Here is a 53,580-nt window from a genome sequence, read left to right on the forward strand (position 1 = left end):
ATCAAGGTTCACAGATGGGCCGCCGGCGCGGATTGGCCTGCAAACATCTGCTGCGGGACATCCTGTCCTGACTGCACCAAGCACCGCGGCCGTCCCGCGCCATCCTTCGGCCCGGTCTGAGGGTCCAAACACTGCCATGACAGTGACTTGGACGGGCTCTCACCTTCCGTAACGATAACGATACGTTTCTTTCACGGTTTTGCGGCCTATTGAAGGCTGGACCGAAGGATGCTGAACGGTGCCCGTGACGATCGGAATGCAGACAACCGACACGCTCGCCGTCGAATCCGGATCGGCCACCGAGGCGGGAGCAATCCTCTCGTCCGTCGGGACGGCGACCTATGAATGGGCCGTGCCGTCGGACCAGCTGGGCTGGAGCGACAATGTCGCCGAGGTGCTCGGCATAGCCGATATGGCCAGCCTGTCGACGGGGCGGGGATTTGCCCGCTTCATGTCCCCCGAGTCGCCCGCCGGACGCTACGAGGCCGTTGTCAATTCGCCCCATGTCGACCGGGGCGAGGGCGTGGCGTACTGCGTGACCTATGCCATCGCGCCGCAGCCGGGCATCCTCCAGTGGATCGAGGATACCGGCCGCTGGTTCGCCTCGTCCGACGGTCGCCCGCTGAAGGCTCACGGCACGGTACGGATCATCACCGACCGCTACGAGAACGAGCGGCGCCTGCGCGAGGCGAGCGAGATCGACCCGCTGACCGGCCAGCTGGCGCGCCACAGGTTCTGCCAGGTGCTCGACGAGGCCCTGGAGGATGCGGTCAAGGTGCGCGGCTCCATCGGCTTCGTGATCGCCGCCATTGACGGGCTGGCTCAGGTCAACGAGTGCTACGGCTTCGACGTCGCCGACGAGGTGATCGCGGCGGTCGGCCGTCGCATCCGCACCCGCCTGCGCGGCGGCGACCTGCTCGGACGCCTCTCCGGCAACAAGTTCGGCATCCTGATGCGCAGCTGCCAGCCCGACGAGATGAGCGTGGCCTGCGAGCGCATTCTCATGGGCGTTCGTGACGATGTGTTCCTGACCAGCGCGGGCCCCATCCCGGTCACGGTCACGATGGGCGGGGTCGTGGCGCCGCGCCATGCCAGTTCGCTGGCTGCCATGATGGGCCGCGCGCAGGAGGCGCTGGACTCCATCAAGGGCCGGCGCCGCGGCGCCTTCGAGGCGTTCCAGCCGAGCCCCGAACGCGAGCGGGCGCGACAGGAGAACCTGCAGACCACCGGGGAGATCGTCTCCGCTCTCAACGACCGCCGGATCGCGCTGGCCTACCAGCCGATCGTCGCGGCAGGGCCTGGCCGCGAGGTTCTCGGCTATGAATGTCTGCTGCGCGTGCGCAGGCCGGACGGCACCTTGCTGCCGGCGGCCAGCATCGTGCCGCTGGCCGAGCGGCTGGGGCTGATCCGACTGGTCGATGCCCGGGTGATGGAACTTGCCCTCGCCGAACTGACCGCAGCGCCGGGCGTCCGCCTTTCGGTGAACGTGTCGCCGGCCACCGTGATGAACCGGGCCTGGATCGACACCCTGTCGGCCCGGCTGAAGGCCAATCCCGACCTTGCCGCCAGACTGACGGTGGAGATCACGGAATCGACCGCGATTGCGGATCTGGACGAGACCCGCCGCTTCGTCGCACGCGTCAAGGATGTCGCTGCCCGGGTTGCCATCGATGACTTCGGAGCCGGCTATACGTCCTTCCGCAACCTGCGGCGGCTCGGCGTCGACAGTGTCAAGGTGGACGGGTCGTTCATCGCCGATTTCCATCGCAATACCGACGACCGCCATTTCGTCGCGACGCTTCTGGAACTTGCCCGCCACATGGGGCTGTCGACCGTTGCCGAATGGGTCCCGAACGAGGACGTGGCGCTGGCTCTGGCCGAACTCGGCTGCGACGCCCTTCAAGGTCACCATACCGGCCGGGCCAGCGACCAGCGGCCCTGGCTGGCAGCCCCCGCCATGGCGTCGCTGCGCCAGACTGCCTGAGCCGGCAGACCGGAGCCAAGGCCCTCGACCGGCGGCCTATTTGCGCGAAAGCTGCTCCAGCTTCTGCTGCATGGCCGCCAACTGGACCCGAAGATCGTCGATGTCCTCACTCTTGGCCGGCGGGGCGGGCTTCTTGCCCTCCTCGGCAACGGCGGCCGGCTCCGCCTGGCGCGCTTCTCCGCCCTCGCGCTTTGCGAAAGGCGAGAACATCGAAAAGGCCTTCTCGAACATTTCCAGATTGCGCCGGATATGCTGCTCGAAGGGCGCCACCAGCGGGTTCACACCGATCGTTGTGGCGAGTTGCTGACGCAGCCGGTCCTGCTCCCTCGACAGGGTGTCGATCGACAGTTCCAGATAGCGCGGCACCAGAAGCTGCATGCTGTCGCCATAGAACCGGATGAGCTGGCGCAGGAACGAGACCGGCAGGAGGTTCTGCCCCTCCTTGTTTTCCTGCTCGAAGATGATCTGGGTCAAAACCGAGCGGGTGATGTCGTCTCCGGTCTTCGCGTCATAGACGAGGAAGTCCTCACCCGCCTTGACCATCGAGGCGAGGTCCTCAAGCGTCACGTAGGTCGAGGTCCCCGTGTTGTAGAGCCGCCGGTTCGCGTATTTCTTGATGGTGACCGGATCGTTCTTCGCCATCGTTCCCCCTGGCCTGCGCTTCCCCGGCCCGTTGATGCGGCCGCCATGATTTCGTCACGATAGGTCTTTTTCGCAGGCGCTGCCACGGTTTTGTGCAATGCCGCTGACGGTGTGCGGGTGCACGCTTCCGCCTTTGGCAAAAGGGCGCGGTTGACAGTGCTGCGGTGCCGCTCCCATGGTCACAGGGACACGTCCGCCGCGGACCGGCGGATGCTGAATCGAGGAGAAATCTGATGTCCGATGAAGTCGTCATCGTCGGCGCTGCCCGCACCCCCGTCGGCTCGTTCAATGGTGCATTCGCCAACCTGCCGGCCCATGACCTCGGGGCGATCGCGATCAAGGCCGCGCTGGAGCGCGCCGGCGTTGCTCCGGAGGATGTCGATGAGGTCGTGTTCGGCCAGATCCTGGGGGCCGGCCAGGGCCAGAACCCGGCGCGGCAGGCTGCGATGAAGGCCGGCATCCCGGCCGAGAAGACCGCCTGGGCGCTCAACCAGCTCTGCGGCTCGGGCCTGCGGACGGTTGCGATCGGCATGCAGCAGATCGCCAACGGCGATGCCACGGTGATCGTTGCCGGCGGCCAGGAGAGCATGTCCATGGCCCCGCATGTCGCGCATCTGCGCGGCGGCACCAAGATGGGGTCGCTGGAGATGATCGACTCCATGCTGAAGGATGGCCTGATCGACGCGTTCCACGGCTACCACATGGGCGTCACCGCCGAGAATGTCGCCGAGAAGTGGCAGATCACCAAGGAGGAGCAGGACGCCTTCGCCGCGGCCTCGCAGAACAAGGCCGAGGCGGCCAAGAAGGCCGGCAAGTTCAAGGACGAGATCGTCCCGGTCACGATTTCCAGCCGCAAGGGCGACATCGTCGTCGACGGGGACGAGTATATCCGCGAGGGCGCCACCGCCGAAGGCATGGGCAAGCTGAGGCCGGCCTTCAAGAAGGACGGAACGGTGACCGCCGGCAATGCCTCGGGCATCAATGACGGCGCCGCAGCCATCGTGCTGATGACCAAAGCCGAGGCGGAGAAGCGCGGCCTGAAGCCGCTTGCCACCATACGCTCCTGGGCGACCGCCGGCGTCGATCCGGCGATCATGGGGACCGGTCCGATCCCGGCCTCGCGCAAGGCGCTGGAAAAGGCTGGCTGGACGGTGAAGGACCTGGACCTGATCGAGGCCAACGAGGCCTTCGCGGCGCAGGCCATCGCGGTCAACAAGGATATGGGCTGGGACACGGACAAGGTGAACGTCAATGGCGGCGCAATCGCCATCGGCCACCCGATCGGTGCCTCCGGCGCCCGCGTCCTCGTCACGCTGCTGCACGAGATGGCCAAGCGCGACGCGAAGAAGGGACTCGCCACGCTGTGCATCGGCGGCGGCATGGGCGTTGCCATGTGCATCGAGCGCTGATCGGCGCGGCGCCGGCCAGCCCGGCTGGCAAATCTTCGCCGGAGGCGGATGCGCCTCCGGCCAAGGCTTCATCCCTCCGGTGAAGACAGACTACAACCTGGCACGCAGATGCCGGGATCGATGAATCGTCCATCCACGGGAACGCAGCAGAGGGAGTTCCTCCATGTCACGGGTTGCATTGGTCACCGGAGGCTCGCGCGGCATCGGCGCCGCCATCTCCAAGGCCCTCAAGGCCGCAGGCTACAAGGTTGCCGCAAACTATGCCGGCAATGACGAGGCCGCCTCGGCCTTCAAGGCCGAAACCGGCATTCCGGTGTTCAAGTGGTCGGTCGCCGACTACGACGCCTGTGCCGCGGGAATCGCCAAGGTGGAGGCGGAACTGGGACCGGTCGATGTGCTGGTCAACAATGCCGGCATCACCCGCGACGCCATGTTCCACAGGATGACGCCTGCCCAGTGGAAGGAAGTCATCGACACGAACCTGACCGGCGTCTTCAACATGACACATCCCCTCTGGCCGGGGATGCGCGACCGCAAGTTCGGCAGGGTCATCACCATCTCGTCCATCAACGGGCAGAAGGGGCAGATGGGACAGGCCAATTATTCGGCGGCCAAGGCGGGCGATCTCGGCTTCACCAAGGCGCTCGCGCAGGAAGGTGCCAAGGCGGGCATCACGGTGAACGCCATCTGCCCAGGCTATATCGGAACGGACATGGTCATGGCCGTTCCGGAGAAGGTGCGGGAATCCATCATCGCCCAGATCCCGGTCGGCCGCCTCGGCGAGGTCGACGAGATCGCGCGCGCGGTCCTGTTCCTGGCTTCCGACGAGGCAGGCTTCATGACCGGCGCGACGCTGACCATCAATGGTGGCCAGTATTTCGTGTAAAGAACGGTCCGGACGGCGACGGGCGGTCTCGCCCGTCGACCGCGGCTAGCGCCAGGCGCTGACCAGGGCGCCGTAGAAATTGGTGTCGATGGCCGATCCCAGCGCATAGACGGCCGCCACGACGACACCGGCGATGCCGGCCGCGACCATGGAATATTCGATGGCCGTGGCCCCGTTCGTTTCGCCAGCGAAACGGGAAATCAAGGGCTTCAGGGATCCAGAGCAGCGCGCCATCCGGGTCACTCCTGTCAATCGCGGGCCTCGCCGAGCAACTCGGTGAGGAAGGGGATCAGGGGCTCGTCGGCGGGCGGCATGGGATAGTCCCTCAGCCGCCCCGGCTTCACCCAGGCGAGCTTCTGACCCTCAAGGGGGCGGACCTGGCCTTCCCACCTGCGACAGACCCACAGCGGCATGAACAGCTGGAAGGTCTCGTAGGTGTGGCTGGCGAAGGTGAGGGGGGCGAGGCAGGGCTCCTGGACCGTGATGCCGAGTTCCTCGTGCAATTCACGGATCAGGCACTGTTCCGGCCGCTCCCCCGGTTCGACCTTGCCGCCGGGGAATTCCCACAGTCCCGCCAAGGCCTTGCCTTCCGGCCGCTCGGCCAGGAGGATGCGGTTGTCCGTATCCACCAGGGCGCAGGCAGCCACGAAGACCAGCTTGAGGGTCATGGCCCTCTCCTTCTACATGCCAGAAGTTAACCTTTCGGCTTCGCAAGCCCAGAAACTTCGGCTGTTTCCGTAAGGGACGGGGCTGGTCCGGCGCCCTCCGGATCAGGAGCGATAGTCGCCGTTGATCGCCACATAGTCCTTGGTCAGGTCGCAGGTCATGACCCGCGCCGTGCCACGGCCCAGACCGAGGTCGACAGTCACCGTGATGACATCCCGCGCCATCACCGCACTTGCCGCGGACTCGTCGTAGGTGGGATCGCGCTCGCCCTCATGGGCGACCCGGATGTCGCCGAACCAGATCGACAGGCGGTCGCGTTCGGCCGGCTCGCCGGCCTTGCCGACAGCCATGACCACGCGGCCCCAGTTTGCGTCCTCGCCGGCGATGGCGGTCTTGACCAGCGGCGAGTCGGCGATCGACTTGGCGACCCGGAAGGCGGACGCACCGGAGACGGCGCCCTTGACCACGACATGCACCAGCTTGCGCGCGCCCTCGCCGTCGCGGGCGACCTGCTCGGCGAGATCGGCCAACACCGCATCGAGAGCCTTGCGGAAGCCGGCAAGGCGGCGGTCGCTCGTCTCCGTGATGTGCGGGGCACCGCGCTTCTGGGAGGCGCCGGTGGCAAACAGCATCAGCGTGTCCGAGGTCGAGGTGTCGCTGTCGACCGTGACGGTGTTGAACGTCGTCTTCACGCCCTTCGACAGCAGCGCCTGCAGCACGGGCGCCTCGATGGCCGCATCGGTGAAGACGAAGGAGAGCATAGTCGCCATGTCCGGGGCGATCATGCCGGCACCCTTGGCCATGCCGTTGATGGTCACCGTCACCCCGCCGATCGTGGCGGTGGCGGTGGCCACCTTGGGGAACGTGTCCGTGGTCATGATGGCCTTGGCCGCATCGAGCCAGCCTTCCGGCCTGGCGGCCGCGAAGGTCGTGTCCAGCACGCCCTCGTAGCGGGTGGCGTCCAGCGGCTCGCCGATGACGCCGGTGGACGCGAGAAACACCTCGCTCTGCTTGCAGCCGGCTGCCTTGGCCGCGATCTTCGCGGTGAGCGCCACCGCCTCGCGGCCCTTCCTGCCGGTGAAGGCATTGGCATTGCCGGAATTGACCACCAGCGCGCGGGCCGTCCCGCCGGCAAGGTTCGCCCGGCACCAGTCAACCGGTGCGGATGGGCATTTCGAGCGCGTGAACACGCCGGCAACCGTCGTGCCCTTGCCGAGCGCGATGGCGAGGACGTCGGTGCGCCCCTTGTAGCGGATGCCGGCCTCTGCCGTGGCCAGCGTGACCCCGTCGATCGGAGGCAGGGACGGCACCGTCTTCGGCGCGAGCGGGGATACGGGCGGAACGAACTTGGCCATGGGTGTCTCGGCGCGTCCTCGGGTCAGCTTTGCCAAGCCCATAGCCGAACGGCCGCGTGACGGGAAGCGTGGCGACGCATGGGCGGCCCGGCATCGGGGCGGGAGGATCGCGGCACGGGGTCAATATGACCAAGCTTTCATGCGCCGCGCCGCCAGAGCGATGATATATTGGCGGCATGAGCCTTTTCGAAGCCATCCGCGAGGCGCTGTCCGCGCTGCGCGCCCACAAGCTGCGTTCCGCCCTCACCATGCTCGGCATGGTGATCGGTGTCGCGGCCGTGATCGCCATGGTGGCGATCGGCGGCGGTGCGCGCGAGCGCGTGCTGTCGCAGGTGAAGTCGCTGGGCGCCAACCTCCTGATCATCCTGCCCGGCAACGTCACCCAGGGTGGCGTGCGCCTCGGCCTCGGCGCCTCCTCGTCGCTGACCGAGGACGATGCCCGGGCCGTCGAAACCGAGATCCCCGCCGTACAGGTGACGGCGCCGAACAGCCGCACGCGCACCCAGATCGTTGCCGGCGGTACCAACTGGTTCTCGGAAGTGGTCGGCGTGGATCTCGGCTGGTTCGAGGCACGCGAATGGACGATTGCCAGCGGTCGCCTGTTCGAGCCGGAGGAGACCGTGCGCGGCGCGCAGGTCGTCATCCTCGGTCAGACGGTCGCGCGCAACCTGTTCGGCGAGGGCATCGACCCCATCGGAGAGACCGTGCGGATCCGCCAGGTTCCGTTCCGGGTGATCGGCGTGATGGAATCGAAGGGCCAGTCCATGATGGGGCAGGACCAGGACGACACCACCTTCGTGCCGCTGCCGACCGCGCGGCAGCGCCTCGTCGGCGTCAACCGTGCCAATGCCCGCGCCGTCGGCGTGATCCATGTGAAGATCCGCGAGGGTGAGAGCATGGCACAGGCAGAGGACGACATCCGCCAGCTGCTGCGCCAGCGCCACCGGCTTCAGCCGGGGCAGGAAGACGATTTCCAGATCCGCAACCTGACCGAGATCGCCAATACGGCGGCGGGTGCGGCCACCACGCTGTCGCTGCTGCTGGCGGCCGTTGCGGCGATCTCGCTGGCCGTCGGCGGCATCGGCATCATGAACATCATGCTCGTCAGCGTCACCGAGCGGACCCGCGAGATCGGGCTGAGGCTGGCCGTTGGCGCACGCCGGCGCGATGTCATGCGCCAGTTCCTCATCGAGGCGATCGCGCTTGCCGCGATCGGTGGCCTGATGGGCATCGCCATCGGGCTCGGAGCTGCTACGGCCATCTCCGCCCGGCTTGGCTGGCCGCTGCTGGTGGAGCCGCAGGCCATCATCGGCGCCGTGCTGTTCTCGGGCCTGATCGGTGTGTTCTTCGGCTGGTATCCGGCGCGGCGGGCAAGCCGACTCGACCCGATCATCGCCCTCAGAACGGTTTGAGACCGACCGGATCTTTCCGGAAAATTCACGGAAAACCTTAGGCGGATGGCAAGTCCGGCCCGTTACCCTGACCAGGGGCTGGATATCGGGACGAGGGCTGGCATGACCATCACAGAGCTTGGCATGACCATCGCCGACCGCGGGGTCATCACCGCGGAGGACGTGCTGGCGCTCAGGCGTCGGGTCTATGGCAAGGGATGCGTGACGGACGAGGACGTCGAGCAGGTCTTTGCCCTGAACGACAGACTCATGGCCCTGCGCGATCCGGAATGGCCCGCCTTCTTCGTGGAGGCGCTGTGCGACTACCTTGTCGATCAGGCCGAACCCCGTGGCTATGTCTCCGAGCAGAATGCCAGCTGGCTGGTCGCCCGCATCTCGCGGTCCAACCGCGTCGATGGACCCACCGAACTGGAACTGCTGATCCGCGTTCTGGAGCGGGCGCAGTCGAGCCCTCCCGAACTCGTCAGCTTCGCACTGGAACAGGTCCGCCACGGCGTCGTCCACGGCGAGGGCTGCATCGGGCGCTCGCGCCGGCTGACGCCGGGCGTGATCGGTGCCGACGAGGTCGAACTGATCCGGCGCATCCTTTATGCCTTCGGCGGCGACGCCAATATCGGCATCACCCGGCAGGAGGCGGCTGTTCTCCTCGACATCAACGACATGACCGCAGAGGCAGAGAACCATCCCTCCTGGTCGGACCTGTTCGTCAAGGCACTGGCCAATTTCCTGATGGTGACTTCCGGCTACCAGGTGCCGACACGGCAGGAGGCGCTGCGGCGCGAGGCCTGGCTGGATGCACCGACCGACGGTGTGCGGCATTTCCTCGGCCGAATGCTGACGGAGGGACTGGCCGACATCATGCCGGCCTATGGCACGCCGGTGCCCGTCGTCGAGGCGCCCGCGATGGTGCCCGACATCTGCAGCCTCAACGCAGCCTGGATCGCGAAGCGGGTCGGCCAGTCCGGCAGGCTGCACCCCAACGAGGTCGCTCTGGTCAATTTCCTCAAGAGCGAGTCTCCTCGGCTGCATCCGAGCCTGCTCGCGCTGATCGACAGGGCGTAGCCCGCTGCGTCCCAGCCATGACAGGCATGGCCGCGATCCGCTCCCGGCTCTCGCCGGGCGGGCCCTGACGCGCTAGGGTCCGGACAGCCCTTTCGCGCTGTCCGGAGACTTCCATGCCCATCATCAACCGCGTCGCCGACCTGCAGGACGAGATCACCGCCTGGCGGCGTGACTTCCACGAGAACCCGGAACTGCTCTACGACGTGCATCGCACGGCCGGCATCGTCGAGCAGAAGCTGAAGGAGTTTGGCTGCGACGAGGTCGTCCCCGGCATCGGCCAGACCGGCGTCGTTGCGGTCATCCGCGGGCGCACGAACGCGTCGGGCAAGGTCATCGGCCTGCGCGCCGACATGGACGCGCTGCCGATCGAGGAGGCGACCAACCTTCCCTACGCCTCGAAGGTGCCCGGCAAGATGCATGCCTGCGGCCATGACGGCCACACCGCCATGCTGCTCGGCGCGGCCAAATATCTCGCCGAGACACGCAATTTCGACGGCACGGCGATCATGATCTTCCAGCCCGCCGAAGAAGGCGGCGGTGGCGGCGATGCCATGGTCAAGGACGGCATGATGGAGCGCTGGGGTATTCAGGAGGTCTACGGCCTGCACAACATGCCGGGCATCCCGGTCGGCACCTTTGCCGTCCGCAAGGGTCCGTCCATGGCGGCGGCCGACCGTTTCATCATCGACATCGAGGGCAAGGGCGGCCACGGCGCCATGCCGCATCTGTGCGTCGATCCGGTTCAGGCGGGCTTCGCCATCGGCCTTGCCATGCAGACCATCGTTGCGCGCGTCGTCGATCCGATCGAGAGCGCCGTCGTCTCGATAACCTCGGTGAAGGCGGGAGAAGCGTTCAACGTCATCCCGCAGACCCTGCGCATGCTCGGCACGGTGCGCACCTTCAAGCCGGAGGTGCAGGATCTTGTCGAGGCGCGCATGAAGGAACTGGTGGAGAATGTCGCCAGGGGCATGGGCTGCACCGCCACGGTCGACTACCAGCGCGGCTATCCGGTGACCTTCAACCATTCCGACCAGACGGACTTCGCCGTCAAGGTCGCCAGGTCTGTCGTCGGAGACGATAAGGTCGATCCGGAGACGCCGCCGCTGATGGGCGCCGAGGACTTCTCCTACATGCTGAACGCCCGGCCGGGCTGCTACATCTTCCTCGGCAACGGCGATACGGCGGCCTGCCACCACCCGGCCTACAATTTCGACGACAACGCCATTCCGGTCGGGACCAGCTACATGGCCAAGTTGGTCGAGACCGCCATGCCGGCGTGAGCGACCGCCGGTGCGCGGCATCGGGCCACGCACCGGCTGCGAACGGTATCGAGACCGGGATCTCCGGCGGGGGACACGCCATGACGGGACCGAAGGCGAGCGCAAGGGCTCTGGTCATCCACGCCCCCCGCGATCTCCGGCTCGATGCGGTTGCCGTCGCAGCGCCCGGCCCGGGAGAGGTTGCGGTCAGGATCGCCGCCGGCGGCATCTGCGGCTCGGACCTGCACTACTACCACCACGGCGGCTTCGGCACGGTGCGCATCCGGGAGCCCATGGTGCTCGGCCACGAGATCGCCGGCGTGATCGCGGCTGTGGGCGCAGGCGTGGACGGGCTGCAGCCGGGCGACCGCGTGGCGATCAATCCCTCGCGGCCCTGCGGCACCTGCCGCTATTGCCGGGAGGGCAGCCAGGCGCATTGCCTCGACATGCGCTTCTACGGCTCGGCCATGCGCTTCCCGCATGTGCAGGGCGGCTTCCGCGAGATGCTGGTCTGCGAGTCCGGTCAGGCGCTGAAGATCGCCGACGCCATCTCCCTCGGCGAAGCGGCCATGTGCGAACCGCTGGCGGTGTGCCTTCATGCGGTGCGCCGTGCGGGACCGCTCATCGGCAAGCGCGTGCTCGTCACCGGCTGCGGGCCGATCGGCGCGCTCTGTGCGCTTGCCGCCCATGCCGCCGGCGCGGCCGAGATCGTCGCCACCGACATTGCCGGGGCAACGCTCGATGCGGTCGCCCGGCTCGGCGTGGCAACGACGCTCAACACCGGAGCCGATCCCGATGCCCTCAAACCTTTTGAGGCCGACAAGGGAGCTTTCGATGTGATGTTCGAGGCCTCCGGCAACATGAAGGCGCTGACCGGCGCCCTCGCCGCGCTGCGGCCGAAGGCCGTGATCGTTCAGGTGGGAACGGGAGGAGACTTCACCCTGCCGATCAGCGTGCTTGTCGCGAAGGAACTTCAGCTGCGCGGCTCGTTCCGCTTCCACGAGGAATTCGCCATGGCGGTGGACATGATCGGTTCGCGGCGCATCGACGTGCGGCCGCTGATCAGCGCCACCCTGCCCATGGACCGGGCAGCGGAGGCTTTCGACCTTGCCTCCGACCGGTCGAAGGCGATGAAGGTGCAGATCGCCTTCCCGGCCTGAGCTGTCGGCGCCTCACAGAGCCGCCTTGACCCGCGCCACCACCTGATCGGTGGAGAGGCCATAGCGTTCGTGAAGCGTCGGCAGGGCGCCGGCATCGAGGAAGGCATCCGGCAGGGCGATCTGATGGAAGGCGGGCGGGCGTACGTTCGCACGCATCAGCACGCCGGCCACGGCCTCGCCGAGGCCGCCCACCATGGTGTGGTTCTCCATCACGAAGACCGGCCGGCCGGTGCGGCCCGCTTCTCGGATGATCGCCTCGACGTCCAGCGGCTTGATGGTCGGAACGTGCAGGATCGCCGCCTCGATGCGATCGGCCCGCAGCCGCTCGGCCGCCTCGTGGGCGCGCATGGTCATGAGACCGGTGGAGATCATGAGCGCATCCGGCCCGTCGCGCAGCAGTGCCGCCTTGCCGAGCGTGAAGCGGTAGCCGTATTCGTCGAGGAACAGCGGCACGTTGCCGCGCAGCAGGCGCATGTAGACCGGGCCCTTGCGGCCCGCGATGGCCTCGGTCGCCTGCTCGATCTCCAGCGCATCGGCGGGGTCGACGATGGTCATGTTGGGCAGGCCGCGGAAGATGGCGAGATCCTCGGTCGCCTGGTGGCTCGGCCCGTAGCCGGTGGTGAGGCCAGGCAGGGCGCAGACGATCTTCACGTCGAGGCTCTCCTCGGCGATCGCCATGCAGATGAAGTCGTAGGCGCGCCGCGAGGCGAACACCGCATAGGTGGTTGCGAAGACGCAGAAGCCCTCGCGCGCCATGCCGGCGGCCGCGCTCATCAGCACGGCCTCGGCCATGCCCATCTGGTAGAAGCGGTCCGGATGGGCTTTGGCGAAGACATGCAGGTCCGTGTATTTCGACAGGTCGGCGGTCATGCCGACGATGTCGTCGCGCCTGTCGGCCAGTGCCGCCAGTGCATGGCCGAAGGGAGCCGGCTGCGTGCGCTGATCGGGTCCGGCGATGGAGGCGATCATCGCCGAGGTCATCAGCCGCTCGCCGTTCGGACCGAGCCTGACCGTGCGGGGCGTGTATTTCGACTGGCGCATCAGGACCTCCCGGCATCGAGGACGGCCAGCGCCTCGGCCCATTCATGCGCTTCGACGCGCAGGAAGTGGTTGCGTTCGCGCGCCTCCAGGAAGGGCACGCCCCTGGCCATGCGCGTGTCGCAGATGATCGCCCGCGGGCGGGCGCCTTCATGCGACCTTGCCGCATCGAAGGCGCGCACGAGCGCGTCGATGTCATTGCCGTCGACGCGCTGGGTGAACCAGCCGAAGGCCTCCCATTTCGGCGCCAGCGGCTCGAAATTGCTGACCTCGGTGGAGGGTCCGTCGGCCTGCATGTTGTTGACGTCGATGACGCAGACGAGATTGTCGAGCTTCCAGCTTGCTGCCGACATGGCCGCCTCCCAGGTCGAGCCCTCGTCCAGTTCTCCGTCCGACATGAGGTTGAAGACCAGGCTCTGCGAGCGCTTGCGCTTCACGCCCAGTGCCATGCCCACCGCGATGCCAAGGCCATGGCCAAGTGAGCCGCCGGTGATCTCCATGCCCGGCGTATAGGCGGCCATGCCCGACATGGGCATGCGGCTGTCGTCGGCGCCATAGGTCTCGATCTCGTTCTCGGGCAGGATCCCGGCCTCGATCAGCGCCGCGTAGAGCGCAATGGCATAGTGTCCGATGGAGAGCAGGAAGCGGTCGCGGCCCTCCCATTCGGGGTCGTCGGGCCGGTAGCGCAGGGCGTGGAAATAGGACACGGCCAGCACGTCGGCGACGCCGAGCGCCTGAGCGATATAGCCCTGACCCTGCACCTCGCCCATCCGCAGCGCATGGCGCCGGATGCGATAGGCATGGTCGGCAAGGCTGAGATTGGGACGCGCGGGGTCTGGACGAGGGGAACCGGAACGGTTGCTTGACTGCTCTGCCATGACCCGCCGGTCCTCCCCCCTGAATTGCCTCGCATGGCCGGTCGTTGCGACGCCGGCCGTTCCGGCGAGGCTAGCATTGCCGGCGCGAGGATGCACAGGAGGATCGCGGCACAGGGAGATCTCCCTGCGATGTGCGCCGGTTCGGGGCGATTGAAAGGCTTGCCCATCGCGGCCGTCCCTGGTCAGGATGCAGGACGACCGCGGCGACCCCCGACGTTGCGCAATCCGATCCGGTATCGACCGAGGGGGTATCCATGAAACATGCGGCTTCGAAACACGCGGCTTCCGGACTTGTGGCCTTCGCCCTGGCGACCCTGCTCGCGCCAGCAACCGTGACGTTCGCCCAGCCGCGGCCCGATGCCGCCGCCGGGCGCGCAATCGCCGAGCGGTGGTGTGCCGCGTGCCATCTGGTGGGACAAGACCAGCGATCGGCGACGGCCGCGGTTGCGTCCTTTGCGGAGATTGCCCGCCGCCATGCCGGATCGCCTGCGGTGCTGGAGGGGTTTCTCGCTGATCCGCACCCGCCGATGCCAGACCTGTCGCTGACCCGCCAGGAGATCCGCGACCTGGTCGCCTATATCGGCTCGCTGCGATAGGGGCAGGCGAGGGGGAACCCTGGGCGGCCCCGCGCGTTGGTTGCCGGGAAACCGAAGAGGAGTTCCATCATGGCTGACAGCCGCAAGCCGGACACCAATCCGGGCGCCGCCGAGTTTGATCGCGCGATTGCCGGCAAGGGTCCGAAAATGCCACGCAGCTCGGCCAGCCCGGCCGAAGAGGCGGCTCTCGAAAAGGCGCTGGAGGACACGTTTCCGGCCAGCGATCCGGTCGCACCGGCCTCGCCCGACACTGGCGCGGGTGCGCCGAAGGGCCGCCGTTCCGCCGACTGAGGGCCTGGCCGGCGGGGCTTCAGGCCTCAACACACGCAATCTCATGAGACAGGGGCGGATCGGTCAACGATCCGCCCCTGTTGATTCAAGGTTTTGAAATTGCGTGATTTCGTCCGGATGACCAATCTGGCGGCAAGAGCCGCCAGATGGGGGTGGTCCGGATGGTCGCGATCAGGGCGCGCCTGCTCCCTCGCCTTCGCCGGCGGGCGGCATATGAAGGTGGCCGTCTTCCTGCTGCACCAGGGCGGTGCTGACGAACCCGACAATGTCGCGCGGACGGAAGGGCTTGCGGACGAAGGCCGCGCCGGAAAGCTCCTCGGGCAGGTCGCTCGGCAGGGACCCGGACACGAACGCGAAGGGCGTTCCGCGCTGGCGAAGCTCGCGGGCAAGATCGAAGGTCTTGCCACCGATCACATCGACATCGAGCAGCGCGCAGTGAACCGCGTCCGCTGCCAGGCCTTGTGCCTCGCGCAGGTTGTTGGTCACGATGATTTCTGTTCGATCGCCCAGATGATCCATCACCGCCGCCTCGATATCCATGGCGATGAAGGGATCGTCCTCGACGACCAGGATGCGCTGCCTCGACATATCACTCAATCCATATCAGCCAAAAGTTTCCGCCGTGTTGCGACCTCCTGCCACGGACGGTGTAAGGGACCCTCGAGAGACCGATTTTCGGCCAGGCAAGGGCGGTTCGACAATCCAACGCGCGCTGATGCGAAAAGGTTCCCTTGCGTACGCTGTCGCCCTCGGGGCCATGGCGAGCTCTTCCGGTCCGGCCGGTGCGCGAAGGTCAATCGGGTGAATCCAGCAGGCCCATGACGGTATGGACGCCGGTCAGCGTCATCACCACAAATGCAGCCTCGAGGATCAAGGGAGCTGCGACGACATAGCCACCGAACAAGGCGGTGGACAGCGAGGTGGCCGTGACGGCCGATACGGACCATGCTGCCATGGAACTTCTCCCGCTCGGGGCGGTCGCCGACCGCCTGCCAATTCCTTCAAACGTTTGTGACGGCATCCGGTTCCCGACGGTCGCCGAAAAAATCCGGCGAGCGCGTCAGGCAACCTTTCTTTCGACCCGGCGGTCGAAGAACAGCGCCTGGCTGATCGCAGCCTTGACCGCCTCCGGTTGGAACGGCTTGGTGATCAGGAAGGCCGGCTCGGGCCGGTCGCCGGTCAGCAGCCGCTCGGGATAGGCGGTGATGAAGATGACCGGCAGGTCGATGGACGTCAGGATCTCGGCCACGGCGTCGAGGCCGGAGGAGCCGTCGGCAAGCTGGATGTCGGCCAGAACGAGGCCCGGCCGGCGGCGCTGGACGAGGGCCACCGCCTCCTTGTGGGTCCGGGCGATGCCGGTGACGGAATGGCCCAGCTCCTGGACCAGCGTCTCGATATCCAGCGCGATGATCGGCTCGTCCTCGATGATGAGCACATCGGTGGCGACCTGGTCAGCGATCTCGCGGCCGGCCTGATCGATCAGTGCGATTGCCTCGGCGTCGTCGATTTCGAGGATGCGGGCGACGTCGGTCGCAGCAAAACCCTCGACCGTGCGCAGCAGGAAGGCCTGCCGCGGGCGCGGCGTCAGCGCCCCCAGATTGCGCTCGACAGCGCCGGAAGCCGGCGAGGGGCGGGCGTCCGTCTCGCCGTTCAGCGGCAACGATGACCACAGCTTCAGGAAGATGCGGAACAGCGCAATCCGGGCCGGCACGTCGCGGGGAAACGACGACGGATCAGCCACAAGGGCTTCGAGGGTTGCCACGACATAGGCATCGCCTCCAGCCTGTGTGCCGGACAGCGCGCGGGCGAAGCGCCGCAGATAGGGAAGATGCGGGGCGATATCGGCAGCGATGGTCATTGGGCGAAGCTCCAGTCACTCGCACATATGGCAGCCCGGAAGTTGTTGCATTTGCAAGCGATTTATTTTTCGCTGCGGCGGGAACCAATCCGGATCCCTGGCGTTTCTGTCCGGATTGGCGCCTTTCTGCGCGGGCGCGATGAGGAGATCAGAATGGGTGGGACACCTGACGCCTTCGACGACCCGGAGAAGGACGACGACGGCAAGCCTGCCGTGATCGATCCGCGAATCCAGGACGCGATCGGCCGGTCGCTGAAGGCCCATTACGACGATCTGGTCAAGGAGCCCATACCGGACCGGCTGCTGGTTCTTCTGGCTGAACTCGAGGCCAAGGAGCGCGCCAATGGCCAATGACACGTTCCGCGAGGACCTGATCGCCGAGCTGCCCAACCTGCGCGCCTTTGCGGTGTCGCTGTGCCGTTCGCCGGAAAAGGCCGATGATCTCGTCCAGGACACCGTCCTGAAGGCCTGGGGCAATTCCGAGAAATTCCAGCCCGGCACCAGCCTGCGCGCCTGGCTCTTCACCATCCTGCGCAACACCTACTACTCGCTGTACCGCAAGCGCGGCCGGGAGGTGCAGGACTACGACGGCACCTATGCCCAGCGGCTGGCCGTGAGCGGCGAGCAGGAAAGCGCGGTGGCGATGTCCGAGTTTCGCGAGGCGCTCGGCAAGCTGTCGGAGGAGCACCGCGAGGCGCTGATCCTGGTCGGTGCGAGCGGCCTGTCCTATGAGGAAGCGGCGGAGATCTGCGGTGTGGCCATCGGGACGGTGAAAAGCCGCGTCAATCGTGCGCGGGTCCGGCTGGCGGAGTTGCTGGACATCACCGGTGCCGACGATCTCGGTCCGGATCGCCGCACGCAGGCCGTGGTCGACCGTTCGCCGGCAGACCCCGTGCCGTCCTGACCCGATGGCCATATCCGCCCTTCGCACAGTCAGGGGTCGTCTGCTTGCCCTGATGGTGCTCGTGGTCGTGCCGATCGCCGTCGTCGCGGCGGTGACGGCGCTGGTCACCTATCGGCTGGTGCTGACGTCGATCGAGGCGTCGCAGCGTCAGGCGGTCGGCAGTTTCGTTGTCCGGACCAATATCCTTTACCGGGAGATGGTGCGCGGCATGATGGTGGCCGGACAGGCGGTGGCGGCCGGCAGCAGCACGGCAGCCGATTGCCAGGCGGTCGCGCGCCGGCTCGCCGACCGCGATCTGGGTATCGAGGGCGTCTATATCCGCATCGCCGGGCGGGTCACCTGTGCCGCAGGGCGTGCGCCGGCGCTCACGGACGAGATGGTCACCGCCATAGACGGCCAGTTCCGCACGCGCCCGCCGACGCCATCCCAGATCGGCAATGATCTCGCCGAAGCGCGCTATGGCACAGTCGCAACCGGCGGACGGCGCTATCTCGTCATCCAGGCCGCAGGCGAGCCGGACGCCGCCGGCCAGCGGATCGAGGGGCTTTTCCTGGTCAATGCCGCGGTGCTCGACGGCGTGTTCGACATGTCGGCGACCTTTCCCGGAACCATCGTGGCCCTTGTCCAGCAGCCGGACCAGGTGGTGATCGCGCGGGGCGATGCGGAAGCCGGCCAGGAATGGCTGCCGCGCAGCGTCCTGTTGAATCGCGATTTCCAACGCTGGCGCGATACCAGTCGCGGTGGCGTCAGCGCCACCTATGCCTCGCGCCGGGTTGCCGAGCCGGACCTCTACCTGCTCGCCCGCTTCGACGATGCCGCCGAACAGGCGGCGTTCCTGCAGTTTCTCATGCTCCTGCTCACGCCGCTGGTCACGCTGCTCGTGCTGTTCGGCGCCTATTCCTATGCCATTGATCGTCACATCCTGCGCTGGATCCGCGGCATCCAGCAGGCGGCCATCGCGCGCTCGTCCAGCGAACCGCGCCTTGCACCGGTTGATGCCGCCATGCCCGGCGATATCCGTGCCGTGAGCGAGTCCTTCAACACCCTGGTCATCGATCAGGCGGAGAAGCTCGCCTCGCTCAATCTTGCCCTCGACGCGAACAGGCAGTTGCTCCGGGAACTCCATCACCGGGTCAAGAACAGCCTGCAGGTCGTGCAGAGCTATCTCAGCCTTGCCCGCCGTCAGAATGGCGAGGCCCATCGCGCCGTGCTCTCCGCGGTGGAGGCGAAGATCCACGTCCTTTCCATTGCCTACCGCCTCGCCCTGTCGCAGGGCGAGATGCGACCGGTCCCGCTCAAGCCCTTTCTCAACGAGATCGCACTCTCGCTGAACTCTCTCCTGCATGACGGCCAGTCCTGGGTTTCGGCGGACTGCCCCGACAAGGTCGGCCTGCCGATCGACAGGGCGATCCCGCTCGGTCTGCTGGTGGTCGAGATTGCAAGCCATGCGGTCAACGTCGAGGGTGCCGATCATCTCGATGTGCGGCTCGTCTGCGAGAGCGAGGGCGACATGACAGTGGAAGTCGTCACCGACGTCCGGCGCTCGCAGGCCCTGAAGACCCGGGTCGCTCATGGGCTGCTGCGCCAGCTGGAAGCCGAGCCGCTTGCCGGTGCCGCTTCCGGATCGCTCGGTCGCTGGCGGATCTCGGCCGAACTGACCTGACCCTTCCGGATGGGCGGTCCTTCCGGCTTGCGGAGCGGTGACCGCCAGAAGGCTGCCCCAGGGACCAAAAGAAACGGCCGCCCGAAGGCGGCCGAAGTCAGGAGGGGGGAGGTCTGGCACCGCGCGCATAAGCGATGTCGTCTCATCAACACGCCCGAAACGGAAAGGTTCCCTTCCTTTCTCGTCCGAGCCGGACCCGGCTCACGTGCCGGTCGGCCGGAGCCAGGCCGGCAACGTCCAGCGCGGTGCCTGTGCCTGCAGGCGCGCCCCGGCAGGGCGCCGCGCGAGGGTGATCTTGCGGTCGTGAAAGGCCTCCAGCTCCTGCCTGTGACCGACGCTGATGACCGAGGCATCGGCCAGGTCGCTGACCACCATGGTCAACATCGCATGCTGGCTCTCCTCGTCGAGGGCAGAGGTGGCTTCGTCCATCACGATGATCGTCGGCCGGTGGATCAGCAGCCGGCAGAACGCGATCCGCTGGCGCTCGCCGCCGGACAGCGTGCGATCCCATTCGGCATCCTCATCGAGGCGCCTGGCGAGTTCACCGAGGCCGCAGCGTCGCAGCGCATCGCCGATCACCTTGTCGTCCACGGGCGTGTCGCCGTGGGGATAGAGCAGGACCGTGCGCAGGGTGCCGAGCGGGATGTAGGGCTTCTGCGGGAGGAAGGCGAAGCGCGCGTCCTTCGGCAGCCTGATGCGGCCGGAACCCCAGGGCCAAAGACCGGCCAGTGCTCGGATGAGCGTGCTCTTGCCCGATCCGCTCGGTCCGGCGATCAGGACCCGCTCGCCACGTGCGATCTGCACGGTCGCATCCTCGATCACCACCCGTCCGTTGCGATGGGACAGCGAGACATGCTCCAGGTGGATCGCCTCATCCGGGCTCTCGTCGAAGACGATCTCCCTCTGCTCTTCCATGATCGAGCCGATGTCGAGTTCCTCGAGCGTCTCCACCAGTTCGTCCACCCGGATGACCGAGGCATACCACTCGGACAGGCGGACGAAGTTGTCGACGAACCAGATCAGCGCCGCCTGAACGGCCGTGAAGGCGGCCACGACCTGCATGACGGCCCCCAGGGACAACTCGCCGGACAGGTATTTGGGCGTGGCCAGCATCAGCGGCACGATGGGAAACAAAGCGCCGTTGGTGTTCAGGACGAGGGCGATCAGGCCTTGCCGCCGGATGATCGCCAGCCAGGCCTGGACAAGCGTCCCGAACGTGGTCTCGACGGCGGACTTCTCATCCGCATCGCCCTTGATAAGCGCGATGCTCTCGGCATTCTCGCGCAGCCGGGTCATCTCGGCCCGGAACCGCGCCTCCCACTCGTTCTTGTTGCGCACGCGGCCCACCAGCGCGCGGCCGACGAAATAGGCCGCGGCCGAGGCGATGACCGCGTAGAGAACCGCCGCGAGCGCCATATAGGCCGGGATGACGATGACGCTGTCTCCGATCCGGACCGTCAGGGAGCCGGCAACCGTCCACAGGATCGCGGCAAAGGTCACCGCGGTCACAAAGGCTGAAACCAGGCCGATTGCGAACTCGACCAGCGGTTCGGTCGACTGGCGGACATCCTCCGCCATCCGGTATTCGGGCGGCCCCTGCTCGGGCGCGATCAGGCCGAGCCGGTAATAGCGCTGGTCGGCAATCCACCAGCCGGTCAGCCGCCGTGTCAGCCATTCGCGCCAGCGCACCTGCAGCAGCATGCGCATGACCACGAGCCCCGAGACGGTGAGGGCCAGTGCAGCGATCAGGATGGGCAGAAGGCCGATTGCCGTCATGACCGCGCTGGTCGACCGTGTCTCCAGCGCATCGAAGAACAGGCGGTTCCACATGGTCATGCCGACCTGGGCGCCGATCTGGGCGAAGGCGAGGACGAGGACCAGCAGGGTCAACAGCCAGGCCCTGCGGCGCGAAGGGCCGGACCAGAAGCCGAGCGCGACGCGGAAGAACGAGCGCGTGCGGGAGCGGTTCCTCGACGTTGCGTCGGAGGAACAGGACATTGCCATCTCGGTCATGGGACACGTCTCCTGACGTGATCGTGGGCAGGTGGACACGGACAGGATGCGTGCCGCAGGATGCAACGCCGCGGTGCGCTTCGGGTTCCCGCCCGAAGCTGCCGGCCGGTCGCCTTATCCCTTTCAAGTCTGGAGGCTTTTCATGAACCCGGGCCGCCCGTCACGGCAGGCTGTCCAGCCCTGGTGCGAAACCTGCCCGCTGCGCAGAAAACCCGCTTTCCTGCCGAAGGGCGAGGACGAGGTCGCCTTCATCGCCGCGCTGAAGACCGACCACCGGCGCCTTGCCGCAGGGCGGGAGATCATCTTCCCCGGCCAGGACGATGCCGAACTGTTCACGCTCTATTCGGGCTGGGCGTTCCGCTACAAGACGCTTCCCGACGGCCGCAGGCAGATCCTCAACTTCCTGTTGCCCGGGGACCTTCTCGGGCTGCAGGCCTCGCTCCTGTCGGTCGCGCAATATGGCGTCGAGGCGCTGACCGACGTGGAGCTCTGCGCCTTCCCGCGCCGCCGCATCTGGGATCTGTTCGTCAAGATGCCGCAACTGGCCTATGAACTGGCCTGGCTCGGCTCGCGCGAGGAAAGCCTGATCGACGAGAACCTCCTGTCAGTCGGGCAGCGCGGCGCGGCCGGCCGTGCCGCATCGCTGGTGATCTCGCTCTACCGGCGGGCCGAGGCGGTCGGCCTTGTCCAGGACCGCGGCTTTCTCTTTCCGCTCACCCGACAGCATCTGGCGGATGCGCTGGGCCTGTCGCTGGTCCACACCAGCAAGACCTGGTCGCGGCTGCGGCGTGCGGGACTGTTCGACCAGGTCGACGGCCGGCTCGTCCTGCTCAATCCACGCCTGACCGAGCAGCTTGCCGAACGGTTTGGCGGTGATATGGCGAAGCGGCCTCTTCTGTAGATCAGGTGGTCTGCCGGGAGGTCGCGATCCCTTGGGAAAAAGACGATGTCCGGATCGGAACTTCTGCTGTTCCAGGCGGTTGTTTGAACAGACACGGCGGCTTCGGTCTCTTCGCGGGCCGGATACGATGTCTTTTTGTTCAACAACAGCAGGAGATCACGATGAATCGCAAGATCCTCATCACGGCGTCGCTCGCAACGCTCATGGCGACGGGCGCGCTGGCTCAGACGACCGCTCCGGCCCCCGCGCCGGTCGCCCCCGCTCCGCAGGCTGCTCCGGCCACCCCGGCAACCCCTGCCCCGGCCAGGACGACGGCGGCCATGCATGGTGAGATGACCACCGGCAAGATCGTCGGCATCTCCATCTATGCCCCGACCGAACGCGCGGCGGCTGCGCCGACGACGGCTCCCGCCACGACCGCCGCTCCGGCGACGACGGGCAGCACCGCTCCGGGCGCGACCGCGATGGGCACTTCCGCTCCGGCCGCGATGACGGTGTCTGTCGTCACCGACGAGCAGTGGCGCTCCATGCGTGACCAGCACGAGTCGATCGGCAAGATCGATGATCTCGTGATCGGTCAGGACGGCCGCATCTCGCAGGCAATCGTCGGCGTGGGTGGCTTCCTCGGCATCGGCGAGAAGAAGGTGGCCCTGCAGCTCGCCGACGTGAAGCTGATGCGCAGCGAGGACGGCACCCTGTTCGGGATCGTCATGCGCACCAAGCAGCAGCTCCAGGACATGCCGGAGTTCACGGCCAGCCGCTCGTAACCGGGCCTTCCTGAGCACTCGGCAGACCAAGAGCCCCGCGCCATATGGCGCGGGGCTTTTTCGTGTGAGAAGGGGAGGAAAGCCTCCCGGTTCACCAGGGCGGTCATTGGCAAGACCGCCGAGCGTTGCATCGGGACCGTCTCCGCGTTGAGGGCAGCCCGAACAGCCGTCGGCCAGATCAGGGAACCCGGAGGTCCGCGCTTCCTCTATTACTGGCAGAGGCGATGATCGCCCGACCGTCCCCGCCGTTCGATGTCGAAATGGAGATGATCGGCATGGGCAGCGTCCGTGCCCGGGCCGAGGACCGTGGTGAACCAGCCGCAGGCCGAACGGCGGACAGCGCCGACAAAGCGGATCGCGGCCTCGCCCGAAGCAGCGTCGCCGACAACGATGCGCCGGCCCCCGGCAAAGCTGAACCAGCCGATGTCGATCGCCTCGCCGCGGCCATGCGCGCTCGGGCGTGCGCCCGCCACATGGTTCCGCGTCCGGCAAGTATATCCCGGCCCCGTTCCGAACGCGGCCAGTTCGGCGGTGGAGGCGGCCTCGCCGGTCACGCCTTCGCCGCCCGCCTGGCCGCGCGCCAGCGGGGCGAGCACATCGCGGGCATAGCCTGCCACTACGAGAGCGAAAGAACAGGCAAGGACAGGCCGGTCGGGCAATGCGATCCGGCGGCCGCGATCGACCAGGGCTTCCAGCCGGACCGGATCGGCGATGCCACAAGGTGCCGCCGCCTTTGGCGGCTCGACCGGCTCGAAGATGGCGCCCAGCTCGGCAAGCCGACGCCGGCAGACATCGGTCGCAGGCGCGCTCGCGGCTGGTTCGGGCGTCGTCGAAGGTTGTGAAGGGGGAGAAACGGGTTCGGGTGCGGGTCCGGATGACGGTCCGGCGCCTGGGGGACGCGGTTGCGGCAGCGGGGCATTTTCGGGCGGGCTCTGGGAGCGATCCGCCTCAGCCGGAGGCGCTACAGACCGATGGCTCCGGGCCGATGCATCTGACGATCCCATACAGGCTCCGGCGAGTGCCGAGAGCATCAGGATCGGCAGGTTGCGCGCCGGTATCATGACCTCACGGCGACTTCAGCCCGTGGGCGGCCAGGAGCAAAGCGGTCATGAACAGGATGACAGGGCTGGTGAGAAGCTCGATCATGGCAGGGGTCCTGACCTGGCCTTGGTGACGAAAAAGCCGCGGCCGTTGCCGGCCGCGGCTTCCCCGGTCAGTGCTTGCTGAACCGGCTGTAATAGTCGAGCGAGGGAACCGTGCCGCCGCCGTCATGCTTCAGCAGGTCATTCAGCTCGTAGTGCGGCGCCTGCTCGAGATCCTGCTTCGACAGGCTGCAGACATAGCCGCCCTGATTGGGATCGTAGTCGAGCATGGACCAGGGCAGCGCGTGGTAGCGCTCGCCGATGCCGAGGAAACCGCCGAAGCCGATGACGGCAAACATCACCTTGTCGGACATCTTGTCCAGGACGACGTCCTCGACATGGCCGACCTTCTCGCCGGCGCGATTGTAGACGCCGGTGCCGGTGACGCGCGAGGCAGCGATGGCTCGGGTATGGCCGGAGGGAGTGGGCATGGGTGCCTCCTTCAGTTGGGGTGGATACAGCTGATCAACGTCCGGTAAGCCATTCCGTTCCGACTGGCAGAGGGCTGGCGAGGGGCATCAGCATCGTTTTCAGAACGTCCTGGAGCACAGCCGGCGGGACCGGCTTGGACAGGAAGACATGCGGGGTGCGGCCGAGCTGCGGATGGATTTCCCTGTCGCCGGACAGGACCAGGATGCGGGCGCCCTGACCGTGCAGGGCATCGGCAAGGCTGGCGCCCGTCGGTCCGTCGGCGAGGTTCAGATCGACCAGCGCGATATCCGGCCGGACGATCCCGGCCAGTCGCACGGCCTCGTCGAACGTTGCCGCCGTGCCGCAGCAGACGGCGCCGGCCTCGGTGATCTCCGCTTCCAGTTCCATGGCCAGCAGAGGGTCGTCCTCGCAGATCAGCACGGAGGGCAGTCTTGCCACCGCCGCGCTGCGCAACCGCCGGGCGGTCGGCACGAGAAAGCGCCCGGCGAGGACATCGCCGGGCGTTGGCATCGTGGCATCGTTCATCGGTCAGGGCTCCTCGATGTCGCCGTGCGGGCAACACTCATGCTTCGGAATCCTTGGCGGGATCCTTGCTGATCTGGTTGGCGACCACCGCGCCGAGCGCAGCGGCACCGGCAACCACCGTCGCGCCGAGAGCGGGGCTCGATGCGATGGCGCGGATCGCCGTCGGGGCTATGGCAGGGGCCACCATCAGAGCGGTCGCTGCAAGCGTGTCGCGCCGCCTACGCATCCGCCGCCGCCAGACGGCCGTGCCGATGGCCATCATGCCAGCCATCGCGAACAGAATGCCCGCGATGGCCAGATGCGCGATGATCGTGCCGTAGGCGTCAGAGATGGCGACATGGGCGGCGGCGAGCAGGAAGCTGCCACCGGCCACGACGACCAGTCCGACTGCGGTCCAGGCCACGACCAGGGTCACGCGGTTGCGTGCCATGGCACCGACCTCCCGTGCGGCGAGCAATGAAAGGCCCCGCCACATGACGGTCACCGCGTCGACAGGTAGCCGACGACGAGGCCGGCCGCAGCCGCGATGCCGAGCGTGCGAAGGGGGTTGGTCTTCACTTCTTCGGCCATCTTCTCCTGCACCTCGCCGGCCTGGTCCCGGGCGGCGGTGAGCACGCGCTGCGGGTCGATGCCAGCCTCGCGGAGCTTGTCGCCGACCTGGGCCACGAGCGTGTCCACCGTGGTCGCGGCCTGTTCGGTGACGGTCTCGGCGTCAGCGGCGGCACTGGCGCGCAGAGGGGCCTTGCCGGACGATGCCTTGTTGGCGGAACGCGACGTGCGGGTGCTGGTCGCGGGCGAACCGGTCCTGGTGCTGGCCTTGGCCATGATCTTACCTCCTCGCGGAAACGTCAGGGAAAGGGTGCGACGGCCTGGTGCCGCCGTCGTCTCCGGATGAACGCCCGGCGGGGTCAGCGGTTCCATCCCCGGACGTCGACGGTCCATCGGCTCCGCCATCCGCCGGCGCATCGCGCAGGGTCGACATGGTCTCGACCATCGCCAGCGCCACAAGAAGGATGGGGGTGGAGAGGATGGCGCCGACAGGCCCCCACAGCCACAGCCAGAAGACGAAGGACAGGAACACGACGAAGGGCGAGAGCATGAGCCGCCGCCCGATCATGACCGGGGCGATGACATTGCCCTCCACGATCTGGACGAGGAAGAAGGCCAGCGCCGGCCAGACGATCTGGAAGGGCGTTCCGCCGTTCATCAATCCGGCACCGAAGATGAGGGCGGTGACGATCAGCGGGCCGACATAGGCAAGATAGTTGAGAGCGAAGGCGAGGGCGCCCCAGAACATCGGATAGGGGAAGCCAGCGGCCCAGGCGATGGTCGCGGCGATGGCGCCGACGCCGAGGTTGATGACGGTGACCACGCCGAAATAGCTGGCGATGCGCTGCTCGACCTCCTCGAAGAAACTGCCGGCGACCTGCCGGGCGTCCCGTCCGAGGCACAGGCGCAGCACCCGCGCCTTCAGATGGCGCCGGGCGGCAAGGTAGAAATAGACGGTCGCGACGAAGATCAGCAGGCTGCCCGCAGCACTCGTCGAGGTCATGGCGATGTCGAGCAGAGGGGAGAGCGACAGCCCGCCGGAGAGCTCCACCTGGGGCGCGCCGCTGGAGGTATCGGCCGCCCATTGCAGCCGCCTGAGGAAGTCGAACAGGCCGTCCAGCCGCGTCTTGAGGGTTTCCATGATGGCGGGGATCTGGTCGGCGCCCATGGCCACCGGAGCTGCGAGCACAGCGAAGATCGACATCAGGCAGAGGGTGCCGCCGCCAACCACGGTTGCGGCCGCAAGGCCATGCGGCACGCCGCGGCGCACGAGGGAATCGGCGACCGGGCCGAGCATGATGCCGAACACGATGCCTGCAGTGACGGGAAGCGCGATGGGCCGCGCGATTGCGAGGGCCGCGGTTGCCAGAATCACGAAGATGCCGACGGTGGCCCAGCGCGCAACCGGATCGTGGTCGCCGGAGAACCAGGGCCCGTGATCGTCGTCCGGTTCGGGTTCGGGCTCGACGGCCCGCCACGGCTGGAAGCGCAACAGATCGCCTTGCATGGACGCCGGTCCTCATCGGGGGCCGGCGACATGCCGGCTCCACAGCCAACCGGATCAACGACTGGATCGGGCGAAAGTTCCTCTGCCGACGATGTCAGCGCTGCTCGTCGGCGCGCAGCACCACCTCCAGCCGCGCGACGATCCCCCCGGGACGGTAGTCGATCGCCACCTCGCCGCCGAGTTGCGAAGCAAACAGGCGCTGCAGGAGCAAGGTCCCGAAACCCTGACGCGAGGGCGGAGCGACGGGCGGTCCCCCCGCCTCGGTCCAGGTCACGGACAGATGCGGCTCGGGGCTGGTCCGGTCGGCCTCGATCCGCACATGGACGCGACCGGCCGGCACGGACAGGGCGCCGTATTTCACCGCGTTCGTGGTCAGTTCGTGGATGGCCATGCCGATGGTGACGGTCATGTCGCGCGGGATGGTGATGTCGGGGCCGTCGATGACCACCCGTTCCGAGCCGGTGCCGGTATAGGGCTCCAGCTCGCCCCTGAGGATGTCGTGCAGCGGCGCGCCCGACCAGGCCTCGCGGGTGAGCAGGGAATGGGTCCGGCCGAGCGAAACCAGCCGTTCGGCGAAATCCTCCCGGAACGCCGCGAAGGTGGTGGCCGAGCGGCCGGTGGTGGAGGCGATCGCCTGCACGGTCGCCAGGATATTCTTGACCCGGTGGTGCAGCTCGCGGATCAGGACCTGCTGGTTCTCTTCGGCCTGCTTGCGTCCGGAAATGTCGAGGCCCGTGCCCAGGATCTGGGTGATCCGGCCGGCCGCATTGCGCTGGAACGGCGTCTCGCGGATCAGGAACCAGCGGTAGCTGCCATCGGAATGGCGCAGCCGGTATTCCGCCTCGCGCACCTCGCCGTCGGCAAGCCGCCGCACGGCCCGGCCGAACCGGGCCAGCGCCTTGCGGTCGTCGGGATGGATGAGGCTGTTCAGCTCCGCCATGTCGCGGCCCTGCAGTTCGGCCGGCGCATAGCCGAGGCTGTCGAGAACCTGAGGGTTCACATAGGCGTTCTGCCGCCGCTGCACGTCGGTGATGTAGATCATGTTCGGCGCCGAGAGCATCAGGCGCTCGAGCCTCGCCTTCTCCTCGGCAAGCGCCACATCGGCCAGCCGCGCCGCGGTGACGTCCTCGCAGAAGGCGCCGATGGCACGGACCTCTCCGGCCGCATTGCGGACGGGGTAGAGATGGGCACGCCAGGTGCGCGAGGGGTAGATCAGATGGGCGATCTCGCCCTGGATCTCGATGTTGCGCTGGGTCTCGCCGGCCAGCACGCGCTCCATGACCGGCCGCAGGCGCGCCTCGAAATGCGGGATGACGGAGAAGACCGGCATGCCCCTGTGATCGGCGAGCGGGCGCCCGTCCATCGCGGCCAGGGCCTGGTTGACGCGAAGGAAGGTGAAGTCCGCATCGATCAGGGCGAGGCCGACGGGTGCATGGTCATAGACCGATTCCAGCTCGCGGACGCGCTGTTCGAGCTGCTCCTGCGCCGTGACGAGGGCCTGTTCGTCGTGCTTCTTGTCGTCGATATCCGTGCATGTTCCGAACCAGCGCTCGATCCGGCCTTCGTCGTCGCGGATCGGCTCGCCGCGCCCCATGAACCACCGGTAGCCGCCGGCGGCGCTCTTCAGGCGGTACTCCACCTCGTAGGGCTCGCCGGTCGACAGGCTGTTCTGCCAGCGTTCGATCGTCGGCGCGACATCGTCGGGGTGCAGAACCTCCTGCCAGCTCCAGCCCGACGAGGCATTCGGGTCGCGACCCGTATACTCGTGCCAGCGCTCGTTGAAATAGTCGACGAAGCCGTCAGGCCCTGCCGACCAGACCAGCTGCGGCATGGCATTCGCGATGGTCTGGAACTTGCGCTCGGTCTCCTGGAGGGCCTCCCCGGCAACGCGCAGGCGCTCGGCCGCCAGTATCCGGCGCGCCTCGACGGCCGCATAGTCCCGCCGGACAGTGGAGAGGATGCGGCTGGAGGCGAGCATGGCGATGCCGAGGGTGGCGGCGATCAGGCTCAGGCCGATCAGCGCCACCGGCGCGATGGTTGCGGCAAAGGCCCGGTTGAACACGGTCTCGGGGATGGCGATGACGGTCGAGAACCGGCTGGCCGGCGCGCGTGCGAAGGCAAGCGTTGCCGGCAGGTTCTCCACGGTGCGGGTCTTCACGATGCCGGCCGTTCCGCCGGCCAGAGCCTGGCGCACGGCAGGGATGGCTACCGAGCCGACGAACCGGCCCTCGTCGCGCGTGCGCGAGACCACGCGATCCTCGGCATCGAGGATCGCTGCGATCCAGTCCTCCTGCATGGCCTGCTGGGTCAGGGCCGCGCGCAGGACGCGGGAGGGGATGATCTGGGCGACCACGACCTGGTCGCCTGAGCGCGTGACCGCAGGCAGGCCGGCCATGATGGCCGGCTCGCCCGTCGGGCTGTTGACGATAACGCCGGTGACCGTGAAGGCATTGCGGGACAAAGCCGTCTCGACGAGCGTGCGCGTGGGCGCGTCGAGCGACTGGCTGCCGCCGCCTATCGGGAAATAGGTGTTGAGCAGCCGCCGGCCGGAGCTGTCGAAGATGGCCACGAAGGTGCCGGCCTCCGCCGAGGCCTGGGCCTGACGGTAGAGCGCCAGCCAGTCTCCGGTGGCAAGCGAAGGGGAGGCGGCCAGGGCCCTCAGATAGCCCTCCGACTGGCGCATCTCGCTGTCGACGCTGGCCGAGATGGCCCTCGCAGTCTCTACGAGACGCGCCTCGATGCGTCCGCGTTCGCTCAGGTGAGCCTGCCATACGGCACCGATTCCGAGCGCCAGCAGCGGCACAGCGATGCCGACGATCAGCAGGACCAGGCGTTTGCGGAGGGAACTCAGTCGGCGCTTCTCGTCCCCCTCTGACAGGGAAGCCGGAAAGCCGGGCGTCAGCGCATCCATCGGGTCTGTCCGGGTCCGGAGGCCGGCTGGGATGCTGGCCGGGGTCTGCAGGGGCGAATCATCGTCAGGTCTTCAAGCTTGGCAGGCAAATGCGGCGACCCGACAGGCCGGCCGACTGAACGCCCATCAACGCCCATCGGCGCGGAAAGTTCCATCGACATCGACGGGAACCTCGGCAGCGCTGACGGGTTATCCGGCTGACATCCCGATGTCGGTCAGGCCCTGCTGGGGGCAGGGCCAGATCCATCAAAGAACAGGAGACAAACCATGGGTACGCTTCTGCACTGGGCAGTCGTGTTTCTCGTTGTCGCCCTTGTGGCGGCTTTCCTCGGCTTCGGCGGCGTTGCCGGCACTGCGATGAGCGGTGCGCAGTTGCTCTTCTGGGTGGCGATCGTTCTGTTCGTCGTCTCGGTGGTCGCGGGCCTGATCAGACGGGCCTGACGCGGGGCGCGCCCCGCACACAGCCGATGAGCATATCGACGGCCCGCAGTATCCAGCTGCGGGCCGTTTGTCGTCGTGGAGCTTCGGTCCCTTGGCCCGACGCCAATCGCCAGGCGCCATCCGGAAAAGAAAGCGGCCCCGGCGATGATCGCCAGGGCCGCTTGATCTTCTCTGCTTGGGAAGGAATGGCGTCGTCAGCTCCAGAAGAACGCCAGCAGTAGGATGATGGGAAGGGGGATTCCAAGCATCCACAACAGAAAACCGCGTCCAAGACCCATGGTCTTTCTCCTTGCGTTGACATGCGACCTGCAGGATCAACGTCGGGAGAAGCGACGGGTTCCGGTCTCGATCACAAAGGTCCGTTGCGTTGCTGACTGGCCGTCGCGGCCATCATCCGCATTTGAGGCCGCGGTGAAGACGGCAAGCGGCGGACAAAAAAATAGGCGACCAGCGGTTACCGCTGGTCGCCCGCCGGGCGCTCGTGGGGGGACGCCCGGATCGCGAAGATGGTCAGCGCCCATCAGGCGCCGTCGACCACCTTCTTGACCACGTCCTTGGCGTCGGCCTTGGCCTGCTGGGTTTCGCCCTTGATCTCCTGAAGCTTGCCCTTGACCTGCATTTCGGTGTTGCCCACCGCCTTGCCGACGGCCTGGCGAACATTGCCGACGGCCTCGTTGGTGACGCCCTTGATCCTGTCTGTGGTGCTGCCCATGGCATGAAACTCCAATCTGGAACGGCCAGGTGCCGTCGGGTGATCAACGCGCCGCTCCCCGCCGGGTTCCCGCCCCATCTGCGGTCATCGGCATTCATGATCGGGCGCATCGTCAGCGTATCGATACGGTGTCGGCCCATCGGATCGGCTGAAGGCCAAATGACCGCAACAAATTCCCAGATATTGGAACATCCGCGACGAGAGGACGTTGGTGTCGTGACCGGACTTTCTGTTCGGATTGACAGTGGAGGATATGATGAAATCGATCCTGAAAGCGGGCGCTCTCGCCGGCGCTCTCGCCCTTACGTTCCCGATGGCCTCGTTCGCCCAGCAGCAGCAGGGCGTGCCGCCGGGTGTGGCCGCAGGCGCGGCGACCGGCGCCGTGGGTGGCGCAATCGTTGGCGGACCCGTCGGCGCGGCGGTCGGCGGTATTGCCGGCGCGGTCGCCGGTGGCATCGCGGAGGGCACCCGTCCGCAGTTCCGCGAATATGTCGTGGAGCGTCGCCACAACTCGCATGCCGTCGAAGGCGATATCGTCGTCGGAACCGTGCTGCCGCGCTCGGTTACCTATTACGAGGTGCCGGATCGCTTCGGTGACACCCAGTACCGCTACACGATCGTGAACGACCGCACCGTGCTGGTCGAGCCGCGCACCCGTCGCGTGGTTCAGATCATCGAGTAACGGTCGCAAGCCGTCGGGCGCCGCTTCTGGCAGCGCCGATCGAGGGGCCTCGGTCAGAATTGGCCGGGGCCTCTGGCGTTTGCAGATGCACGATCCTTGCCGGCGCATCTGGCATTCGACCCCTGATCAACCCAGCCTTCTGGCGAGAGGGATTGGTGCGCGCGGCCGGACGATGCGATAACCGCGGATGCGCGACCCATCCGGACCTTTCTTCAGGCGGCCTGCATGAACCTGCGCCAGCTGGAACTTCTGCGGGCGGTGATCCGCTGCGAAACGACGGTGGGGGCTGCGCGCGAACTCGGCCTGTCCCAGCCGGCCGTCTCCAACGCCATCAGGCACCTGGAGGATCAGCTCGGCTTCGCCCTGTTCGAGCGGATCAACAATCGCCTGTTCCCCACGCAGGAGGCGCGTGCGCTCTATCAGGATTCCGAGCCCATCTTCGCCATGCACACGGCGCTCGAGGCGCGCGTCCAGGATCTGCGCGACAACCGTGCCGGCCGCATCCGCATCCTCGCGACGCCGCCGCTCGGCTACGGCCCCATCCCGGTGGCCCTGCAGCGTTTCCTCGCCCGCAAGACCAAGGTGCGGATCTCGTTCGATGTGCTCCGGCTCGAGGATGTCGCCGAGAAGGTCGAGCTTGGTGTCTCCGAACTCGGCTTCGTGCTCGGCATCGGCGAGCATCCGGCCCTGAGGGTGGAGCCGGTCTATGAGGGGCGGATGGTCTGCGTGGTCCATCGCGACCATCCGCTCGCCAGCCGCAGCGCCATCACCCCGGCCGATCTGAGGGGCGAGCCGTTCATCGCCCTGGAACGGGGCACGCGGCTCGGCACGGCCGTGAGGCGCGCCTTCGAGGCGGCCGGCGAGCCGTTCCATCTCGCCGTCGAGGTCCGCTACTGCCACACGGCCTGCGTGCTGGCGGCAAGCGGCATCGGCATCGCGGTGGTGGACCCCTTTTCGCCCGGCGGCAGCGGGCGCCCGGACCTGGCCGTCATCCCCTTCGAGCCGGAGACGGCGGTGCGCGCCTATGTCGTGTCGTCCCGCAGCCGGCCGCTGTCGCGCCTGGCGAGCGAGTTCCTGCGCGAGGTGCGCCTCGCCCTGAGCGAGGCTGCCGAGCGGCTCGCCTGATCCCGGACGGTCCGTGGGAATCCTTTGCCGTCAGCGAGCCTATTTGCCCAGCAAATGGGCCTGCCTAAGAAATCATAGTCGAAGGATTGTCGCCCTCGTCCGCGCGGACGCAGTCTGGCGCCGCGCCCGTTCAAGGGCCGCCAGAACCCCGGACAGAGGATTTCATGCCCCGCATCCTGCATGTCGCCGCGGCCCAGATGGGCCCCAACCAGCGAGCCGACAGTCGGACCGACATCCTTGCGCGGATGATCGAGCTGCTCGACGAGGCCGCCGGGCAGGGCGCACAGCTGGTGGTCTTTCCGGAACTCGCCTTCACCACCTTCTTTCCGCGCTGGCTGCTCCAGCCCGGCGAGGTCGACGGCTATTTCGAGCCGGCCATGCCCAACCCCCAGGTCGCCGCCCTGTTCGAGCGGGCGCGCGAGCGCCGCGTCGGCTTCTATGTCGGGTTCGCGGAACTCGCCGAGGGCCGGCGCTTCAACACGTCCATCACGGTCGGCCCGGACGGCCGCACGCTCGGCAAATACCGCAAGGTGCACCTGCCCGGCTCCGTGGAGCCGCGTCCCGGCGACCGCTTCCAGCAGCTGGAAAAGCGCTATTTCGACTATGGCGACCTCGGCTTTCCGGCCTTCTGGGGCCCTGCCGAATGGCATGACCCCGTGCTCGGCATGCTCGTCTGCAATGACCGCCGCTGGCCGGAGGCCTGGCGCTGCTACGGGCTTCAAGGCATCGAGCTGATGCTGATCGGCTACAATTCGGCCGCCTATGACCCGAATGGCGGCACGAGCGAAAACGAGGCGCTGCGCACGTTCCATTCCACGCTCGCCGTCCAGGCCAATGCCTACATGAACGCCACCTGGGCGGTCTCGGTGGCCAAGGCCGGCAACGAGGACGGATCGGGCCTGATCGGCGGCTCCTGCATCGTCGATCCCAACGGCACGGTCGTTGCACAGGCCACAACGCTTGGCGACGAGGTTCTGGTCGCTGCCATCGACCTCGATGCCTGCCGGCAGGGCAAGGAGAAGATGTTCAATTTCGCTGCCCACCGCCGGCCCCAGCATTACCGCGCCATCGTCGACCAGATCGGCGCTGTTCTCCCGCCCCGGCCTGCCACCACCGACGAGAGGCGCAGCGCATGAGCCAGTCAGCCGCCAGCACCGCCGCCCTGCCGGATGTGTCCGGCCACACCATCGTCGCCGAACGCTACTGGGGCCGGTGGATGGCGGTGGCCGTCATCCTTGTCGTCCTCGCGGCGCTGGTGCGCGCCTTTGCCGTCGGCCAGATCGAGTGGGACGTCGTCGCCCAGTTCCTGACCGCGCGGGCGATCATGGAGGGTCTCGCCAACACCATCATGATGACCGTCGGCGCCATGTCGCTGGGGATCGTCCTGGGCGTGGTCACCGCCATCATGCGCATGTCGCCGAACCCGGTGCTGAAGAGCGTCGCGATGGGCTATGCGTGGCTGTTCCGCGGGACCCCGGTGATCCTGCAGCTTCTGCTCTGGTTCAACCTGGCGCTGGTCTTCCCGACCATCGGCATTCCGGGCGTCTGGTCCGCCCGCACGGTGGATGTGATGACGCCGGCAGTGGCGGCCCTGCTCGGCCTCGGCATCAACCAGGGCGCCTATACGTCCGAGGTGGTGCGCGCCGGCATGCTGTCCGTCGATGTCGGCCAGTACGAGGCGGCAAAGTCGATCGGCATGACGCGGCTCACCGCCCTGCGCCGCATCGTCTTCCCGCAGGCGATGCGGGTGATCATCCCGCCGCTCGGCAACGAGACCATCGGCATGGTCAAGCTCACCTCGCTGGCCAGCATTATCCAGTTCTCGGAGATCCTGCACAACTCGCAGAACATCTACTATGCCAATTCGCGGGTCATCGAGCTGCTGATGGTCGCCGCCTTCTGGTATCTGGCCGTGGTCTCGATCCTGACCCCGCTGCAGATGCTGCTGGAGCGCCATTACGGGCGCGGCGCGGGGGTGGGCCGATGACCAGCGTTCCCGCCGCCACGGCCCTGCGGCCCATCGTCTCCATCGTCGATGTCCACAAGAGCTTCGGCAGCTTCAAGGCGGTCGATGGCGTCTCCCTCGACGTCGCCCCCGGCGAGGTGGTCTGCATCATCGGCGCCTCGGGATCCGGCAAGACCACGCTGCTGCGCTGCATCAACCAGCTCGTGCAGATCGACAGCGGCGCCATCTGGGTCGATGGCGAACTGGCCGGCTACCGGATCGACGGCGACAAGCTCTACCGCCTGCCGGAGCGCGAGATCGCACGCCAGCGGCTCGCCACCGGCATGGTGTTCCAGCGCTTCAACCTCTTTCCCCACCTGACCGCCATCGGAAACATCGTCGAGGGGCCGGTGCAGGTGCTCGGGCGGCCGAGGCGCGAGGCGCTGGAGGAGGCCCAGGCGCTGCTGAAGCGGGTCGGCCTGAGCGAGAAGGCCGATGCCTATCCGGCCAACCTGTCCGGCGGCCAGCAGCAGCGCGTGGCGATCGCCCGCGCGCTCGCCATGAAGCCGAAGCTCATGCTGTTCGACGAGCCGACCTCGGCGCTCGATCCCGAACTGGTCGGCGAGGTGCTGGCGGTGATGCGCGAACTCGCCGCCTCCGGCATGACCATGATCGTCGTCACCCACGAACTGGGCTTTGCCCGCGAGGTCGCCGACCGCGTCGTCTTCATGGACCACGGCGCCATCGTCGAGACGGGGCCGGCGTCGCAGGTTCTCGGCTCGCCGAAGGAGGCCCGCACCAGCGCCTTCATCGCGGCGGTGCTGGCGTGAGCCGGTCCGGTCCCCGACCCTTCTGCATTCCAGAGCCGGAGCAACCGGCCCTCCTTCCAGACACCCGGAGCTCCACCATGCTGACCCGCCTTTTCCTCTCCGCCGCGCTCTGCCTGACGGCCGGCGTGGCCGCCGCGCAGGAACTTCCTGCCGCCCTCCGCCAGCGCGGCACGATCATCGCCGCGGTCGTGCCCAACTATCCGCCGCTCGAGATGAAGAACCCGCAGACCAATGAGTTGACCGGCTTCGACATCGAGCTCGGCAATGCCATCGCGGCAAAACTCGGCGTTCGCATGCAGTGGCAGGAGACGAGCTTCGAGCAGATGCTCGCCGCGGTCCGCACCGGCCGCATCGACGCGGCTATGCAGGGCTCGGAGACGCTCCCCTACATCATGGGCCTCGAGCCCAATACCTTCGCCCTCGTCGGTGAGCCGACCCGCTTCACGCTGATGGGCATCGCCACGGCGAAGGAGGCGGAGGACCTGCGCCAGGCCATCGTCCGGGCGCTGAAGGAACTTATGGCTGACGGCACCTATCGCCAGTTGCTCGCCAAGTGGCAGCTCCAGCCCTCGGAACTCACGGAGGTCACCATCAATGCCGGTCGCTAGTCTCGACGCCCTGCCGCTGAAGCCCGCCAACCGGGCCCCGCTCTCGCCTGTCCATCCCTGGCCGAAAGGCAACCAGGCCGCGCTGTTCCTGTCGTTCGACGTCGATGCGGAATCGGCCTGGACGGCCAAGGATCCGAACCATTACGAGCGCCTCGTCACCATGTCCTATGGCGGGTTCGAGGCGCGGGTCGGCGTGCCCAAGCTCCTGGAGATGCTGCGCCAGCAGGAGCTGAAGGCAACGTTCTTCATCACCGGCTGGGCCATCGAGGCGCACACCGCCATGTGCGAGGCGATCGCGAAGGACGGCCACGAGATCGGCCATCACGGCTTTCATCACCTGATGCCCGATCCCGGCGCGCCGCATATCGTGGAGGAGGTGGAGAAGGGCCTCGACAGCCTGAAGCGCCGGCTCGGCGTGGTGCCGGTCGGCTACCGCGCCCCGCTCGGGGAAAGCTGCGAGGAACTGCGTGTCCTGCTGAAGCAGCACGGCTTCCTCTATTCGTCGTCGTGGCGCGACGACGTGCGTCCCTACCGCCATGTCCTCGCCGACGGCACGCCGGGCATCATCGAGCTGCCCGTCACCATGACCTACGACGACTGGATGTACGGGCTCACGCACCGCTATTCGCCGCGGCCGCTGTTCCCGCGCGAGCACGTCCTGTCGATCTGGAAGGACGAACTCGCCGAAACCCGCGACTGGGGCGGGCTGATCACCACGGTCCTGCATCCGCAGGTGTCCGGCCGGCCGATGCGCCTCAGGCTTCTGCGCGAATTCCTCGAGCATGTGAAGGACTACGGCGACGTCTGGATCGGCACGGGACAGGAGATCGCCGGCCATTTCGCAAGCTGCGAGGCCGCGGCCGCCAGGGCGGCGTGAACGAAAAGGCGGATGCAGGCCGTGCCGGCATCACGCAGGTCCGGCCTGCAACCGAAGTCCAGCCAATCGCTATCCAGCAAGGAGCCAAGAGCCATGATCACCAGAACCGCCTTCCTCGCCGCCGGCCTCGCCGCGCTGCTGTCCGCCGGCGCCGTGGCCCAGCAGCCGATCCCGCTGCCGGAGGCCATCCGCACCGCCGGTGTCGTGCGCATCGGCATCGAGGCGACCTATCCGCCCATGGCCTACAAGGACCCGGCGACCAACGAGCGCCGCGGCTTCAACGTCGACCTCGTCACCGAGATCGCCAAGGTGCTCGGCCTGCGCATCCAGTGGGAGGAAATGGCCTTTGCCCAGCTCATCCCGGCGCTGACCACCAACCGGATCGACTTCTCCGGTTCGTCCATGACCGACCTGCCCTCGCGGCGCGAGCGCCTGTCCTTCGTGGACTATGTCTCGACCGGTCCGCAGATCTTCGCGCTGACCGCCCAGGCGGGTGACCTGAACCAGCCGACGGATCTGTGCGGCAAGTCGATCGCGACCCCGCGCACGACGGCCTATTTCCCGACGCTGCAGGCCTGGAGCCAGAAGAACTGCGTGGAGCAGGGCCGCCCGGCGATCAATGTCGTCGGCACCGAGGGGGCGACCGCCACCCGCACCGATCTGAGGCAGAACCGCGTGAATGCCGCCGTGCTGGGCGCCGAATATGTGGTCTATCTCAGCCAGCAGGAGCCGGGCGTGTTCAAGCGCATCGGCGACCCGATCGGCCGCAACATGTCGGGCCTCGCCTTTCCGCGCCAGTCGACCGAACTGCGTGACGCGGTTGCCGCCGCTCTCAACCGGCTGATCGAGAACGGCACCTACATGACGCTCCTGAAGAAGCATGGCCTGGAGGCCCAGGCCCTGCCGCGCGCCGAGATCGACGCCGGCCAGCCCTGATCGGGTGCAGCCGAAAGCGGCCGGGACCGTCCCGGCCGCTTTCGACCCGCACGGTTGCCTAGAGCGCCTCGACGATGGTGACGTTGGCGATGCCGCCGCCTTCGCACATGGTCTGCAGGCCGTAGCGCTTGCCGCGGGCGCGCAGGGCATGGACGAGGGTCGCCATCAGCTTGGTGCCCGAGGCGCCCAGCGGGTGGCCGAGCGCAATGGCGCCGCCGTTGACATTGAGCCTTGCGGGATCTGCTCCGGTGGCCCTGAGCCAGGCCAGCGGCACCGGCGCGAAGGCCTCGTTGATCTCGTAGAGATCGATGTCGCCAATCGCCATGCCGGCGCGCTTCAGCGCCCGCGCAGTCGCCGGGATCGGCTCCTCCAGCATGATGACGGGGTCGCCCGCCGTGACCGTCAGATTGTGGATGCGGGCGATGGGCTTCAGCCCGTGAGCCTTCACCGCGCGCTCGTTGGCGACGATCACGCCCGAGGCGCCGTCGCAGATCTGGCTGGCATTGGCGGCGGTGATGACGCCGCCCTCGACGAGGGTCTTTACCGAGCCGATGCCCTCCAGCGTCGCGTCGAAGCGGATGCCCTCGTCGCGGCGATGGGGCTCGCCGTCGACGTCCACCGCGACGATCTCGCGGTCAAAGGCGCCGGCCTCGGTCGCGGCGATGGCGCGGCGATGGCTCTCGAGCGCGAAGCGGTCGAGCTCGTCGCGGGTGAAGCCGTATTTCTTCGCGATCATCTCGGCGCCGGTGAACTGGCTGAAGCCCTCGACGCCGAAGCGCTGCTGGATGCGCCTGGAGAAGGGGCCTTCTCCGATGCCGGCCTTGGCGTAGAGGCCGGTGACCGAGCCCATCGGCACGCGCGTCATGCTTTCCACGCCGGCGGCGATCACCAGGTCCTGGGTGCCCGACATCACGGCCTGGGCCGCGAACTGGATCGCCTGCTGCGAGGAGCCGCACTGCCGGTCGATGGAGACGGCCGGCACGCTCTCGGGCAGTCTTGAGGCCAGGACCACGTTGCGGCCGATATGGAAGGCCTGTTCGCCGCCCTGGCTGACGCAGCCGACGATGACGTCCTCGATGGCGGCCGGGTCGATGCCGGTGCGATCGACCAGCGCGTTCAGCACCTCGCCCCCGAGGTCGGCAGGGTGCCAGCCGGCAAGCCTGCCGCCGCGGCGTCCGCCGGCGGTCCTGACCGCATCGATGATATAGGCTTCGGCCATGGTTCCGTCTCCCGTGTTGGCCCGCGCCCTCAGGCGTGGCGGGCGTGTTTCCAGTCGCGCTTGATCTTCTTGGCCAGCGACCATTTGTGAACCTCGGTCGGGCCGTCATAGATGCGGAAGGCGCGCACCTCGCGGAACACCTGCTCGACGATGGTATCGGCCGAGACGCCCATGCCGCCCATGACCTGCACGCAGCGGTCGGCAATGCGCATCAGCGCCTCGGAGACCGCCACCTTGGCCATCGAGCTCTCGGCCGTGCCGAGCGAGCCGCTGTCGAGCACGCCCGCACACCAGTCGATCATCAGTTCGGCCTGCTTCAGGTCGATGAGGTTCTCCGCCAGCATGAAGCCGACGCCCTCGTGGTCGATGAGCAGCTTGCCGAAGGCCTCGCGCCGGCACGCATAGTCGGTGGCGATCTCGTTGGCGCGCGTGCAGGCGCCGAGCCAGCGCATGCAGTGCGACAGGCGCGCCGGCGACAGCCGCACCTGCGCATATTTGAAGCCTTCGCCGCTCGCCCCCAGCATCTGGTCGGCGGGCACCCGCAGATTGTCGATGACGACCACCGCATGGCCGCCGGGCATGGATGAATCGATGGTGTCGAGCACGCGCTCGGTGCGGATGGCCGGGTTCGGCAGGTCGACAAGGAACATGCAGGCGCCGTCGTCCGACTTCGCCATGACGATGCCGACCCTGGCGCCCTCGGCCCCGGTGATGAAGGCCTTGCGCCCGTTGATCACCCAGTGGTTGCCGTCCGGGCGGCAGGTGGTCTTCATCATCGAGGGATCGGAGCCCGCGCCGCCCTCGAGCGCCGGTTCGGTCATGAAGAACGCGGAGCGGGCGCGCCCTTCCACCAGGGGCTTGAGGAACTGCTGCTTCTGCTCCGGCGAGCCGACCTTGCCGAGCAGGTACATGTTGCCCTCGTCGGGGGCGGCCGTGTTGACCGCCACCGGCCCGAGCGGCGACAGGCCAGACCGGATCAGCACATAGGCGGTCTCGATCTGGGTCAGGTGGTCGCCGTCCTCCAGGATATGCGGCGTCAGCACCCCGGCAGCCCGCGCCTTCTCCTTCAGTTCAATGACGAGATCCTCGGAGGGGCCATGCGGGCCGAGGCGGGCGTCGCGCTCGTAGGGCACCACGACCTCGCGCACGAAGGCCTCCACCTTCGCGGCAATGGCGCGGGCGCGTTCGGACACCTGCCCGGCAGCGGCTTGATCGGTCGCGGCGTGGTCTGCACCGGCGTGGCTCATGATGTCTGGCTCCCCCGGACGGGTGTTGCGAAGGGATCGTCGCCCGCGGCTGCGGCTGCGGCGCCGTCATCCGGGGCCGTGGCCGCGCGCATCAGGTCCGAGCCGGCATAGGCCGCGCGGAAATCGCGCTCCACCTTGTCGAAGGGGAGGTCCGACCAGGCGCCATGGTGGCGCAGATATTCCATGTGGCGGCGTCCGCGGGCGTCGAATTCCTGGAGGATCGCATCCGAACGGCCGTCGAATTCGGTCGGCGTCACGCCGAAGCGCTCGCACAGTTCAATGTTGAAGGCCGGCGCCGCCTTCACCCAGCGGCCGTCAATCTTCAGGAGCGAGAAGCCGTGGTCGACGAACAGGGTGCTGCCGCCCATCTGGCGCGTCAGCTTTTCCGATGTCAGGTGGTTGGTGACATCGGCAAGCCCGACCGCGGAGGGAATGCCGGCAGCGCGGGCGAGCGCCGAGAGCAGCACCGCCTTGGTGATGCAATAGCCGTGATCGGCAGCCAGCACCGTGCTCGCTTTGTGGTGGCCGGGGGTCAGGCGGAAGTTGAACGGGTCGTAGCGCCAGCCGTCGCGCACATGGTTGAACAGCCGGACGGCCTTTTCGCGATCGTCGGCCGCGCCGGCCGTCACGGCGGCTGCCCGCGCCCGGATGTCCGGATGGTCGCTGTCGATCAGGAGGCCCGGCGCGAGCCAGGCGGGATGGTCCGGCAGGGGTTCGTCCGGCGCCGTGTGAACCGCCTCTGCCATGGCCGCTGCCGCTCCGCCTGTCGCCGTGTCCTGCATGGCAGACGGGATTGCCCGGCTGCCCTGCCAGCGTCAACCCGGCCGTTCAGGGGCCTTGGGGGCGCTCAGCGGGAGGGCGGCAGGTCGAGCCCGATCGCCTCCGACCCCTTCGCCCGGGCAATGGCCTCGCGAAAATCATCTGCCACGGCCGGATCGGCGGGCCTGCCGTCGGGCAGCAGGCTCAGGTCGCCGAGCAGGGCTGCGATATCGGCCGAGCCGGTCCGCTCCCATTGGCCCCGCAGGAAGAAGACCATGGCCCGGTAGGCCTGATCCTCGGTCAGCGTCCCGGTCATGGCGGCCTCCCTTGCCACGCCTGCCGCGGCGCTTCAGCAAGCTCTTGGTGCCCCTAGCCGGGATCGAACCAGCACTCCTTGCGGAACTCGATTTTGAGTCGAGCGCGTCTACCAATTCCGCCATAGGGGCAACGCGGCGGGACTATAGTGGCCGCCAGCGAGGGGTCAACGGCGCCGGATTGAAGGCGCCCGGCTTGACATTGCCGCCGCCGCTCCCACCTTGCCGGCCATGAGCGACAGTCCCGACGACAGAGCGTCCGCGACTCCGGCCGTGCCGGCCTATGCGACGGCGGTCGCCATCCAGCCTGCCGCGGCGGCCGATGCGTCCATGCCCGCAAAGGTGCTGACGCCGGCTGCGCAGCGCGCGCTTGCCGAGGCCGCCGAACGGCGCGCGGCGCTCGATGCACAGGCCGCTGACCTCGCCCGCGAGGCCGAGGTCCATGGCCGCGGCGGCGCTGAACCGGTGCGTTATGGCGACTGGGAGGTGGGCGGCATCGCCGTCGACTTCTGAAGCGCGCCGGCCTCAGCTGCGGTTCTTGCGTTCGCGCAGCTCGGCAAAGACCGCGGCCGGGTCGGCCCCGGCCATGGCGAGATTGGCCGCAATCGCCGGGTCGTCGGCCCGCAGGAACGGGTTGGTCCGCTTCTCGAGGCCAAGCGTCGTCGGCACGGTGGCAAGACCCTTCTCGCGCAGCGCGAAGACCTCGTCGGCGCGTACCTTCAGGTCGGCATTACCCGGATCGACCGTCAGAGCGAAACGCGCGTTGGAGGCGGTGTATTCATGGCCGCAGAACAGCAGCGTGTCGTCTGGCAGGGCGCGCAGCGCGGTCAGCCCCTGCCACATCGGCCCCGGCGTGCCCTCAAACATGCGGCCGCAACCGAGCGAGAACAGCGCATCGCCGGCCAGCAGGATCCTTTCGGCGCCGAAATGATAGGCGATGTGCCCGACCGTATGGCCGGGCGTGTCGATGACATCGGCGGTGAACGAGCCGAAGCCTGCCGTGCCGCCCGGCATCACCGTCTCGTCGACAAGCGGAATGCGGGCTGAATCGGCGGCGTTGGCGATGACGCGTGCGCCGGTCGCCTGTTTCACCTCGGGAATGCCCTGGACGTGGTCGGGATGGTGATGGGTCACCAGAATGTGGCTGATCGTCCAGCCCTTATGCGCCGCCGCCGCCATCACGGGAGCCGCCTCCGGCACGTCGACAGCCGCCGTGGCACCGGTTGCCGGGTCATGGATCAGCAGCCCGAAATTGTCGGACAGGCAGGTGAAGAGATGGGTCTCGGCGGCCATGGTCTGCTCCGGGTTCAGCGGTCGGGCGGTTATGGCATTGCCTCCGCGGCGATGCCATTTCATTCTCCGCCCTCCCGACAGATGGGCCCTGAGCCGGCCGGGTCCAGTGCGGAAGGGTGAACCTTGTCCGACGTCATCGACCTGCGCGCCTTCTATTCCTCGCCTCTCGGCATGGCCGCGCGGCGCATGGTGGGGCGTGCCATCCGCGGCCACTGGACCTCGGCGCGCGGCATGACCGTGGTGGGTCTGGGCTATTGCACGCCCTATCTCGGCCTGTTCCGCGACGAGGGCGACCGAACGCTTGCCTTCATGCCCGCGCGGCAGGGCGTCATCCACTGGCCGACCGCGCGGCCGGGGCGTTCGGCGCTGGTGGAGGACGACATGCTGCCGCTGGCGGATGCCGCCATCGACCGGCTGCTGATCGTCCATGCGCTGGAGGTGGCTGACGATGTCCAGTCGCTGCTGCGCGAGGCCTGGCGGGTGCTGGCGGCCGGCGGGCGCGTGCTGGCCGTCGTGCCCAACCGCCGGGGCCTGTGGGCCCAGCGCGACACGACCCCGTTCGGCCAGGGCCGACCCTATTCGTCGCGCCAGCTGACCGAGCTGATGCGCCAGTCCTCGTTCACGCCGGTGGCGTGGAGCCAGGCCCTGTGGATGCCGCCGATCCGCAAGTCGCTGGTTCTGCGCTCGGCGGGGGCGTGGGAACGGTTTGGCTCGGCCCTGTCGCTGCCCTTTGCCGGTGTCCATCTGGTGGAGGCGACCAAGCAGGTGTACCGGCCGATCCCGGCGCGCCGGCCGCGGGCGATCGAGATCTTCAATCCGGTGCTGCAGCCGAACCCGGCGGCGCGGACGGCGCTGCGCGAGGGCGCTAGCGACCCGGCAGCTTCGACTTCAGGATGAACAGCAGTTCGGCGATCTCCTCTTCGGAGAGCAGGGCGATGCGGCGGGAGAGCAGGTTGGCGAGTTCGGTCGCCTGCGGCGACAGCCCCGACGTGTCGATGACGATGCGCGGATGCGAAATCTCCGCGAGCCTGACCAGTTCCTCCGCCTCGTCCCAGATGATGCCGAAATAGGCGATGATGCGCTGCACCAGATACCAGCTCGGCCGGCCGCGCTTGCCGTGTTCCAGCGCCGACAGATAGGCGGCGGAGACTCCGATCGCCTCGGCCATGGCGGTCAGGGTGGCACCCTTGGCCTCGCGCAGGGCACGGACGCGGGCGCCGAACGGCGTCATGGCCGCGCAGGCCCCCGGACCGCCTCGACAAGGGCGAGGGCGGCGGCAAAGGCGGCATCGGGCCCCAGATCGGTGGTGTCCAGCACGGTCGCACCCGGTGCCACCACCAGCGGTGCATCGGCGCGGCTGGAATCGCGTTCGTCGCGCTTCTGGATGTCGGCCAGCACCGCCGCCTCGGCCTCGGCGGTGTCGGCCAGGTCGCCGCGGCCGACCAGTTCGCGGAAACGGCGGCGCGCGCGCTCCGCGGGGCTGGCGGTGACGAAGATCTTCACCTCGGCCGACGGGGCGATCACCGTGCCGATGTCGCGCCCGTCGAGCACGGCGCCGCCCGGCTGGCCGGCAAAGGCGCGCTGGAGGTCGAGCAGGGCGCTGCGCACCGGGCCATGGGCCGCAACCACGGAGGCGGCCTCGCCGGTTGCGCGGTCCCGCAGGCGATCCGGATCGAGGTCGGCAAGGTCGAGATTCTCGGCAATGGCCGCGGCGATCGCGACATTGGCGAGGTCGAAGCCGCGGTCGAGCATGATGCGCCCGACCCCGCGATAGAGCAGGCCCGTATCGAGGCATGGCAGGCCGTAATGGGCGGCGATGCGCCGGGCCAGCGTGCCCTTGCCGGAGGCGGCCGGCCCGTCGATAGCGACGATCATGAGAGGTCTGCCCCGAGGCCGCGCATCAGGCCGGTGAAGTCCGGGAACGATGTGGCGATGAAGCCCGTATCGTCGACGGTCATCGGCTCTGCCGTGGCAAGGCCCATGACCAGGAAGCTCATGGCGATGCGGTGGTCCATGTGGGTCTCGACCGTGCCGCCGCCCGGCGCGCGACCGTCGCCGGCAACGATCAGGTCATCGCCCTCAATGGTGTGGGCCACGCCCGCCGCGGCAAGGCCTGCCGCCACCGCCGCCAGCCGGTCGGATTCCTTGACGCGCAGCTCGTGCAGGCCGCGCATGCGGGTCGGCCCCGCGGCGAAGGCGGCCGCCACCGCCAGGACCGGATATTCGTCGATCATGGAGGGCGCGCGATGCGCCGGCACGTCGACGCCGGACAGATGCGAGCCGCGCACGCGCAGGTCCGCGACATCCTCGCCGGATTCGACGCGCGGGTTCAGCACCTCGATCGCCGCGCCCATCTCGATCAGCGTGGCGAGCAGGCCGGTGCGCAGCGGGTTCATCATCACGCCGGAAATGGTCACGTCCGAACCCGGCACGATGGCGGCGGCAACCAGCGGAAAGGCGGCGGATGAGGGGTCGGCGGGAACGATGACGGGCGCGGGCTTCAGCTCCGGCTGGCCGACGAGATCGATGCGCCGGCCGTGCGCGCCGTGAGGCGTCACGGTCACGTCAGCACCGAAATGGACGAGCATCCGCTCGGTGTGGTCGCGCGTCGCCTCGGTCTCGACGACCGTCGTGATGCCGGGCGCGTTCAGCCCGGCGAGCAGGACCGCCGATTTCACCTGCGCCGAGGCGACCGGTGATTCATAGACCACGGGAACCGCGTCCTTCGGCCCCTCGACGGTGATCGGCAGGCGGCCGCCCTCGCCCTGGGCCACGACGGTCAGGCCGAACAACTCCAGCGGGTCGAGCGCCCGGCGCATCGGGCGCTTGCGCAGCGAGGCGTCGCCGTCGAAGGTGGCGCGGATCGGGTGGGCGCCGACGACGCCCATCATCAGCCGGCAGCCGGTGCCGGAATTGCCGAAGTCGAGCGGCTCGGCCGGCTGCTTCAGCCCGCCGACGCCAACGCCGCGCACCAGCCATTCGCCCGGCCCGAGCCTTTCGACGGTTGCGCCGAGCGCGCGACAGACCTTCGCCGTGTTGATGACGTCCTCGCCCTCCAGCAGGCCGGTGATCCGCGTCTCGCCCACGGCGAGCAGGCCGAACATCAGCGCCCGGTGCGAAATCGACTTGTCGCCTGGCACCGTGACGGTGCCGGAAAGGGCCGCGCCGCGGCGGGCAGTCATCGGGGTCGGTGTGGTCGATGCGCTCAAGGGACAGGTTCCGGCCGGCGAAAGTTCAGGGATGGGCTCTATCCTCCGAAGCAGGCCTCTTGACAAGCCGGGAAGGGCGGTCCACCTCACCGCCCTTCATAGAGACAGTCTGAACCCTGAAGGCCAAGGAGTCCGCTGTGGCGAGACCCGAACTCGGCGTGAAGCGCATCTGCCCCACGACCGGCAAGAAGTTCTACGACCTCAACCGCGATCCCATCGTCTCGCCCTATACCGGCGAGGTGCTGCAGCGCGCCATGTTCGAGCCGGCCCGGCGTGGGTCGGCCGCAGCCAAGCCGGCGGCGGCCGCCACGGACGAGGATGCCGAGCTGGAGACGGGCGATGCCGAACTCGTCAGCCTTGAGGAGGCCGACGGTGAGGAGGCCTCCCCGGCCAAGGGCGCGGCCATCGAGGACGATGTCGAGGTCGAGGTCGAGGATACCGGCGACGACGACGACGACACCTTCCTCGAGGAAGACGAGGACGAGGGTGACGACGACGTTGCCGACCTGATCGGCGATGCCGCCGATGACGACGACGACACCTGACGCGACCGGGAGCCGTTCCGCGCGCCCTGTCGCGGAACGGCCGGTTCGGTCCTGGTGAGAGTGCCTCTGGGGGGCAGCCGTGTGGGCAGCCCCTTGCGGAACGGGCCGTGAGGGCGTATGTGATCCTCACGTTTTTCGTTTCATACACCCTCACCGATGAGCGATCGTGAGAGTGGGTTCCTCCGGGGGCCCGCTCTTTTTGTTTCGCAGCGGCGGCGAGGCCGATGGAGTTGCCCCGCTTGGAAGGCGATCCGCGCCTGATCACCGAGACCGGAATGGCCGCGCGCGTTGCGGCGATCGTGGAGCCCGTGCTCGAGGGCATGGGCTACCGCCTGGTGCGCGTGCGCCTGTCCGGGTCGCGGGCCAGCGGCGTGACGGTCCAGATCATGGCCGAACGGCCGGACGGCAGCTTCAAGATCGAGGACTGCGAGGCGGCCAGCCGGGCCCTGTCGCCGGTTCTCGATGTCGAGGACCCGATTTCCGACGCCTACAATCTTGAAATGTCCTCGCCCGGCATCGATCGTCCGCTGGTGCGGACCGGCGATTTCGACCGCTGGGCCGGCTACGAGACGAAGATCGAGATGGCCGTCGCCCAGGCTGGCCGCAAGCGCTTCCGCGGCATCCTGCTCGGCACGGACGGGACCGGCGCGCGCCTGCGGCGAACCGATGTCGCGGCCGACGAGCCGGCGGATGTCGTGCTGGCCATCGGGGAGATGGCCGAGGCGCGCCTCGTTCTGACCGACGACCTGATCCGCGAGACACTTCGCCGCACCAAGGCGGCCGTGCGCGGGGGCGACCTCGATGGCGATGCCGATCCCGACGACGATGCCGACCTCGACAACGACATGGACGCCGATGACGCCAACGAGACGGGGGACGAGGAGATGCTCGTCGTCCTTCGCCCGCAGACGCCCCGTCCGGTGCGGGCGGCGCCGGCGCCCAAGACCCTGAAACCTGGCCCGAAGGGTGCCCGTCCGCCCGGCGGCCGGCGCCCCGGACCGACATCGCCGGGCGGCAAGTTCAAGGGACCTGCCCGCTCCGGCAAGCCCAGACCTGCACGCTGACACGACCCGAACGCTGAAGAACCTGTCCTCAGAAGGGGAAAACCACGATGGCCGTCTCTGCCAACCGCCTGGAGCTCCTGCAGATCGCCGACGCCGTGGCGCGCGAGAAGCAGATCGATCGCCAGATCGTGCTCGAGGCCATGGAGGATGCGATCCAGAAGGCCGCGCGCTCGCGCTACGGCCAGGAGACCGAGATCCGCGCCGAAATCAATGCCAAGACCGGCGACATCCGCCTGTCGCGCCTGCTTCTGGTGATCGACGAGGTCGACAATGCCGCGATCCAGATCGCGACCGAGGAGGCGCGCCGCAAGAACCCGGCCGCCCAGCCCGGCGACTGGATCGCCGAGACGCTGCCGCCCTTCGACTTCGGCCGCATCGCCGCCCAGTCGGCCAAGCAGGTCATCGTCCAGAAGGTGCGCGAGGCCGAGCGTGACCGCCAGTTCGACGAGTACAAGGATCGCGTCGGCGAGATCGTCTCGGGCCTGGTGAAGCGCGTCGAATACGGCAATGTGATCGTCGATCTCGGCCGCGGCGAGGGCATCATCCGGCGCGACGAACTGATCCCGCGCGAGCTGTTCCGCAACGGCGACCGGGTGCGCGCCTATCTGTTCGATGTCCGTCGCGAGCAGCGCGGACCGCAGATCTTCCTGTCGCGCACCCATCCCCAGTTCATGGCCAAGCTGTTCGCGCAGGAGGTGCCGGAAATCTACGACGCCATCGTCGAGATCAAGGCGGTGGCCCGCGATCCCGGCTCCCGCGCCAAGATCGCCGTGGTCTCGCGCGACTCGTCCATCGACCCGGTCGGCGCCTGCGTCGGCATGCGCGGCTCGCGCGTCCAGGCGGTGGTCGCCGAGTTGCAGGGCGAGAAGGTCGATATCATTCCGTGGAACCCGGACATCGCCACCTTCGTGGTCAATGCGCTGGCGCCCGCCGAGGTCGCCAAGGTGGTGCTCGACGAGGACAGCGAGCGCATCGAGGTTGTGGTGCCCGACCAGCAGCTGTCGCTGGCCATCGGCCGGCGCGGCCAGAACGTGCGCCTCGCCTCCCAGCTGACCGGCTGGGACATCGACATCCTCACCGAGCAGGAGGAGAGCGAGCGCCGGCAGGCCGAGTTCGAGGCCCGCACCCGCCTGTTCATGGGCGCGCTCGACGTGGACGAGGTGGTCGGCCAGTTGCTGACCTCCGAGGGCTTCCGCACCGTCGAGGAGGTCGCCTATGTCGACATGGCGGAGCTTGCCTCCATCGAGGGTTTCGACGAGGACACCGCCGAGGAGCTGCAGCGCCGCGCCCGCGATCATCTCGGTCGCATCGAGGCCGAGCACGACGCCCGCCGCAAGGAACTCGGCGTTGCCGACGACCTGCGCCAGGTCGACGGGCTGACCACGGCCATGATGGTCAAGCTCGGCGAGAACGACGTGAAATCGCTGGAGGATTTCGCCGGCTGCGTGCCCGACGACATCGTCGGCTGGACCGAGCGCAAGGAAGGCCAGGCGACCAAGCATGCCGGCTTCCTGGACGGCTTCGAGCTGAGCAAGGACGAGGCCGAGGCCATGATCATGCAGGCGCGCGTGAAGGCCGGATGGATCGAGGAACCGGTGGCGGAAGAGCCCGCTCCCGCACACGAGGAGGCCGGGGCGTGACCCCGGGGACCACGCAACGTGATGGTGGCAGACGACGACACGGCTGACCTTGCGCTCGACGGCGGACCCAATGTCCGTCGCGGGGCGAGCGAGCGCACGTGCATCGTCGGCCGCAAGGCCGGGGATCCGTCCGGCCTCATCCGCTTCGTGGTCGACCCGTCCGGACGGGTCATTCCCGACCTGAAGGCCCGGCTGCCCGGCCGCGGCGCCTGGGTGACGGCGCGTCGCGCCGTTGTCGCGGAAGCCGTCCGGCGCAAGCTCTTTGCCCGTGCTTTCCGCCGCGAGGTGGTCGTGGACGGAGATCTGACGGGCCAGGTGGAGCGGCTTGTCGAAGCCCAGGCCCTCGCGGCCCTGTCGATGGCCAACAAGGCCGGCGCCGTGGTCACCGGCTTTGCCAAGGTGGAGGCGGCGATCGGCTCTTCCGAGCTTGCGGCCGTTGTCCATGCCGCCGATGCCGGAGACGATGGCGTGCGCAAGCTCGGCCAGGCGCTCTCCCGCAGCCTGGGACCGGATGCTGCCGCCATGCCGCGGATTGCGATGTTCACCTCGTCGCAATTGGATTTGGCATTGGGGCGGCTGAATGTGATACATGCAGCGCTGCTCGCCGGTGGGCCGAGCGCAAATGTTCTCGCGCGCTGCACGGCCCTCGAGGTTTTCCGATCCGGTGACGAGGCCGGCGGAACCCCGCTGGCTTCCGTCAACGAGCCGAAGCACCGAATTTTCAAGGACCAGCCGACAGGCGCAGGACCCGAACCGAATGACTGATGAGAAGACCCCCGGCGACAAGACGATCAGCCTGACCGGCAAGACGCTCAGCCTGAAGCGCCCCGCCGGATCCGAGCAGAGCATGGTCCGCCAGAGTTTCAGCCACGGCCGCACCAAGACGGTGGTGGTGGAGAAGGTGTCGGCCAAGCCGCGCTCCTTCGTGCAGCAGCGCCCGGCCGCTCCGGCCGCTCCCCCGCCGCCGGCCCCGCCGGCTGCGGGCGAGGCTCCGCGACCGGCTGCAGCGCCTCCCCGCGCACGGTCCGCTGCGGGCGGCATGGTGCTGCGCACGCTCTCCGACGAGGAGCGCGACGCCCGCGAGCGCGCCCTCGCCGATGCGCGCACGCGCGAATCGGAATTGCGCAAGATCGCCGAGGAGGAGGCCCGTCGCCGCTCCGAGGATGACGGGCGCCGTCAAGCCGAACGCGCCGAGCAGGAGAGCCGCCAGCGCGCCGAGGATGACCGCCACCGCACCGAGGACGAGGCCCGCCGCCGGTCCGAATGGGAGGCACGCCGCCGCTTCGGCGACGATGGTCGCCCGCAGAGCCTCGATGATCTCGGCAAGGCGCCGCGCGCGGACGAGCCGGCCGAGCAGCCGGCCGCCGAGCAGCCGCGTCCGGTCGAGGCGCGCCGGCCGTCCGAGCGTCCCGATGGCGACCGTCCGCCGCGCAGCGATCGTCCGCAGGGTGACCGCCCGTCCTATGGCGACCGTCCGCCGCGCCCGCCCGGCGACCGGCCTGCCTATGGCGACCGTCCGCCGCGTCCGCCGGGAGATCGTCCGTTCGGCGACCGTCCTCCGCGTCCGCCCGGCGACCGGCCTGCCTATGGCGACCGTCCGCCGCGCCCGCCGGGCGACCGGCCATTCGGCGACCGTCCCCCGCGCCCGCCCGGCGATCGTCCGTTCGGTGATCGGCCGCCGCGTCTCGACGGCCGTCCGCCGCGTCTCGACGGACCGCGTCCGCCGCGCCAGTTCGGTGCCGGTGCAACGGCCGCCAGCGCCATTCCGACCCGCCCCGAGGGTGCCGGTCCCATGCGGTCCGGACCGCCCTCGGCCGGCCGGCCGCGCGGCGCGATGGACGATGATGACGGTCCGCGCGGCGTTCGCCGTGGCCCGGGCGGCAAGGTGGCGACGCCTGCCGTCCGACCCGAGCGTCCGGCTGCGGATGCACCGAGCCGCACGCGCCTGACCCTGACCAACGCACTCGAGGACAGCTCCGACCGCATGCGCTCGGAGGCCTCGTTCCGCCGCCGCGTGCAGCGCATGACCGGCCGGCGCCAGACCGAGCAGAAGGAGAAGATCCTGCGCGAGGTGACGATCCCCGAGACGATCACCATCGCCGATCTCGCCAACCGCATGTCCGAGCGGGCCGTCGACATCATCCGCATGCTGATGAAGCAGGGCGCGATGCACAAGATCACCGACGTGATCGATGCCGACACCGCCCAGCTGATCGCCGAGGAACTGGGTCACACGGTTCGCCGCGTTGCCGAGTCCGATGTCGAGGAAGGTCTGTTCGACAGCCCCGATCCGGAGGAGATGCTGTCGCCGCGTGCGCCGGTGGTCACCATCATGGGCCATGTCGACCACGGCAAGACCTCGCTGCTCGACGCCCTGCGCAAGACCAACGTGGTCTCGGGCGAGGCCGGCGGCATCACGCAGCATATCGGCGCCTATCAGGTCCAGACCCCGCTTGGCGGCCTGGTGACCTTCATCGACACGCCCGGCCACGCCGCCTTCACCGCCATGCGCGCCCGCGGCGCCAAGGTGACGGATATCGTGGTGCTGGTCGTGGCGGCGAACGACTCGGTCATGCCGCAGACGATCGAGGCGATCAATCACGCCAAGGCGGCCAAGGTTCCGCTCATCGTGGCGATCAACAAGATCGACCTGCCCGACGCGCGTCCCGAGAAGGTCAAGACCGACCTGCTCCAGTACGAGGTGCAGCTGGAAAGCTTCGGCGGCGACGTGCTCGAGGTCGAACTGTCGGCGAAGACCGGCGAGAACCTCGACAAGCTGCTCGAACTGATCCAGCTCCAGTCCGAGGTGCTCGAACTGAAGGCCAATGCCTTCCGCCTGGCCGAGGGCACCGTGATCGAGGCCAAGCTCGACCGCGGCCGTGGCCCGGTGGCGACCGTGCTGATCCAGCGCGGCACGATCCACCCCGGCGACATCATCGTCGCCGGCGCCGAATGGGGTCGCGTGCGCGCCCTCATCAACGACAAGGGCGAGACGGTGGAGGGTGCAGGCCCCTCGGTTCCGGTCGAGGTGCTCGGCTTCAGCGGCACGCCCGAGGCCGGCGACCGCGTCGCGGTTGTCGAGACCGAGGCGCGCGCCCGCGAGATCGCCGACTACCGCACGGCGCTCAAGCGCGAGAAGACATCCGCGCGCCTTGGCGCCGGCCGCAGCCTCGTGGACATGATGAGCCAGCTCAAGGCCGGTGCCGGCAAGAAGGAGTTCCCGCTCATCGTCAAGGGCGACGTGCAGGGCTCGGTCGAGGCCATCGTCGGCGCGCTCGCCAAGGTCGGCAATGACGAGGTGTCGGCCCGCGTCATCCTGTCGGGCGTCGGCGGGATCACGGAAAGCGATGTCGGCCTTGCCCAGACGGCCGGGGCCGTCATCATCGGCTTCAACACGCGCGCCCACAAGGAAGCGCGGGCGGCGGCCGAGCAGTCGGGCACCGAGATCCGCTACTACAACATCATCTACGACCTGGTGGACGACATCAAAGCCGCCATGTCCGGCCTGCTCGCGCCCGAACTGCGCGAGACCATGCTGGGCAATGCCGAGATCCTGGAGGTGTTCAACATCACCAAGGTCGGCAAGGTGGCCGGCTGCCGCGTCACCGACGGCCGCGTGGAGCGCGGCGCCAATGTGCGCCTCATCCGCGACAACGTGGTCATCCACGAGGGCAAGCTGTCGACGCTCAAGCGCTTCAAGGACGAGGTCAGGGAGGTCCAGGCCGGCCAGGAATGTGGCATGGCCTTCGAGAGCTACCAGGACATGCGCGCCGGCGACGTCATCGAGTGCTACCGCGTCGAGGAGATCAAGCGCTCGCTGTAAGGTGGCGCGACGCCTGACGATATGAAGGGGCGGCCGGAAGGCCGCCTTTTCTTTGCCCGCTGCATGAACCCATGGCGGTCCTTGCTGCGACAGACGGGCAAGTGATCCATCAAGCCGGCCGGGGACCATGCGGCCGCGACCCCAGCGAGTGCATCAGCGCCATGGACGCCGCCTACCGGTTCGCAAGCGTTTCGACCTTCGCCGACTATCGCGCGCTGCTCCGCGCGCGGCAGCGGCTGGGACCTCTGCGCGGCCATGGCCGCTGGCTGCGCTATCCTTTCGTCGCCGTGCTGTTCCTTGCAACGCTCTGGTGGCTCGGCGGGCTGTCGGCTCACTGGAGCCTCCATCTCCGATGGGACGTCGCCAAGTGGATCGTCGGGCTTGTCCTGTTCATTCCGCTGGTCGATCTCTTCTTCGACCAGGTGGTCGGCCGCTGGGTCTATTCCCGCCATGCCGCAGCGAACCGACCGATGACCGCCTCGGTCGACGCGGACGGCGTTT

At 68.1% G+C, this 53,580-nt stretch carries 57 protein-coding genes and 1 tRNA gene (1 of these 58 only partly in view); 31 read left to right on the top strand and 27 right to left on the bottom strand.

The features are described 5' to 3' along the window. Positions 1 to 256 precede the first annotated feature (256 nt). Positions 257 to 1,984 carry an EAL domain-containing protein gene (locus tag ACTIFS_RS10370; protein ID WP_439574015.1) on the top strand — a complete coding sequence of 576 codons (1,728 nt, stop codon included), beginning with the start codon at positions 257 to 259 and terminating at the stop codon, positions 1,982 to 1,984. A gap of 36 nt (positions 1,985 to 2,020) precedes the next feature. On the opposite strand, the gene phaR is transcribed toward ACTIFS_RS10370, so the two are convergent. Then, complete coding sequence (gene phaR / locus ACTIFS_RS10375; RefSeq protein ID WP_439574016.1) at positions 2,021 to 2,626, bottom strand: polyhydroxyalkanoate synthesis repressor PhaR; 606 nt, start codon at positions 2,624 to 2,626, stop codon at positions 2,021 to 2,023. Between the two features lie 233 nt (positions 2,627 to 2,859). Between phaR and ACTIFS_RS10380 the strand changes: the two genes are divergently transcribed. Beyond that, on the top strand, positions 2,860 to 4,035 hold the full coding sequence (locus ACTIFS_RS10380; protein WP_439574017.1) for an acetyl-CoA C-acetyltransferase: 1,176 nt from the start codon (positions 2,860 to 2,862) through the stop codon (positions 4,033 to 4,035). Between the two features lie 163 nt (positions 4,036 to 4,198). Then, complete coding sequence (locus ACTIFS_RS10385; protein WP_439574018.1) at positions 4,199 to 4,921, top strand: beta-ketoacyl-ACP reductase; 723 nt, start codon at positions 4,199 to 4,201, stop codon at positions 4,919 to 4,921. A 45-nt stretch (positions 4,922 to 4,966) separates the two neighbouring features. Here the strand turns inward: ACTIFS_RS10385 and ACTIFS_RS10390 are convergent, their stop codons facing one another. The 3 genes from ACTIFS_RS10390 to argJ form a co-directional block, all read right to left on the bottom strand. Further along, positions 4,967 to 5,125 carry a Flp family type IVb pilin gene (locus tag ACTIFS_RS10390; protein WP_439574019.1) on the bottom strand — a complete coding sequence of 53 codons (159 nt, stop codon included), beginning with the start codon at positions 5,123 to 5,125 and terminating at the stop codon, positions 4,967 to 4,969. Between the two features lie 44 nt (positions 5,126 to 5,169). Next, a complete protein-coding gene (locus ACTIFS_RS10395; protein WP_439574020.1) occupies positions 5,170 to 5,589 on the bottom strand; it encodes a (deoxy)nucleoside triphosphate pyrophosphohydrolase in 420 nt (139 codons plus the stop codon). A 102-nt stretch (positions 5,590 to 5,691) separates the two neighbouring features. Beyond that, entirely contained in the window at positions 5,692 to 6,942 is a 1,251-nt protein-coding gene (gene argJ / locus ACTIFS_RS10400) for a bifunctional glutamate N-acetyltransferase/amino-acid acetyltransferase ArgJ (protein WP_439574021.1), read from the bottom strand. Positions 6,943 to 7,118: 176 nt separating this feature from the next. Here argJ and ACTIFS_RS10405 point away from each other — a divergent pair, with 176 nt between their 5' ends. The 4 genes from ACTIFS_RS10405 to ACTIFS_RS10420 all read left to right on the top strand — a co-directional run bounded on the left by ACTIFS_RS10405 (position 7,119) and on the right by ACTIFS_RS10420 (position 11,835). Beyond that, on the top strand, positions 7,119 to 8,354 hold the full coding sequence (locus ACTIFS_RS10405; protein ID WP_439574022.1) for an ABC transporter permease: 1,236 nt from the start codon (positions 7,119 to 7,121) through the stop codon (positions 8,352 to 8,354). 102 nt (positions 8,355 to 8,456) lie between these two features. After that, entirely contained in the window at positions 8,457 to 9,416 is a 960-nt protein-coding gene (locus ACTIFS_RS10410; protein ID WP_439574023.1) for a hypothetical protein, read from the top strand. 113 nt (positions 9,417 to 9,529) lie between these two features. Next, positions 9,530 to 10,696 carry a M20 aminoacylase family protein gene (locus tag ACTIFS_RS10415; protein WP_439574024.1) on the top strand — a complete coding sequence of 389 codons (1,167 nt, stop codon included), beginning with the start codon at positions 9,530 to 9,532 and terminating at the stop codon, positions 10,694 to 10,696. Between the two features lie 80 nt (positions 10,697 to 10,776). Further along, positions 10,777 to 11,835 (top strand): L-idonate 5-dehydrogenase, encoded by a 1,059-nt coding sequence (locus ACTIFS_RS10420; RefSeq protein ID WP_439574025.1) that lies wholly within the window; start codon positions 10,777 to 10,779, stop codon positions 11,833 to 11,835. A gap of 12 nt (positions 11,836 to 11,847) precedes the next feature. On the opposite strand, the gene ACTIFS_RS10425 is transcribed toward ACTIFS_RS10420, so the two are convergent. Together ACTIFS_RS10425 and ACTIFS_RS10430 are read right to left on the bottom strand one after the other, a co-directional pair. Continuing rightward, a complete protein-coding gene (locus ACTIFS_RS10425; protein WP_439574026.1) occupies positions 11,848 to 12,876 on the bottom strand; it encodes a transketolase family protein in 1,029 nt (342 codons plus the stop codon). After that, a complete protein-coding gene (locus ACTIFS_RS10430; protein WP_439574027.1) occupies positions 12,876 to 13,751 on the bottom strand; it encodes a transketolase in 876 nt (291 codons plus the stop codon). Before ACTIFS_RS10430 ends, ACTIFS_RS10425 begins: the two co-directional genes overlap by 1 nt. Before the next feature lie 254 nt (positions 13,752 to 14,005). On the opposite strand from ACTIFS_RS10430, the gene ACTIFS_RS10435 reads away from it, so the two are divergent. Beyond that, positions 14,006 to 14,347, top strand: coding sequence for a c-type cytochrome (locus ACTIFS_RS10435; RefSeq protein ID WP_439574028.1), 342 nt, complete (start codon positions 14,006 to 14,008; stop codon positions 14,345 to 14,347). Between the two features lie 69 nt (positions 14,348 to 14,416). Further along, positions 14,417 to 14,638 carry a hypothetical protein gene (locus ACTIFS_RS10440; protein WP_439574029.1) on the top strand — a complete coding sequence of 74 codons (222 nt, stop codon included), beginning with the start codon at positions 14,417 to 14,419 and terminating at the stop codon, positions 14,636 to 14,638. Between the two features lie 171 nt (positions 14,639 to 14,809). Here the strand turns inward: ACTIFS_RS10440 and ACTIFS_RS10445 are convergent, their stop codons facing one another. The 3 genes from ACTIFS_RS10445 to ACTIFS_RS10455 form a co-directional block, all read right to left on the bottom strand. After that, positions 14,810 to 15,178 (bottom strand): response regulator, encoded by a 369-nt coding sequence (locus tag ACTIFS_RS10445; RefSeq protein WP_439574030.1) that lies wholly within the window; start codon positions 15,176 to 15,178, stop codon positions 14,810 to 14,812. A 253-nt stretch (positions 15,179 to 15,431) separates the two neighbouring features. Next, on the bottom strand, positions 15,432 to 15,593 hold the full coding sequence (locus ACTIFS_RS10450; protein WP_439574031.1) for a hypothetical protein: 162 nt from the start codon (positions 15,591 to 15,593) through the stop codon (positions 15,432 to 15,434). Between the two features lie 105 nt (positions 15,594 to 15,698). Next, positions 15,699 to 16,496 carry a response regulator gene (locus ACTIFS_RS10455; RefSeq protein WP_439574032.1) on the bottom strand — a complete coding sequence of 266 codons (798 nt, stop codon included), beginning with the start codon at positions 16,494 to 16,496 and terminating at the stop codon, positions 15,699 to 15,701. 153 nt (positions 16,497 to 16,649) lie between these two features. Here ACTIFS_RS10455 and ACTIFS_RS10460 point away from each other — a divergent pair, with 153 nt between their 5' ends. From ACTIFS_RS10460 to ACTIFS_RS10470, 3 genes are read left to right on the top strand one after another with little or no spacing between them, the layout of a single operon-like run. Further along, on the top strand, positions 16,650 to 16,850 hold the full coding sequence (locus tag ACTIFS_RS10460; protein WP_439574033.1) for a NepR family anti-sigma factor: 201 nt from the start codon (positions 16,650 to 16,652) through the stop codon (positions 16,848 to 16,850). Further along, positions 16,840 to 17,400, top strand: coding sequence for a sigma-70 family RNA polymerase sigma factor (locus tag ACTIFS_RS10465; RefSeq protein WP_439574034.1), 561 nt, complete (start codon positions 16,840 to 16,842; stop codon positions 17,398 to 17,400). The genes ACTIFS_RS10460 and ACTIFS_RS10465 overlap by 11 nt, the downstream gene beginning before the upstream one ends. A gap of 52 nt (positions 17,401 to 17,452) precedes the next feature. After that, a complete protein-coding gene (locus ACTIFS_RS10470; protein ID WP_439574035.1) occupies positions 17,453 to 19,063 on the top strand; it encodes a sensor histidine kinase in 1,611 nt (536 codons plus the stop codon). 201 nt (positions 19,064 to 19,264) lie between these two features. On the opposite strand, the gene ACTIFS_RS10475 is transcribed toward ACTIFS_RS10470, so the two are convergent. Beyond that, the gene (locus tag ACTIFS_RS10475) at positions 19,265 to 21,076 is read right to left on the bottom strand and encodes an ABC transporter ATP-binding protein/permease (RefSeq protein ID WP_439574036.1); all 1,812 of its coding nucleotides are present in this window, start codon (positions 21,074 to 21,076) and stop codon (positions 19,265 to 19,267) included. A gap of 142 nt (positions 21,077 to 21,218) precedes the next feature. Between ACTIFS_RS10475 and ACTIFS_RS10480 the strand changes: the two genes are divergently transcribed. Further along, complete coding sequence (locus ACTIFS_RS10480; RefSeq protein WP_439574037.1) at positions 21,219 to 21,977, top strand: Crp/Fnr family transcriptional regulator; 759 nt, start codon at positions 21,219 to 21,221, stop codon at positions 21,975 to 21,977. Between the two features lie 161 nt (positions 21,978 to 22,138). Beyond that, on the top strand, positions 22,139 to 22,744 hold the full coding sequence (locus tag ACTIFS_RS10485) for a PRC-barrel domain-containing protein (RefSeq protein WP_439574038.1): 606 nt from the start codon (positions 22,139 to 22,141) through the stop codon (positions 22,742 to 22,744). 209 nt (positions 22,745 to 22,953) lie between these two features. On the opposite strand, the gene ACTIFS_RS10490 is transcribed toward ACTIFS_RS10485, so the two are convergent. From ACTIFS_RS10490 to ACTIFS_RS10520, 7 genes are all read right to left on the bottom strand, one after another. Continuing rightward, on the bottom strand, positions 22,954 to 23,805 hold the full coding sequence (locus tag ACTIFS_RS10490; protein ID WP_439574039.1) for an extensin family protein: 852 nt from the start codon (positions 23,803 to 23,805) through the stop codon (positions 22,954 to 22,956). A gap of 152 nt (positions 23,806 to 23,957) precedes the next feature. Then, the gene (locus ACTIFS_RS10495) at positions 23,958 to 24,317 is read right to left on the bottom strand and encodes a PRC-barrel domain-containing protein (protein WP_439574040.1); all 360 of its coding nucleotides are present in this window, start codon (positions 24,315 to 24,317) and stop codon (positions 23,958 to 23,960) included. A gap of 34 nt (positions 24,318 to 24,351) precedes the next feature. Beyond that, a complete protein-coding gene (locus tag ACTIFS_RS10500) occupies positions 24,352 to 24,843 on the bottom strand; it encodes a response regulator (RefSeq protein ID WP_439574041.1) in 492 nt (163 codons plus the stop codon). Positions 24,844 to 24,880: 37 nt separating this feature from the next. Beyond that, the gene (locus tag ACTIFS_RS10505; RefSeq protein ID WP_439574042.1) at positions 24,881 to 25,273 is read right to left on the bottom strand and encodes a hypothetical protein; all 393 of its coding nucleotides are present in this window, start codon (positions 25,271 to 25,273) and stop codon (positions 24,881 to 24,883) included. A 50-nt stretch (positions 25,274 to 25,323) separates the two neighbouring features. Then, positions 25,324 to 25,668, bottom strand: coding sequence for a glycine zipper domain-containing protein (locus tag ACTIFS_RS10510; RefSeq protein ID WP_439574043.1), 345 nt, complete (start codon positions 25,666 to 25,668; stop codon positions 25,324 to 25,326). A gap of 4 nt (positions 25,669 to 25,672) precedes the next feature. Further along, positions 25,673 to 26,899: an AI-2E family transporter gene (locus tag ACTIFS_RS10515; RefSeq protein WP_439574044.1), complete on the bottom strand. Its 1,227-nt coding sequence runs from the start codon at positions 26,897 to 26,899 to the stop codon at positions 25,673 to 25,675. Between the two features lie 94 nt (positions 26,900 to 26,993). Continuing rightward, positions 26,994 to 29,810, bottom strand: coding sequence for a PAS domain S-box protein (locus ACTIFS_RS10520; RefSeq protein WP_439574045.1), 2,817 nt, complete (start codon positions 29,808 to 29,810; stop codon positions 26,994 to 26,996). A 267-nt stretch (positions 29,811 to 30,077) separates the two neighbouring features. On the opposite strand from ACTIFS_RS10520, the gene ACTIFS_RS10525 reads away from it, so the two are divergent. Continuing rightward, on the top strand, positions 30,078 to 30,251 hold the full coding sequence (locus ACTIFS_RS10525) for a DUF1328 domain-containing protein (protein WP_439574046.1): 174 nt from the start codon (positions 30,078 to 30,080) through the stop codon (positions 30,249 to 30,251). 520 nt (positions 30,252 to 30,771) lie between these two features. Here ACTIFS_RS10525 and ACTIFS_RS10530 read toward each other — a convergent pair. Next, on the bottom strand, positions 30,772 to 30,963 hold the full coding sequence (locus tag ACTIFS_RS10530) for a CsbD family protein (protein ID WP_439574047.1): 192 nt from the start codon (positions 30,961 to 30,963) through the stop codon (positions 30,772 to 30,774). 256 nt (positions 30,964 to 31,219) lie between these two features. Here ACTIFS_RS10530 and ACTIFS_RS10535 point away from each other — a divergent pair, with 256 nt between their 5' ends. The 8 genes from ACTIFS_RS10535 to ACTIFS_RS10570 all read left to right on the top strand — a co-directional run bounded on the left by ACTIFS_RS10535 (position 31,220) and on the right by ACTIFS_RS10570 (position 37,966). Further along, positions 31,220 to 31,645, top strand: coding sequence for a DUF1236 domain-containing protein (locus ACTIFS_RS10535; RefSeq protein WP_439574048.1), 426 nt, complete (start codon positions 31,220 to 31,222; stop codon positions 31,643 to 31,645). 225 nt (positions 31,646 to 31,870) lie between these two features. Continuing rightward, entirely contained in the window at positions 31,871 to 32,770 is a 900-nt protein-coding gene (locus ACTIFS_RS10540; protein ID WP_439574049.1) for a LysR family transcriptional regulator, read from the top strand. A gap of 164 nt (positions 32,771 to 32,934) precedes the next feature. Continuing rightward, the gene (locus tag ACTIFS_RS10545; protein ID WP_439574050.1) at positions 32,935 to 33,906 is read left to right on the top strand and encodes an N-carbamoyl-D-amino-acid hydrolase; all 972 of its coding nucleotides are present in this window, start codon (positions 32,935 to 32,937) and stop codon (positions 33,904 to 33,906) included. Continuing rightward, positions 33,903 to 34,757: an amino acid ABC transporter permease gene (locus ACTIFS_RS10550; protein WP_439574051.1), complete on the top strand. Its 855-nt coding sequence runs from the start codon at positions 33,903 to 33,905 to the stop codon at positions 34,755 to 34,757. Before ACTIFS_RS10545 ends, ACTIFS_RS10550 begins: the two co-directional genes overlap by 4 nt. Next, a complete protein-coding gene (locus ACTIFS_RS10555) occupies positions 34,754 to 35,545 on the top strand; it encodes an amino acid ABC transporter ATP-binding protein (RefSeq protein WP_439574052.1) in 792 nt (263 codons plus the stop codon). Before ACTIFS_RS10550 ends, ACTIFS_RS10555 begins: the two co-directional genes overlap by 4 nt. 77 nt (positions 35,546 to 35,622) lie before the next feature. Beyond that, positions 35,623 to 36,153, top strand: coding sequence for a transporter substrate-binding domain-containing protein (locus tag ACTIFS_RS10560; protein ID WP_439574053.1), 531 nt, complete (start codon positions 35,623 to 35,625; stop codon positions 36,151 to 36,153). Further along, the gene (locus ACTIFS_RS10565) at positions 36,140 to 37,030 is read left to right on the top strand and encodes a polysaccharide deacetylase family protein (RefSeq protein ID WP_439574054.1); all 891 of its coding nucleotides are present in this window, start codon (positions 36,140 to 36,142) and stop codon (positions 37,028 to 37,030) included. The genes ACTIFS_RS10560 and ACTIFS_RS10565 overlap by 14 nt, the downstream gene beginning before the upstream one ends. 93 nt (positions 37,031 to 37,123) lie before the next feature. After that, positions 37,124 to 37,966 carry an ABC transporter substrate-binding protein gene (locus ACTIFS_RS10570; protein WP_439574055.1) on the top strand — a complete coding sequence of 281 codons (843 nt, stop codon included), beginning with the start codon at positions 37,124 to 37,126 and terminating at the stop codon, positions 37,964 to 37,966. A gap of 58 nt (positions 37,967 to 38,024) precedes the next feature. Here the strand turns inward: ACTIFS_RS10570 and ACTIFS_RS10575 are convergent, their stop codons facing one another. From ACTIFS_RS10575 to ACTIFS_RS10595, 5 genes are all read right to left on the bottom strand, one after another. Further along, positions 38,025 to 39,185, bottom strand: coding sequence for an acetyl-CoA C-acetyltransferase (locus ACTIFS_RS10575; protein WP_439574056.1), 1,161 nt, complete (start codon positions 39,183 to 39,185; stop codon positions 38,025 to 38,027). A gap of 29 nt (positions 39,186 to 39,214) precedes the next feature. Further along, complete coding sequence (locus tag ACTIFS_RS10580) at positions 39,215 to 40,432, bottom strand: acyl-CoA dehydrogenase family protein (RefSeq protein WP_439574057.1); 1,218 nt, start codon at positions 40,430 to 40,432, stop codon at positions 39,215 to 39,217. Next, entirely contained in the window at positions 40,429 to 41,178 is a 750-nt protein-coding gene (locus ACTIFS_RS10585) for a transglutaminase-like domain-containing protein (protein WP_439574058.1), read from the bottom strand. The genes ACTIFS_RS10580 and ACTIFS_RS10585 overlap by 4 nt, the downstream gene beginning before the upstream one ends. Positions 41,179 to 41,279: 101 nt before the next feature. Then, positions 41,280 to 41,507, bottom strand: coding sequence for a hypothetical protein (locus ACTIFS_RS10590; RefSeq protein WP_439574059.1), 228 nt, complete (start codon positions 41,505 to 41,507; stop codon positions 41,280 to 41,282). Between the two features lie 45 nt (positions 41,508 to 41,552). Further along, positions 41,553 to 41,637, bottom strand: a tRNA-Leu gene (locus ACTIFS_RS10595). A gap of 198 nt (positions 41,638 to 41,835) precedes the next feature. On the opposite strand from ACTIFS_RS10595, the gene ACTIFS_RS10600 reads away from it, so the two are divergent. Further along, positions 41,836 to 42,018, top strand: a complete 183-nt coding sequence (locus tag ACTIFS_RS10600) for a DUF1674 domain-containing protein (RefSeq protein WP_439574259.1) — start codon at positions 41,836 to 41,838, stop codon at positions 42,016 to 42,018. Positions 42,019 to 42,030: 12 nt separating this feature from the next. Here the strand turns inward: ACTIFS_RS10600 and gloB are convergent, their stop codons facing one another. After that, complete coding sequence (gloB, locus tag ACTIFS_RS10605; protein ID WP_439574060.1) at positions 42,031 to 42,798, bottom strand: hydroxyacylglutathione hydrolase; 768 nt, start codon at positions 42,796 to 42,798, stop codon at positions 42,031 to 42,033. Positions 42,799 to 42,969: 171 nt separating this feature from the next. Between gloB and ACTIFS_RS10610 the strand changes: the two genes are divergently transcribed. Next, a complete protein-coding gene (locus ACTIFS_RS10610) occupies positions 42,970 to 43,695 on the top strand; it encodes a class I SAM-dependent methyltransferase (RefSeq protein WP_439574260.1) in 726 nt (241 codons plus the stop codon). On the opposite strand, the gene ACTIFS_RS10615 is transcribed toward ACTIFS_RS10610, so the two are convergent. The 3 genes from ACTIFS_RS10615 to aroA are packed head-to-tail and all read right to left on the bottom strand — an operon-like array spanning position 43,664 to position 45,980. Then, entirely contained in the window at positions 43,664 to 44,029 is a 366-nt protein-coding gene (locus ACTIFS_RS10615; protein WP_439574061.1) for a helix-turn-helix domain-containing protein, read from the bottom strand. The genes ACTIFS_RS10610 and ACTIFS_RS10615 overlap by 32 nt on opposite strands. After that, positions 44,026 to 44,673 (bottom strand): (d)CMP kinase, encoded by a 648-nt coding sequence (gene cmk, locus ACTIFS_RS10620; RefSeq protein WP_439574062.1) that lies wholly within the window; start codon positions 44,671 to 44,673, stop codon positions 44,026 to 44,028. The genes ACTIFS_RS10615 and cmk overlap by 4 nt, the downstream gene beginning before the upstream one ends. Continuing rightward, complete coding sequence (gene aroA, locus ACTIFS_RS10625) at positions 44,670 to 45,980, bottom strand: 3-phosphoshikimate 1-carboxyvinyltransferase (protein WP_439574261.1); 1,311 nt, start codon at positions 45,978 to 45,980, stop codon at positions 44,670 to 44,672. The genes cmk and aroA overlap by 4 nt, the downstream gene beginning before the upstream one ends. A 164-nt stretch (positions 45,981 to 46,144) precedes the next feature. Here aroA and ACTIFS_RS10630 point away from each other — a divergent pair, with 164 nt between their 5' ends. From ACTIFS_RS10630 to ACTIFS_RS10655, 6 genes are all read left to right on the top strand, one after another. Continuing rightward, positions 46,145 to 46,552, top strand: a complete 408-nt coding sequence (locus ACTIFS_RS10630; RefSeq protein ID WP_439574063.1) for a TIGR02300 family protein — start codon at positions 46,145 to 46,147, stop codon at positions 46,550 to 46,552. A gap of 224 nt (positions 46,553 to 46,776) precedes the next feature. Then, on the top strand, positions 46,777 to 47,616 hold the full coding sequence (gene rimP / locus ACTIFS_RS10635; RefSeq protein ID WP_439574064.1) for a ribosome maturation factor RimP: 840 nt from the start codon (positions 46,777 to 46,779) through the stop codon (positions 47,614 to 47,616). 47 nt (positions 47,617 to 47,663) lie between these two features. Further along, positions 47,664 to 49,256 carry a transcription termination factor NusA gene (nusA, locus tag ACTIFS_RS10640; protein WP_439574065.1) on the top strand — a complete coding sequence of 531 codons (1,593 nt, stop codon included), beginning with the start codon at positions 47,664 to 47,666 and terminating at the stop codon, positions 49,254 to 49,256. Positions 49,257 to 49,277: 21 nt separating this feature from the next. Further along, complete coding sequence (locus tag ACTIFS_RS10645) at positions 49,278 to 50,021, top strand: RNA-binding protein (protein ID WP_439574262.1); 744 nt, start codon at positions 49,278 to 49,280, stop codon at positions 50,019 to 50,021. Further along, positions 50,014 to 53,079, top strand: coding sequence for a translation initiation factor IF-2 (gene infB / locus ACTIFS_RS10650; protein ID WP_439574066.1), 3,066 nt, complete (start codon positions 50,014 to 50,016; stop codon positions 53,077 to 53,079). The genes ACTIFS_RS10645 and infB overlap by 8 nt, the downstream gene beginning before the upstream one ends. Before the next feature lie 161 nt (positions 53,080 to 53,240). Next, a protein-coding gene (locus ACTIFS_RS10655) for a YcxB family protein (RefSeq protein ID WP_439574067.1) crosses the window boundary here: on the top strand, positions 53,241 to 53,580 show its 5' portion. The gene runs 200 nt beyond the window's last position; only the first 340 of its 540 coding nucleotides appear in the window; the start codon lies at positions 53,241 to 53,243; its stop codon lies beyond the right edge, outside the window.

Source organism: Phreatobacter sp. (assembly GCF_051860605.1).
Classification (GTDB): domain Bacteria; phylum Pseudomonadota; class Alphaproteobacteria; order Rhizobiales; family Phreatobacteraceae; genus Phreatobacter.

Coding starts and splice junctions, on each gene's coding strand:
- ACTIFS_RS10585 (WP_439574058.1), bottom strand. CDS start 41,178: ATGGCAGAGGCGGTTCACACGGCGCCGGACGAACCCCTGCCGGACCAT.
- ACTIFS_RS10415 (WP_439574024.1), top strand. CDS start 9,530: ATGCCCATCATCAACCGCGTCGCCGACCTGCAGGACGAGATCACCGCC.
- ACTIFS_RS10495 (WP_439574040.1), bottom strand. CDS start 24,317: ATGCCCACTCCCTCCGGCCATACCCGAGCCATCGCTGCCTCGCGCGTC.
- ACTIFS_RS10450 (WP_439574031.1), bottom strand. CDS start 15,593: ATGGCAGCATGGTCCGTATCGGCCGTCACGGCCACCTCGCTGTCCACC.
- rimP (WP_439574064.1), top strand. CDS start 46,777: ATGGAGTTGCCCCGCTTGGAAGGCGATCCGCGCCTGATCACCGAGACC.
- ACTIFS_RS10425 (WP_439574026.1), bottom strand. CDS start 12,876: ATGCGCCAGTCGAAATACACGCCCCGCACGGTCAGGCTCGGTCCGAAC.
- aroA (WP_439574261.1), bottom strand. CDS start 45,980: ATGACTGCCCGCCGCGGCGCGGCCCTTTCCGGCACCGTCACGGTGCCA.
- ACTIFS_RS10395 (WP_439574020.1), bottom strand. CDS start 5,589: ATGACCCTCAAGCTGGTCTTCGTGGCTGCCTGCGCCCTGGTGGATACG.
- ACTIFS_RS10405 (WP_439574022.1), top strand. CDS start 7,119: ATGAGCCTTTTCGAAGCCATCCGCGAGGCGCTGTCCGCGCTGCGCGCC.
- ACTIFS_RS10530 (WP_439574047.1), bottom strand. CDS start 30,963: ATGGGCAGCACCACAGACAGGATCAAGGGCGTCACCAACGAGGCCGTC.
- ACTIFS_RS10460 (WP_439574033.1), top strand. CDS start 16,650: ATGGGTGGGACACCTGACGCCTTCGACGACCCGGAGAAGGACGACGAC.
- ACTIFS_RS10505 (WP_439574042.1), bottom strand. CDS start 25,273: ATGGCACGCAACCGCGTGACCCTGGTCGTGGCCTGGACCGCAGTCGGA.
- ACTIFS_RS10560 (WP_439574053.1), top strand. CDS start 35,623: ATGCTGACCCGCCTTTTCCTCTCCGCCGCGCTCTGCCTGACGGCCGGC.
- ACTIFS_RS10590 (WP_439574059.1), bottom strand. CDS start 41,507: ATGACCGGGACGCTGACCGAGGATCAGGCCTACCGGGCCATGGTCTTC.
- ACTIFS_RS10545 (WP_439574050.1), top strand. CDS start 32,935: ATGCCCCGCATCCTGCATGTCGCCGCGGCCCAGATGGGCCCCAACCAG.
- ACTIFS_RS10475 (WP_439574036.1), bottom strand. CDS start 21,076: ATGACCGAGATGGCAATGTCCTGTTCCTCCGACGCAACGTCGAGGAAC.
- ACTIFS_RS10550 (WP_439574051.1), top strand. CDS start 33,903: ATGAGCCAGTCAGCCGCCAGCACCGCCGCCCTGCCGGATGTGTCCGGC.
- ACTIFS_RS10430 (WP_439574027.1), bottom strand. CDS start 13,751: ATGGCAGAGCAGTCAAGCAACCGTTCCGGTTCCCCTCGTCCAGACCCC.
- ACTIFS_RS10515 (WP_439574044.1), bottom strand. CDS start 26,899: ATGCAAGGCGATCTGTTGCGCTTCCAGCCGTGGCGGGCCGTCGAGCCC.
- ACTIFS_RS10420 (WP_439574025.1), top strand. CDS start 10,777: ATGACGGGACCGAAGGCGAGCGCAAGGGCTCTGGTCATCCACGCCCCC.
- argJ (WP_439574021.1), bottom strand. CDS start 6,942: ATGGCCAAGTTCGTTCCGCCCGTATCCCCGCTCGCGCCGAAGACGGTG.
- ACTIFS_RS10520 (WP_439574045.1), bottom strand. CDS start 29,810: ATGGATGCGCTGACGCCCGGCTTTCCGGCTTCCCTGTCAGAGGGGGAC.
- ACTIFS_RS10610 (WP_439574260.1), top strand. CDS start 42,970: ATGGCCGCGCGGCGCATGGTGGGGCGTGCCATCCGCGGCCACTGGACC.
- ACTIFS_RS10465 (WP_439574034.1), top strand. CDS start 16,840: ATGGCCAATGACACGTTCCGCGAGGACCTGATCGCCGAGCTGCCCAAC.
- cmk (WP_439574062.1), bottom strand. CDS start 44,673: ATGATCGTCGCTATCGACGGGCCGGCCGCCTCCGGCAAGGGCACGCTG.
- ACTIFS_RS10575 (WP_439574056.1), bottom strand. CDS start 39,185: ATGGCCGAAGCCTATATCATCGATGCGGTCAGGACCGCCGGCGGACGC.
- ACTIFS_RS10435 (WP_439574028.1), top strand. CDS start 14,006: ATGAAACATGCGGCTTCGAAACACGCGGCTTCCGGACTTGTGGCCTTC.
- ACTIFS_RS10525 (WP_439574046.1), top strand. CDS start 30,078: ATGGGTACGCTTCTGCACTGGGCAGTCGTGTTTCTCGTTGTCGCCCTT.
- ACTIFS_RS10455 (WP_439574032.1), bottom strand. CDS start 16,496: ATGACCATCGCTGCCGATATCGCCCCGCATCTTCCCTATCTGCGGCGC.
- ACTIFS_RS10615 (WP_439574061.1), bottom strand. CDS start 44,029: ATGACGCCGTTCGGCGCCCGCGTCCGTGCCCTGCGCGAGGCCAAGGGT.
- gloB (WP_439574060.1), bottom strand. CDS start 42,798: ATGGCCGCCGAGACCCATCTCTTCACCTGCCTGTCCGACAATTTCGGG.
- ACTIFS_RS10535 (WP_439574048.1), top strand. CDS start 31,220: ATGAAATCGATCCTGAAAGCGGGCGCTCTCGCCGGCGCTCTCGCCCTT.
- ACTIFS_RS10510 (WP_439574043.1), bottom strand. CDS start 25,668: ATGGCCAAGGCCAGCACCAGGACCGGTTCGCCCGCGACCAGCACCCGC.
- ACTIFS_RS10540 (WP_439574049.1), top strand. CDS start 31,871: ATGAACCTGCGCCAGCTGGAACTTCTGCGGGCGGTGATCCGCTGCGAA.
- ACTIFS_RS10445 (WP_439574030.1), bottom strand. CDS start 15,178: ATGGATATCGAGGCGGCGGTGATGGATCATCTGGGCGATCGAACAGAA.
- ACTIFS_RS10470 (WP_439574035.1), top strand. CDS start 17,453: ATGGTGCTCGTGGTCGTGCCGATCGCCGTCGTCGCGGCGGTGACGGCG.
- ACTIFS_RS10570 (WP_439574055.1), top strand. CDS start 37,124: ATGATCACCAGAACCGCCTTCCTCGCCGCCGGCCTCGCCGCGCTGCTG.
- ACTIFS_RS10440 (WP_439574029.1), top strand. CDS start 14,417: ATGGCTGACAGCCGCAAGCCGGACACCAATCCGGGCGCCGCCGAGTTT.
- ACTIFS_RS10480 (WP_439574037.1), top strand. CDS start 21,219: ATGAACCCGGGCCGCCCGTCACGGCAGGCTGTCCAGCCCTGGTGCGAA.
- ACTIFS_RS10485 (WP_439574038.1), top strand. CDS start 22,139: ATGAATCGCAAGATCCTCATCACGGCGTCGCTCGCAACGCTCATGGCG.
- ACTIFS_RS10370 (WP_439574015.1), top strand. CDS start 257: ATGCAGACAACCGACACGCTCGCCGTCGAATCCGGATCGGCCACCGAG.
- ACTIFS_RS10380 (WP_439574017.1), top strand. CDS start 2,860: ATGTCCGATGAAGTCGTCATCGTCGGCGCTGCCCGCACCCCCGTCGGC.
- nusA (WP_439574065.1), top strand. CDS start 47,664: ATGGCCGTCTCTGCCAACCGCCTGGAGCTCCTGCAGATCGCCGACGCC.
- ACTIFS_RS10385 (WP_439574018.1), top strand. CDS start 4,199: ATGTCACGGGTTGCATTGGTCACCGGAGGCTCGCGCGGCATCGGCGCC.
- ACTIFS_RS10580 (WP_439574057.1), bottom strand. CDS start 40,432: ATGAGCCACGCCGGTGCAGACCACGCCGCGACCGATCAAGCCGCTGCC.
- ACTIFS_RS10410 (WP_439574023.1), top strand. CDS start 8,457: ATGACCATCACAGAGCTTGGCATGACCATCGCCGACCGCGGGGTCATC.
- ACTIFS_RS10565 (WP_439574054.1), top strand. CDS start 36,140: ATGCCGGTCGCTAGTCTCGACGCCCTGCCGCTGAAGCCCGCCAACCGG.
- infB (WP_439574066.1), top strand. CDS start 50,014: ATGACTGATGAGAAGACCCCCGGCGACAAGACGATCAGCCTGACCGGC.
- ACTIFS_RS10600 (WP_439574259.1), top strand. CDS start 41,836: ATGCCCGCAAAGGTGCTGACGCCGGCTGCGCAGCGCGCGCTTGCCGAG.
- ACTIFS_RS10555 (WP_439574052.1), top strand. CDS start 34,754: ATGACCAGCGTTCCCGCCGCCACGGCCCTGCGGCCCATCGTCTCCATC.
- ACTIFS_RS10500 (WP_439574041.1), bottom strand. CDS start 24,843: ATGAACGATGCCACGATGCCAACGCCCGGCGATGTCCTCGCCGGGCGC.
- ACTIFS_RS10490 (WP_439574039.1), bottom strand. CDS start 23,805: ATGATACCGGCGCGCAACCTGCCGATCCTGATGCTCTCGGCACTCGCC.
- ACTIFS_RS10645 (WP_439574262.1), top strand. CDS start 49,278: ATGGTGGCAGACGACGACACGGCTGACCTTGCGCTCGACGGCGGACCC.
- phaR (WP_439574016.1), bottom strand. CDS start 2,626: ATGGCGAAGAACGATCCGGTCACCATCAAGAAATACGCGAACCGGCGG.